Raw genomic sequence first — 47,192 nt, 5'->3', positions numbered from 1 at the left:
GCGTAGGGGGCCGGGGTCGCGTGCCGCCGCCGGGGGCGGGCCGGGCGGGGGAGACGGGGGGGGGGTGGGGGGTGTTTGAGGTGGGCCCCCCCCCCCCCGGGGGCGGGGGCCCCCCGGGGGGGGTGTGGGTGGGGGGGGGGGGCTATCGCCCCCCCCACCCACTTTCTTGTACAACCCCCCCCCACCCCCCCCCGGGGGGGGGGCGGGGGGGGGCGGCCCCGGCCCCCCCACGGCCGAGTCTCGTGTCCATCGCGCAGTCCTACCGCGACAAGGACCGGCGATCCCACCACAAGAAGGGCAGGAAATGTGAGGTACGCGAAACTGACCCCAGCCGTTGCCGCCGCAGTAGCACTGCTGTTCACCCCCGCTCCGGCCGCCGCTGCGCAGCCGGCCACCGCCTCCACGAGCACCGATCAGAAGATCAAGCGCAAGAGCATCACATGCATACGGCCCAGCGGGAAGAAGACCAACTACTCCTGGAAGGACGGCACCACCTCCACCACGGTCTACTTCAACAACCACTGCTCGCACCGGGTGTATGCCACGGTCCACCTCAAAGGCCCGCTGAGCACCGACACGAAGTGCCTGGCCACCAACGGCGGCACCGATGGCAAGAAGAAGTTCAGAAAGGGCACCTCGCAGCGGCTCACAAAGATCACAAAGGGCTGCTACTAGCCGAGCGGGCCGGCCTTCCACCGACGGGCCACGAAGCGCCCTTCCGGAAGGCCGGCGACGGCCTCGTTTGGGCCGTCATGCACGGGTAACCGCTCGGCGGATCCACCGCTCGAACGTTCGAGCTGCGGCGGGCCCGCCGAGCCGTGCCACGGAGACATCCTCACGGGAGGTCACATGGATCCGGCAGGCTGGATCATCTCCGCGATCGGCATATTGATCGCCGTCGTCATCGCTTTCCGGATAGGCCGCAGGAAGGACAACAGCCCCGATCACGGTGCCTCCCGCGATCGGGACTCCCACGACGAGCACCGGCCCTGATCACACACACGGCGTAGGCGAACGCGTCAGCGTCGGTCAGCAGACGCACGGCCACGGAGGAGTCCGATTTCGATGTCGAGACGCCGGGCCGTAACCGGCGGCTGCTCACCCATGACCAGCCGCCATCTGGTACGGCTGCGCCATGCGCGTGGGCTCGGCCGAGGCCGAGCGTGCCGGTGGGGCGAGCAACTCCGGGCACCATTCGCGGCTCGCAACGCCCCCGCCCTGGCCGGGCCATATCAGTCAGAGGCCGTCGAAGATCGACCATCTGTTGACGAAGAGGCATGAGGTGTAGCGGTAGCCGGGTTTTGATGTTCCAGGTGAGCTGCGCGGTCAGTGTGTACGGCGGCGCGGCGCGAGGTGTTCGACAACTGCGGGACCAGGCTTGACGTAGCGCAGGGAAGCGGTCTCGTAGAGCGTGCGCCACAGCGTCTTCTCCCGCAGCCGGTGTCGCGCCGCGACGGCGGCCGGTGAGGCGTGGTCTTGGCCACTACGCAGGTCTCGTCCGGGTGTTCCCTGCGGCACTCGGCCTCGGCCGAGGGTCGATTCCTCGGGCCGAGATGGTGGTGAAATCGTAGGTTTGCGGGGCTGGGCCTGGGCAGTTGTAACAGCGGACGGCCCGACGGGGTCGTCCGCCAGCACCACAGGCGCACGCGCCTTCTGCGTCACGCGATCTTTCAGAGCGCCTCAGGCCGCCTGTCGCGGGCCGCGCGTGCGTCTGCCCGGCCTGATCGGGCTGGGCAGGTGGCCTCCCCATGGAAAGGGGCGCAGTCATGACCTCACCCACCCGCACGGCCCGCACGCCCGCCCAACTCGCCGCTTTGGCCGTGGGCATCGTGTTCCTGCTGGTCGGCGTGCTCGGCTTCATCCCCGGCGTCACCACCAACTACGACGAGTTGCAGGCGGCCGGGCATCACTCCGACGCCCTGCTGCTGGGCATCTTCCAGGTCTCCATCCTGCACAACATCGTGCACCTGGCCTTCGGCATCGCCGGCATCGTCATGGCCCGCACGTTCACCGCCGCCCGCGCCTTCCTCATCGGCGGCGGCATCATCTACCTGCTTCTGTGGATCTACGGCATGCTCATCAATCCCACCAGCGACCTCAACTTCGTCCCTGTCAACGCCGCCGACAACTGGCTCCACCTCATCCTCGGCCTCGGCATGATCGGCCTCGGCCTGCTGCTCGGCCGGCGCGCCACCGGCACCCGCACAGCCCCTTAGCAGGGCAAGCGGCACGTACCAAGTGCACGCCCGAGGCCGCACGTCGCCCGCAGGCCGGTGAGGGCGTGCGGCGGGCTTCGCCCTCGCGGTGCGGCGAGCACCCGGCACTGTCGGGAGCCTGGCTACGACCGGCCAGGCCGCGGTGAAAGGCACGCATGCGCCAGACTGTCCTGCCGTATCCGCGCAGGGGCTGTAACTTCGCACCCATGGTCGACCTGGTGTGGCGTTAGTGTCTGCTTGCGGATCTGCTGCGCTGGTGCGCCACCAGGAACATGTCGATGCAGGTGGCGATCGTCAGGAGAATGGCGAGTGCCGTGATTCCCGGCCTGTCGGCGATCGTTGCCAACGCGGTGAGAACGACAAGGGAAATCAGAATCACCGAACTCAGCCGGGTATGTGCGATGTCGGGGGGCCGCCCCAGGATCGGTCCTCTTCTGGGCATGCACTCACCCTGCCCTCCAGCCAGGTCAGGTAACGCGGCCAGGCCACGACTCTCGGCGATCCGGCGGGGAGTGATCGCGCGCGCCGGGACTCGCACCCCGACTGCCGTACCGGTCGTGGCCGATGCCGAGCGCGGGCTGATCAGCCTGGGCGGTCAACCCCCCGGCCATGATCCTTCGCGTCGGCCGGCCCGGCCACCTGCTGGGCCTGTTCGAGCAGCCATACTGCTGCTGCGCATCCCCGACTCGCGAAGCCCGGCATGAACGCTTTCTCCGGACACGCGCGTACGGCCCATCAGCGGTGAACTGCGCCGTACGACCTCATCCGGTTGATTCGTCCAGCTCGACCGGTGGCAACGCCTTCACCGCGGGTCCCTGCAGCACGGCGCCGTCGACGTCGAAGCGTGGGCCGTGGCAGGGGCACTCCCAGGAGCGTTCTGCCTCGTTGAAGGCCACGACGCAGCCGACACGGAGTGGAGGGCGCCGTCGGCCCTGCCCAGGCGGGTGGTGGATAGACCTCGGGAGCGTCCGCGGCGCGCGGACGTACGGGACGCCGGACGGATCGGCCTCGCGGTGCGAGGGTCAGTCGTCCCGCGCCGCCGCTCTCTCGATGGCCGCCTTCACCACGCCGAAGATCGCTCCCTGCAGGGCTGCGGCCACCAGCACCTCGCCCCAGCCGTAGCGGGTCGAGTCCGCCTCGGGCGGCTCGTCCTTGCCGGAGGCGAGCTTCCAGACGTGTTTGAACACCGTGCCGGCGATCAGACCGCCGAGTACACCGCCGGCGATCCGCACCGGCTTCGCGATGACTTGTTTCATGACGGTCTCGCATACCCAGCCAGATCAGGCCCAGTCGGCCTGCCGTACCGGATCTCTGTGGTCATCTGCCGATGGATGGCCTGGATCTTCTCGCGGGCGCGCGAGATCAGACGGGTGGTCTCAGAAAGTCGACGTCGGACCGCGTCACATGCTCGCCCATCGAACCGCCCAGGAGGGCGAGTATGCCGGCGGGGGGTGCGCGGAGCGCGCCGCGGCACCGGTCAGTGAGGTGTACGCGGTACCGGAGAAGCTGGACCTGCCGGAAGCTCTGGCGGGTTTGCACGACGGCCTGATGGCCTTGAGCCTGGCCGAGAAGGCCGTCCTGCGACCAGGAGAGCGGGTGCTGGTGAACGCGGCGGCCGGCAGCCTCGGCGTGTGGCTGGTGCAGCTGGCCCACGCGGCCGGCGCCCACGTGATCGGCGCCGCCCGCGGCGAACGGAAGCTGCGCCATGTTCGTGAGATGGGCGCGGATGTGGCGGTCGACTATTCCGAACCCGAGTGGGCGGAGCGGGTGCGTGAGGCGACCGCCAGCGCAGGCGTGGACGTGGTGTTCGACGGCGCGGGCGGGCAACTCGGCCGGGCCGCCTTTGACGTGACCACCGATGGCGGGCGGTTCTTCTCCTACGGAGCGGCCAGCGGGGCCGTCGCCGACCTCGATGCGCACGAAGTGGAGCGTCGCGGGGTCGTCTTGCGCGGTGTCGAGGATGAGATCGCCCCAGGCGATTGGAGGCGGCTGGCCGACCAGGCGCTCTCCGACCTGGCGACAGGACGAATCAGGGCGGTCATCGGGCAGGCCTTGCCGCTGGAGCGCGCCGCCGACGCGCACGCCGCGATGGCCGCCCGCGAGATCATCGGCAAGACCTTGCTCCTGCCCTGAGAGGACGTACTGCGGACTCCGCCAAGGGACTCTTGCGTTCGTATGAGGACATCGTTGTACACTTGCGGGCATGAGAGGTCGTGAAGGGCCGCGCGCGTACCGGACGAGGCAGTCGATCTTGGACGTCGCGACCGAGGTGCTCCTGTCCAACCCGTCCGCCTCCATGGCTGACGTCGCGGTGGCCGCGGGGGTGGGACGGACCACGTTGACCAAGCGCTATCCGACCCGTCAGGCGATGCTGGTCGCGGTCGCCCATGACGCGGTCGATCGCCTGGACAAAGCCATCGCCGAGGCACAACTGGACGTTCCCGGCGATCAGGTGCTCGACGCGCTGCGCCGACTGGTCACCCTGGTGATCCCGCTCGGCCCGCGGATCGAGTTCCTGGTGCGGCAGCCGTCGCTGGACCTGGACGAGGAACTCGTGGCCCGGGTCGCGGCCATAGACGAGCCGCTCGACGAGCTGATCCGGCGCGGTCAGCAGGCCGGGATCTTTCGCGCCGAGGTGCCCATGTGGTGGGCCAACCTCACCTTCAACGGCCTCATCTACAGCGCCTGGGAAGCGATCTCGCTGGGACGGCTGGCTCCGCTGGACGCGCCGGGCCTGGTGATGGCGACTCTGCTGGGCGGCATCGGCGTCACGCCGTCGTAGAGGCCGCGGGCTCCGCCGTACCGAAGCACCACTCATCGAGGAGGAAGCATGTCCGCGATCAGAGGTCTGGCCGTCCGCGCGGCGACCCGCACGCTGGCGGCCTGCGGCGATCACGTCGCTCAGTTGTACGTGCCGAGGGCGGATCCGTGGCCGGTCTACGGCAGGATCCGACGACACGGACCGGTCTACCGGAGCGTGATGGGTTATGCGGCGGTTACGTCCTACGAACTGTGCAGCCGGGTGTTGCGCGGGCAGGGCTTCGGGATGCGGGACTCCGCGGGCCGGTTGCCGAGCGAGCAGCAACTTCCTCTGGGGCTGGCGCCCTCACTGCTGGAGCTGGACCCGCCGGACCACAGCCGGCTGCGGCGCCTGGTCGCGCCCGCCTTCCGCCCCAAGCTGATCAATGAGTACCGGCCCCGGATAGAAGAGGCCACGGCGCGCCTGCTGGACCGGATCGATGGCGGGCCGTTCGACCTGATCGGGGAGTTCGCGACGCCGTTGCCGATCACGGTGATCAGCGAGCTGCTCGGCATCCCCGAGAACCGGCGCGGGGAGTTCGCCCGTTACGGCACGCTCACCGGGCTGGCGCTGGACGGGCAGCTGACCGCGCGCCAGTGGGCCGAGTGGGAAGCGGCCCTTGCGGCGATGACCCAGCTGTTCACCGAGCTGATGAACGAGCGCAGGCGAGAGCCGGGCGGCGACGTGATCAGTGTGCTGGTCAACGCCGTCGACGGCGAGCAGGTCACCGTCGGAGAGGTGATCTCCACCTGCCTGCTGCTGCTCATCGCCGGATTCGAGACGACGGTGAACCTGATCGGCAACGGCGTGTACCAGCTCGCGCGCCGTCCGGAACAGTGGCGGACACTGCGGGAGAACCCGGAACTGGCGGCCGGGACGGTGGAGGAGATCCTCCGGTACGACCCGCCCGTGCCGGTCACCGGGCGCGTCGCCCAGGATGACGTTGAGCTGGGCGGCAGGGTGCTGCGCAAGGACACGCAGGTGCTGACGATCCTGGCCGCGGCCAACCGCGATCCGGAGGTCTACGCCGAACCGGACACGTTCGACATCACGCGTACCGGCGGCCCCGAGCACTTCGCCTTCTCCAGCGGGGTCCACTACTGCCTGGGGGCTCAGCTCGCCCGTATCGAAGGAGAGATCGCCCTGCGGGCTCTCGCCGACCGGCTGCCCCGGCTGCGTCGGACGGGCGAGCCACGACGGCGATCGTCGGCGTCGATCCGCGGCTTCTCCTACCTGCCGGTCGCCGCCTGACCGCACGACTCCCGCCGGACGAGCAGATGTCGGGCAAGGAATTCGGGGTGGCTCCACGTGCCGCCGAGTTCCGGGGCGAGGCAGGCGCGGGCCGTGGAGAGGAACGCTTCGCGGTCGTGTTTCGCGCTGCGTTCTGGCAGGGCCCCCAGGAGAGGTGCGTTCGCTACGGCCGGCAGATCGGTCAGGTTGCAGCGGGTGGCCAGGTCGGGGGCGGTGGGCCAGCTGCCGATGACCAGGCCGTCCAGAGGGAGGCCACGGGTGCGCAGCGCCTCCGCGGTCAGCGCGGTGGTGTTGAGGGTGCCCAGCCCGGCGGTGGTGACGAGCAGGACGGAGACGTCCACGCCGAGGCCGCGCAGCGCGGCGGGGACGTCGGCGATGGTGCCGCCGTCCGGGTCGTAGCGCACAAGAAGCCCGCCCGCGCCTTCGACCAGGACGAGGTCATGGCCGTCCGCGAGCCGGGCGGCCTCCTCCGCGGCCCGGCGGGGGCGTACCGGAGCGAGGCCGCTCCTTCGGGCGGCGGTGGCCGGCGCGAGCGGCTCGGGGTAGCGGGCCAGTTCGCTGCGGGTGACGGGACCGGCCAGCCGGGCGACCTCGTCCACGTCGCACGGCTCGCCGGGGGCCAGACCGGTCTGAGCCGGTTTCAGCACGGCGACGCGGCGGCCCGAAGCGACCGCCAGCGCCGCGACGGCCGCGGTGACCACGGTCTTGCCGATCTCCGTGCCGGTACCGGTGATGATCAGAACACGCATGCGGACGCTCTCCCTGGTCAGCCGGCCGCGGCGGCGGCGACCATCGCGGTGGTGACGCGAGCGAGGTCGGCGTCGTCGATGACGTACGGCGGCATCGTGTAGACGAGATCCCTGAAGGGACGTATCCACACGCCGTGACGCGCGGCGGCGCGGGTGGCGGCGACCCTGTCGACGTCGTGGTCGAGCTGGATGACGCCGATGGCCCCGAGCACGCGGACGTCGCGCACCCCGCCCAGACCGCGCGCGCCGGCCAGCCCGGACCGCAGTCCCGTCTCGATCCGCTTGACCTGGCGCTCCCACCCGTCGTCCATCAGGAGGTCCAGCGATGCCCCCGCGACGGCAGCGGCGAGCGGATTGCCCATGTACGTGGGGCCGTGGGCGAGCACGGGGAAGTCGCCGCGGCCGATGCCGTACGCCACCTCCGGCGTGCACACGGTGGCCGCCATGCTGAGGTAGCCGCCGGTGAGCGCCTTGCCCAGGCACATCACGTCCGGGGCGACGCCCTCGTGATCGGCGGCGAACAGCGCGCCGGTCCTGCCGAAGCCGGTGGCGATCTCGTCGAACACGAGAAGGACCCGGTGCTCGTCGCACAGCTCGCGCAGAACGCGCAGGTAGCCGGGTGACAGGAAGCGCATGCCGCCCGCGTTCTGCACCACCGGTTCGACGATGACGGCCGCCACCTCGTGCGCGTGCCGTTCGATCAGCTCGGCCAGGTGCGCGGTGTAGGCGGGGTCGGGCGCGGCGTCGAAGCCCGAGGGCGGGGCGTCGGCGAAGATCTGCCGCGGCAGCACGCCGGTCCACAAGGAGTGCATGCCGCCCTCGGGGTCGCACACGGACATCGGCTGGAAGGTGTCGCCGTGGTAGCCGCCGCGCCAGGTCAGCAACCGCCGCTTGTCCGGGTGGCCGAGCGAGCGCCAGTACTGCAGGCACATCTTGACCGCCACCTCGACCGCGACCGAGCCCGAGTCGACCAGGAAGACGTGTTCCAGCGAATCCGGGGTGATCTCCGCGAGGCGGGTGGCCAGGCGGATCGCGGGTTCGTGGGTGAGACCGCCGAACATGACGTGACTCATCCGGCTCACCTGGTCGCGTACCGCGGCGTCCAGGACGGGGTGCCCGTACCCGTGGATGGCGGTCCACCAGGAGGACATCGCGTCCACCAGCTCCGTCCGGCCCTCGACCGGCTCGGCCAGCCGCAGGCGTACCCCGGAGGCCGATTCCACCAGCAGCGGAGTTTCACGGCCCGGCATCGGCGCGTAGGGGTGCCACACGTGTGCCCGGTCCAGCTCCAGCAGCCGCGAGACGTGCCGGGGGTCACGCATTGGGCGCCAGGTCGGTGCCGGCACCGCGGCGGCGCAACGCCACCAGGTCGGTGCGTGCGGACTCGGGCGTACGGCGGTGCTCGGGCAGCGTCCCGGACCCGGGTTCCTCGACCTCGAAGCCCGCGTCCTTGATCATCTCCAGGTCGGCCTTGCCGGACTGTCCCTCGCTGGTCAGATAGTCGCCGAGGAAGATCGAGTTGACGAGGTGCAGGGCCAGGGGTTGCAGGCCGCGCAGGTGTATCTCCCTGCCCCCGGCGAGGCGTACCTCCACGTCGGGGCAGACGAAGCGCACCATCGCCAGGATCCGCAGGCATCGCTGCGGGGTGAGCTCCCACGTCTGTGACAGCGGAGTTCCCTGGAAGGGGATCAGGAAGTTCACCGGCACCGAGTCAACGTCGAGTTCCCGCAGGGCGAAGACCACGTCCACCAGGTCGGCGTCGGCCTCACCCATCCCGGCGATCAGGCCGGAGCAGGCCGACATGCCCGCCTCGCGGGTACGCCGTACCGTGTCCACGCGGTCGGCGAATCCGTGCGTGGTGCAGATCTTGCCGTACTCCTCCTCGGAGGTGTTGAGGTTGTGGTTGTAGGCGTGGACGCCCGCCTCGCGCAGCCGCGCGGCCTGCTGGTGCGACAGCAGCCCGAGGCAGGCGCAGATCTCCACGTCGGGACTGCGCTCCTTGATCGCCTCGATGGTGCCGGCGACCCGCTCGACGTCCCGGTCGGTGGGGCCGCGCCCGCTGGCCACCAGGCATACACGCTTGGCGCCGCCTTTCGTCCCCGCCTCGGCCGCGGCGGCGGCCTCGTGCGGCTTTAGCCAGGTGTAGGTGAGGATCTCGGCCTTCGAGCCCAGCCGCTGCGAGCAGTACGAGCAGTCCTCGGGACACAGGCCCGACTTCAGGTTGACGAGATAGTTGAGCTTGACCCGGCGGCCGAACCACTTCCGCCGCACTTTCCCGGCCGCGGCCACCACATCGAGCAGTTCGTCGTCGGAGGTCGTCAGTACGGCCAGGGCCTCCTCACGCGTCGGCGTCTGCCCGCGCAGCCCCTTGTCCACCAGCGTGCTCAGCAGTTCCATGCCTCGATCCTCCGCCAGGCCGCCGGCGGCGCCCGATGGGCGATCCGGACAAGGTCGTTCGGGGAATCTTGTAGAACGGCCTTACCGCGGCCTCGCTCGTTCCCGGGTTAGATTCCGTGGCCATGCGCCCCAACCCGTTCGACTGGATCGACGCACAGACCGAACAGCGCCGCCGAGCCGGTCTGGTCCGCGCCCTACGCCCACGGCCCGCCGACTCGGCGCTGCTTGATCTGGCCTCCAACGACTATCTGGGCCTGGCCAGGCACCCGGACGTCACGCGCGCCGCCGCCGAGGCGGCCACGCGCTGGGGAGCCGGGGCCACAGGCTCGCGGCTCGTCACAGGAACGACCGAACTGCACACCGCGCTGGAAGCGGAGCTCGCCGGCTTCACCGGCTTCGAGGCGGCGCTGGTCTTCTCCTCCGGATACGCGGCGAACCTGGCCGCCGTCACCGCCCTGACCGGCCCAGGAGTCTTGATCGCCGCCGACCGCCACAACCACGCGTCGCTGATCGACGGGTGCCGGCTGTCGCGCGCGGAAACCGTCGTCGTCCCCCACGCCGACCCCGCCGCGGCGGCCAAGGCCCTCGACAACCATGATGGCCGCGCCGTCGTGTTGACCGAATCGGTCTTCTCCGTGGACGGCGATGCCATGCCGCTGACCGACCTGGCCGAGGCCGGACGTGCGGCCGGAGCTGCTGTCATCGTGGACGACGCGCACGGATTCGGCGTGCTGGGGACGGGCGGGCGTGGCGCGGTGGCCGCGGCGGGGCTCGCCGACGCACCTGACATCGTCTGTACGATCACGCTGTCCAAAGCGCTGGGCAGCCAAGGTGGAGCGGTGCTGGGCCCGGCCCGTGTCATCGACCACCTGATCAACACCGCCAGGACGTTCATCTTCGACACCGGCCTCGCCCCCGCGCCGACCGCAGCCGCGTTGGAGGGGCTCCGTCTGCTGCGCCGCGAACCCGCCCGCCCGTCCAAGGCCAGAAACAGCGCACGAGAGCTGCACGCGAGGCTCGCCTCGGCGGGGCTGGACACGCCACGGCCCGAGGCATGCGTCTTGTCCGTACGCGCCGAGAACGCCGACGCCGCCGTGCGCTGGGCCGCCGCCTGCCGGGACGCCGGAATCATGGTCGGCTGCTTTCGCCCGCCCTCGGTCCCTGACGGGATCTCCCGGTTGCGGCTGTCCGCACGAGCGGACCTCACGCCGCAGGACATCGACCACGCCGCCAACGTGATCATCCGAACAGCTCCACGATGAAGCCGCAGGCCGAACCGGTACCACTGTCGCACGGCGATGTCCCGTGCGCCGTGGTGCCAGGGCCGGAGGCGGACGTCTGCGCGCACCTGCATGCCGAGCCCGATCTGTGGGGCGCGCGTGAACGGCTGTCGCCGATCCTCATGACCGCGCTCGCCGCCGGGCTGGCGGTGCTGCCGCTCGTCATCATGGGGGACATCCCCGGGCACGAGATCGAACACCCGCTGGCCGTCGTCGTGCTGGGCGGATTGTTCACCTCCACCCTGCTCAACCTCTTCGTCACCCCGTCGCTCTACCTACGCTTCGCCAAGCGCAGGCGAGACCGGGTCACCGCCTGAGACCTGAACCGGGCATCTCCTGCGTCCACGCGGTGCACGAATGTTCGGCACCCATCGAACGATCGGCTCCAAAGACGGGCAAGATCCCCCATCGGGCGGTCTTTGGGTAACCTCATTGGTAAAGGGCAGATAAAAATGCCGGCGTCATTCTGTCTTGGGGGCAGACGAGTGATGTGATCCGCGTCGTGGCCATGGTCGAAGGTTCGCGACTTCAGGTCGCGGGTTCAGGATGCTGCTACGGCAGGTCTCGTCGAGCATTTCCGTGCTCGCCGTGGTACGCAGGTTCGACGAACTCGGGCACGCCATCGATGGGCGTGCGCCCGACATCGCCGTCCTTGACGTGCGCACGCTGGACCCTGCCCTGATCCAGGCCGTCCGGCGGCTGCGTGAGAGTGCGCCCTCGGTGAAAATCATGCTGGTGGTGGACATCATCGACTCGGCGGGCGCCAGGGAGGTGATGCGGCTGGGGGTGAGCGGGTTGTTCTCCAGCGACGCCGATCCCCACGGGCTGTTACGCGGGCTGCAGGCGATCAACGCGGGTGACGTCGTGATCAGCTCGACCGCGAGCGGTCCGCTCTTCCGCGAGCCGACCGGGCCCATCCCCGCGCTGACCGCGCACGAACTGCGCATTCTGCGGCTGGTCGCCAAAGGGCTGCGCAACGACGAGATCGCCCGCCGGCTGGCGATCAGCCCTTCGACGCTCAAGCGCAATCTCAAACCGATCCTGTCCAAGCTCGACGCGACCGACCGGGCCAGCGCGCTGTTCGCCGCGGCCAAGGCCGGACTCCTCTGACAGCCCGCCGCCGGGGCCGGGCACGCCGACGAACGGCTCAGCCCGCGCCCACGTCGAGCCTGGTGTGCGCCTCCCCGGGAAGCGGGCGCTGGACGCTGATCTGGATGTCGTACTCGCCGGCCATCGGCACCCGGGCCTCCGCCGCGTACTGGCCGGGTTTGCCCGCCACCTCCTTCATCGGGATCGGGCCCAGGCGGTGCGCCATCGGCATCGCGACCATGTCCGCGTACATGACCACGCTCGCCCGTGACAGCGGGTCGTAGGTCTTGGTGCTGACCCTGGCCGTCACCTCGACCTCGAGGTTGCCGCGGTGACGGGCTTTGACGTCGATGCCCACGGGCAGGCCCGCCCCGGCCGACGGCGCGGCCGGGGGACGGGTCTGCTCGCCGGCGGAGGCCGCCGGGACCGGATCGGTGACGAAGAAGGCGATCAACGCTATTACCAGGGCCGCGGTCAGCCCGGCGGCCGTGCCGTACATGAAGCCATGACGGAACGTCATCTGCGTGCTCCTCCACGGTCGGGCAGCTCGATGAGGTCGGCCTGTTTCGCGACGAGCACCCGGAAGATGCCCCATTGGCCGCCGGTGAGATGGCGGGCGAGCGTGCTGGACCGGTAGAGGTAGTCGCCCGGTGTGCCGTCCGGTCCGCCGGCGCCGCCGGTCACCGCGGGATCGAGGTGGATGTTGTGGACCACGCCCGGGTTGAACTGGCCCTGGAAGGCGACCAGCTGCGACTGCGGGTCGTCCGGGGCACGCCGCCACTTGTGACCGTGCAGCGTGAAGCCGGTCGATCGCGGGTCACCGACCGCCTGTCCGACGCGGAAACGCACCGGGTCCTTCCCGTACGCGCGGAAGAGCGGCGTGGCCGGTTCGCCGTGGACCTGCGAGGAGAAGATCTTGGCCAGGTCCTGATTACGGGTGTATCGGTGGCTCCAGGGTTCGTTGCTGTAGTTGATCGCGAACTCGCCCTGATCCTCCGGGTCGTCGGCCTCGTGGCTCGGGGTGAGCGCCATGTCGTAGTTGTCGGGCACCGGGTGGTTGGTGTTCTTGCGTACCAGCGACAGATCGCTGTTCATGAGGACCACGTGCTCGCGGAAGTCCTTGCCGTTCGGGTCCACGATCACCGCGTCCGTGCCGCTCTTCAGGGCGGCGCCGGTCTTCGGGTCGAGGTAGGTCGATCCCTTCGGCTCGATCACCAGGCCGGCGTAGAGGCCGTGATGTCCGTGGTTGAGCGGGTCGGCGTAGTCCTGGAGGATGCCGAGGCCGGTGGAGCCGTCCTCCTCCGGCGCGTACCACCGGTAGAAGATCGACCCGCCCGGGGCGACCGTGGTATCAGGGTAGTTGGTGCCGACGTTGGAGCCTGAGCTGTCCACATGGCTGTCGGCCATGGCCGAGCGCAGGCCGACGCGGGAGCTGACCGGGAGCGGTTTGAACCCCGGCACGTTGTGCTCGTTCTTCGGCGGCTGGTCCAGGCAGCCCGGCAGCGTCAGTCCGCCTTCGCTGGGATCGCGGAAACCGAGCTGGCCGGGTTCGGTGCCCTCGAAGCAGTGGGGTGCCATCTTGGCCGGTTCCAGCTGGTTCTTCAGGGTGATCTCCATGCAGTCGCCGGCGTTGGCCCGCAGGATCAGCGGCTCGGCCTTCTTCGTGCCCGCCTTGATCGCCGCCACGTCCTCTTCCAGCGCGTACATCGCGCCGTTCGGATCGTGGTCGCCCGCGGCGTTGTAGGTGAGGTCCTTGTTGAACGCCACCACCGTGAACCGCTTGATCGGCACCGTGATCGTCTCGTCGGGCAGGTGCGGACACGGGTTGTTGAGGCCGGGGATGGGGATCTTCGGTCCGGCCTTCTCCGGCTGCGGGCCCGCGCAGATGTGCCGCGGCATGTTGTCCGGGAGCCAGGCCAGCCGCCCGGTGGGCGGCTCGAATCCCTCACGGCACCCGTAGACGACGAGTTCTCCCCAGGTGCCGAGGAACCAGTCGTCGGAGCCGCCGTAGTCGTAGAGGTAATTTCGGTGTTCGCCGGGGTTTCCCGGCCAGTACATCTCATAGCCCATGTCGAGTTTCACGTCGAAGTACTCGAGCACGCTGATGTGCTGGGCCTGGACCCACGGCGAATTCGGATCGTTGGGCTCCTGTTTCCAGCGGAAGCGCTCCAGGTTGAAGCCGTGCGACTCCTCCTGGCTCAGCTGGAACAACCGCCATTTGACCCGGTCGCCTTCGAACGCGCGGGGAATCGGCGTGTTGGGATTTCCGTGGCTGATGGAGCTGAACATGTTGGCCATGTCGGAGTTCCGGCGCGCCTCGAACGGCTCCAGCCGGTAGTTGACCCCCATCACGCCCTGGTCGTCGTTGCTTGAGGGGAATTTCGCGGGGTAGATCGGCACTCCTTCCGGCGTGCCGAACCGGTCGTCGTTCGGATCGGCGGCGTCCGCGGGTTTGAACATGGGGACGTGGTCCTCGACGAACAACGCCACGTTCCGGTAGTCCTCGCCGTCGGCCGGTCTGCCGTGGTAATCGGTGGCGCCCGGAGCGCAGTGGACGTCCACGATGGTGCCGATCGACACCACCGCGTCGGTCGTCGGGTCGCGGAAGGTGCAGCCGGGCGGATGGATGGTGGCGCCGCCGAACAGGCCGTTGTCCTGGTGCACGTTCGGAAAGAAGTGATCGTGGAAGGAGTTCGTCGCGGTGTCGGCGTGCACGAAGTCGCGATAGGTGTATTCACGGTTGGGTCCGGTGGCGTCGGCCCCCTGGTCGTAGTTCCAGCCGTTGGCGGCTCCGTCGGAGGACAGCACGTCGAACTGGACCATGTGCTGGTGAATGCCGACCTCGTTGGTGATCTGCCGCCGGTCGAAGACGGTGCCGCCGAACTGCTCGGGAAGGTCGTTGCGTAAGTGGTAGACGACGCAGTCGCCGACGTTCAGCAAGGGTGAGAAGGGTTCGGGTTTCTTGCCGTTCCGCACCTCGGCGACTTTCGTATCTCGCTCCGCCGCGGTGCTGCCGCCGACGTAGACGCGGCTCTGTGGATTGTTCCAGTTGAGCTTCGGGTTGTAGACCTGCTTGATCTCGATCGCGGACACGTAGAACGTCTTGGTGGGAATGGGCTGGCCATCCGATCTGGTGGCCGGGCAGGGGTTTTGGAAGAAGCCGCCCGGCACCTGACCTCGGACGTCGGCGGCGCGAATCTCCGCGGGAGTGGGCGCGAACACCGCCCCGGTCCGCCGTTCCGCGACGGCCAGCGGCGCTTTCGGGCTCTTGTAACCGAACGCGCCGGGAATGAAATGCGGGAAGCCGGGCTGGTCCGCGGTCGGCGCGGGCGGAGCCGCATGGTCGGCCAGCGGAATGAGCTTGGGCACCAGGGTGGTGTCGGGATTGCGCCGCGTACCGTCCTCGAGTTTGTCGAAGGTGCGGTTCAACCCCCACATGCCGTTGGCGAAGTGCGGATAGAGATGGCAGTGGAAAATGATGTCGCCGAAGGTCGCCTTCTTGTCGTCATGGGCGCTGCCGGTCCCGCCCTCCATGATCAGCGAGTAGTGGGAACCCGGGCTCACCGCCTGCACGTCCAGGGCGTTGCTCACCGAGGTGTGGTGCGTGGGCTTGCTGACCTCCTCCAGCCCGCCCTCGTCCTTCGGGTCGAACGGCCACCGGTTCACGTGCTGGTGGAAAGTGTGGGTCTCGAACTCCGCCGGATGGATCAGCCGGAACTGGGTCGGCTCACCCCGATAGCTGGGAAACACCAGGTCGCCACCGCCAGGATCGCCGAAGGCCCACGACGACAGGCTCGTCTCCTCGCCCACGCACTCCGCCGCGTTGAACCCCTGTCCCGCCCGCGTCGCGGCCGGGCAGCCCACCTCCTCGCGGTTGAACCCCGGCTCGGCCCGGTAGTTGAAGGCGAACCACTCCATCTTGACCGGCACCTCGCCCTGCACCAGCGCGTCGGCGTCGCCGCCCGACAGTCCCGGCAGCGTGCCCGCCTTCAGCTTGGCCAGTTCGGCCGCGCTCGGTTCCACGCACTCACCGCTCGCGCGGTCCTCCTCGTCTTCTCCGGTACGGCACAGCCGCGTCAGAATGCCGGGCTGCGCCTCCACTTCGTCGTGCATGAACACGACCTGCTCGCGAAAGTCCTTGCCCGCCGGGTTCTGAATGATCGCCCGGGTGCCCGACTTCAGCGGCTGGCCCGTCGAAGAGTCCACCCAGGTGGTACCGGCCGGTTCCACCATGATCGCGCCGAAGGCCCCGAAGGCGTGCGACCCGATGAAGTTGCCCGCCCCGGTCTGCACGGAGCTCATGTCGGCGCCGTCCTTGAACTGGAACTCCCCCTCCGCGTCGGCGAACAGCCGATAGGTCGTGGAGGCGCCGGGCGCCGTGGTGGACGCCGGATTGTTGCCGACCGCCGTGCCGTCCGACGTGGCGACGTCATACTTCAGCCCATCGAAGTGCATCGAGGCGTACGGCGCCGCGGTCGTGTCGAACTGCACCTTGCGCGCGGACCTGGCCGGTGCGAACTGACGCTTGGCCGGGGTGACCGCCCCCGGTGTGGCGACCACCGTCTCACCGGGCAGCTTGAACACCGACTCTCCCAGGTCGAACTCCAGGTCCGGCGCCGGCTCCCCCAGCCTGTTCATGAACCTGATCGACACGCAGTCGCCGTGGTTCACCCGGATGGTCAGCGGCTCGACCAGATCCCGCTGGCTGAACGGATCGGCCGCCTTCTTGAAGTTCGCCCGCACCGCCGCGATGTTCTCGTCCAAGACGTACATGCGCCCTTCGGGAACGACGTCCCCGAAGCGATTCAGGAAGAGCGGAAGGTTGATCAAGGAGATGTCGAACGTCCTGACCGGCGCGCCGGCCGTACACGGATCCGCTGCCGCGACGCGCTGCGCGAAGGCGCCACTGACCCCCCACATCCCGCCGCCCGCCACCAGCACCCATGCGCCTATCGACATCGCGAACAGCAGCCGCACCCCGATGCCGCGCCTTCTGAACCTGATCAGCACCAGCCCGATGCCGGCGCAGGCTAAAGCAACCGTCGACAGGTCCGCCATGATGCGCTCCTTTGCCCCGTTCACCCCAGTACCGCGCGCAGCCAGTGCCGGGACAAGCGCGCCGCCGCAATCTGATCCCTGCGGACCAGAGGTTGACCCAACCGGCTCGCCTCCAATGACCCACCGGGACCGCCGCCCTCGATCGGGGTCAGTGACGGGCTGGTGTGCCTTTTCGGGCAAGAGCAATCCGCCGGATCGTCCGCACACCCCGACGTCTGTTCTCATCTGAGCTAGGTTGAGCGCACATGACCGACCGTCGAGTCGGCATGGGAGCCTGCCCGCCGCCGCGCTCGACGGTCTCGACCGGAAGGCGATCCATGACCGGCGACCTGCGAGCGCATTTCGACGAACATGGCTATGCCCGCCTCGACCGCGCCTTCGCCGATGCCGCCGATGACATGGCGCAGGCCCTGTGGTCCGAGCTCGCACGCAAGCACGGCATCTCTCGCGAACGGCCCGACACGTGGACCATCGCGGAACCTCGCGGCTTGGGCGCGCTGCGGAAAGCCGGAGCCTTCGACAGGCTCGCCTCCCCAGCCGTCGTGGCCACGATCGACGCGCACGCGGCGACCCCCAGACTGATGGTCACCGGCGGACTGGCCTGACCCCTCTCCGTAGATCCTTCGAGGACCGAATTCATCCACCAATGCCGAGCTACGCGATCAGCCGATGCTGCTTGGGTGAGGTATCGGTGGAGGTCGCGGCAGACGGCCGAGATCAGCAGGTTCGTCGGTCCGGTGGTCGCGGCGCAGAAGGCGCTCTCGCGATGGCCGGTACGGCGGTGTGGTGACCGAGCGCCGCGGCGTTGACGTCGAGATCGAAACGCAGCAGAGAGAATTCGAACCGCCTGCCGCCATGGTCGAAGAACTCGATGACCGGAGCACGCACCTCGTCGCGCGGGCCGACGAACATGCCTGAGCACCGGCCCCTTCCCCCGTACACCATGCCGGCGTAGCCGGGCCTGCACGATGGCCTCAAGGATCGCCGAGCCCAACAACGGTCACGCGGCCCGGCTTCGCCTACGTCATCGCAAGTCAGCCGGCAGCGGTACTCCACCTCCGGGAACTGCCGTCAAGCATCCCGTACGAGAGGCAGGACGATGTCATCCAGGATCTCCTCGATGACATCGTCGGGCAGGGGTCGCAACGTCGTGAGGGCCTCGTGGCGGTACAGGTCGAAAGCGAGCCTCCTGAGCCGGGGTGTGAGGCGTTCGGCGCACGCCTCGCCACGGTCGATCGCCCGCTGAAAGATGACGTCGGCGGCCGAAGGCTCACCAGCGAGGATCTGCTGTCGAAGTTGCGCCGGACTGGTGTGCGTCTCGTCGAAGTAGGTGCCGAGGACCGCCGTCATCGCGGCGATGAGATCGAGACGCGTCTCGTTGGCCGCCCTCATGATCGCCAAGAGATCTCCGCGCAGTGTCCCCGTGTCCGGGGTGTCGAGGGGCTGGGCGGAGCTGGCGTACATGAGGGCGGCCTCGACCATGAGGTGCTTGTTCGCCCAGCGCCGATAGATCACCGGAGTGCTCGTGGCGGCCCGGCGTGCCACGGCTTCCAGCGTGAAGGTGGCGTAACCGCGTTCGGTGAGCTCCGCCCACGCGGCCTCGAGCAGGGCCGCCTCCAGCCGGGCGCCGCGCCGTCGTCGCATGGCAACCTCCATAAGATGCACGCACACATCTTACGACGGTGCCGTAGGGTGTGATTTAAGAAGCGATCCCGCTTCTTAAATCGGACACAGAGGGTGAGTGAGGACGATGAACGACGCGGTGACGGTCCTGATCGAGATCCACGCCAAGGACGGGCGGGAGCGTGAGGCGCGTGACGCGCTGGTGCACGCCATCCAGACTTCGGCCAAACCGGGCTTCCTCAGCGCGCGCATCTTCGCGCATGCGACAGATCCGGGCGCCTTCTACTCGGTGCAGGAGTGGGAAAGCGCCTCGGCCTTCCACCTGCACATGGCCGAAGCGGCGCCCGGCATGGCCGAGGCTACCAACATGCTGCGCGAGCCCCCCACTACGGCAGTACTGCAGCCCATCGGCTCCTAACAGGAGCGCCGCGGCTGCTCGGCCAGTGCAGAATCGAGGTCGGCGTCCAGGTGGAAGCCGTAGTTAAGTGCCCTGGCATGTCGCGCGGTGCGCGGCTGGCCGCCCCAGGTGCCGTCTCCACATCCCTGGCGCAGCACAGTGACCGCGCCCTGCGCGAGCTCGTGGACACGGCCGTGCCGACGGGATCGGGCATCGGTGGGGAGTCGGCGCTACTGGAGGTCGCCGGAAGCCCGGTCTTCGTAAAGCGGGTGCCCCTCACTGATCTGGAGAGGCGGCCGGAGCATGTCCGGTCCCCGGCGAATCTGTTCGACCTGCCGCTCTTTTGCCACTACGGCATCGGCCAAGAGGGCCGTGACGCGCTGGCACGCTCCACCGACTTGACGGAAGATCCAAGCTAGAGGTCTAGTACAACCTGACTTCGTAACTTATGGGTGGCGGGCGTGATGTGGTGACTGCCGATGATCTACAGGCGGGCTGGACGCGCTGTTCGCTCGGGTGGCCGACCGTTTCGGGAGAGTGGAGCCTCGTCGTCAAGCGCGGGCGTAGGTGAAGGCGGTCGGTGAGGTCGTCGTGTGGCCCAGGTGATATCAGCCTCCCGGCATCTAAACGCCTCGGCCAAGCCTTTGACGACCCCCGGTGCCGCCATGTTCCGCGCGCCGCGGACCGAAAGGCTAACGATAGGGCCGCGCCTGGATGGTGAACAGTTGAGCATACGTACCACGTCTGGCCATTAGCGACTCGTGGGTGCCTTCCTCGGTCACGCTGCCCTCCTCCATGACGTAGATCCGGTCCGCGTGTCGGACGCTGGAGAAGCGGTGAGAGATCATCAAGACGGCTCTGTCGGCGAACAGGTTCTTGACGCGGGCGAAGAGATCGTCCTCGGCCTTCGGATCGAGTGCTGCCGTGGGCTCGTCGAGGATGATGAAGGGCGCGTCCCGGTAGAAGGTACGGGCGATCGCCAGCCGTTGCCATTGGCCCCCCGACAGGTCCGCGCCATTGGCGAACTCCTTGCCCAGGATGGTCTGAGCCCCGGCTGGCAGCGAGGCGACAAACGCGTCGGCCCCCGCCTGGGCCAAGGCTCGCTGTGCGCGGTCCGTGTCCACGGGCGCGTCCGGCTGACCGAAGGTCACGTTGTCGATGGCGGGGAGTTTGTAGCGGACGAAATCCTGGAAGACGACCGCCGACAGATCACGCAGCGTCCGAGTGTCGGTGACAGGCGTGCCGTCAAGCAGAACGGAGCCGTGGTCCGGCTGATACAGACCGGCGAAGATCTTCGCCAGCGTTGTCTTCCCCGAGCCGTTCGCCCCGACGAGAGCGATAACCTCGCCCGGCTTGACCGTGACCGTCACGTCGCGAAGCACCGGCCGATCAGTTCCGGGGTAGGCGAAGGAGACCTGGTCGGCCTGTACGGTTCCCATCGCCATCCGGGGGTGAGCGGTTTCCCGGGGCGAGACCGCGGTGAAGGCGCGGAGGTCCTCCAGATAGAGAATGGATTCGCCGATCCCGCTCAGCAAGCCGCCGAGCATCTGCGCGCGAGTCGACAAGAACCACAGTCCCATCAGCGCGGCGGCGACGGTCGCCAGGTCGAGGACGGAGGCGGCCACCAGCCAGATGCCTCCGCCGACAACGGCCAGGACCAACCCGTCCGCAGCCACCCGGGCGCGCAGGCTGCCCCACATGTAGCGCCGGTTGGTTGCGGAGTGGCCGTGGATCTCCTGTCGATACGCGGCGTCCCAGCGATCGTGCAGGACTTGCCCGAGTCGCAGAGCGCGAATCTCCTTGGCCTCGTCCCGGCCGGTCAGCAGCCGCTCCAGGTATTCGCGCCTGCGCCGGTTCTCCGACAGGGCGTGATGCAGTTCGTGGCGGGAGTTCCGGTCGTCGCGCGCGGCTTTGAGGACAGGTAGGGCGCTCACCGCGGCGACCGGCAGCAGCCACCATGCCATCGACATGAACGTGCCCGTGACGGCGACGGCAGCCAGTACGGCCTGGCCAATGGCGACTGTCGCGGTGACGAGCATGGCCAGTCTGCCGCGAGAGGCGAACACCGCGCGTTGCAGCCGGTCGTGAAACGCCGAATCCTCGAATTCCGACAGTTCGGCCTGCATGGCGGAGCGCAGGACGATGGCTGTGGCGTGCCGGTCCACCTTCACGGTCACCATGCGCTGAATGCGGGTGCTCACGGCGCGCACCATTCCGGCGGCCGAGCCCAGCACGACGATCGCGAGGGCCGCGGGGATGCTCGCGGCCCGAAAGCCGCTCCCGCCCGCCGTCTCCAGGGCGGTTAACGATGACCGTACGAGCACCAGGACACTCGCCAACCCGACCGCCGACACCAACTGGAGAACGGCCAAGCCGGCGGTTCCCTTCGGGTCGGCCTCCCACAACAGCCGGAGACCGAACAGCAGTGACTGAGCCAGGTTGGGCGTCCGGGCATTCGCTGACCGCACTCAGAACTCTGCTTTCCGCAGCCAGTCACCCTGCTCGCGGGCCAGCGCCTCGTAGGTCTCCCGGAAGCGGAAGGAATGGCCCTCATGGGGAAGCAGGATCAGGCGGGAGTGGCCGCCCGCCGCCACGATCGCGCGATAGAGCTCTATGGCCTGCTGGGGCGGGGTGCTGGGATTGACGTCAGCGAGGCCGTGCGCGATCAACACGGGGCCTTTCAGCCGGTCGGCGAAATGCAGCGCGCTGAATGCCTGGTAGAGGTCGGGCGCATCCCAATAGGAGCGCCTCTCGAAGTGAAAGCCGGTCAGGGTGTGGGTCCGGTTGTAGCAGCCGCTGTGCGCTATCGCGCCGGCGATCCCTGGCACATGTGCCAGGGCGTAGAGCGCTAGGGTGGCGCCGAAACTGTGTCCGCCAACGGTCACCATTGACTGGCAACGGTCCACGGCAGCGCTCACGGCACTGGTGATCTGGTCATGCACCATCGACACCGTCGCATCGGACGGCCAGTGCAAAGGCAGGTCAAGGGTCGCCTCCCGAAAGCCGGAGGAAATCGGTGGCGGGCCCTGGCCGAGTTCCGCGTCTCCGATCAGGCCCGCCCGAACCCAGAGCAAAGTCACCTTTTCCGAACTGTTCTTGGAATGAATGGTCAGTTGTGCGTTGCCGAATCCGGTGGGGATATCCACGATCGGCCCCGCCCCTCCTGCGGTGGAACGGTTCTTCGCCGAGGGACCCACGTCATCGCGTGCCCACCTGGCCCGTGCCTTGAACGGATCGAGATCAACGGCAAGCGATCCGACTTCCCCGTCCGCTCCTCGGCAGCCGATAAGGAAACGCCCGTCGGACATCCGTCCTCGTGCACCGGCCGGGATCCGCGTTCCTTCAGGCAGGGAAGTTTCGCGGCGATCCCCGGATGCGGTGTGCATCTGGAGTCCGATCTCGTGCGAGGACAGGACTGCCGGCTCGTCGCCGTGCCACACCACCCACCAAGGCGAGTCGGGCCGCACCGGAATGGACCACCGGTCACCGGTCAGGTCGGCAACGCGAACCTTGTCGTCCTCGCACCAGGCGGTGGCATCGCTGTCGACCGCCCATCGCGCCCCCTCGGCTAAAGGACGCATTCGCGCGCGACCCGTTACTTCCATACAACCGAGGCGCCAAAGTAATCCGTCTGGCCCTTCCCCGGCACTGGCTTCGACAATCAGGTGGTTGCCCCCGGGCGCGGGGGACAATTGGCGAACGAGCAGAGGCGGGCTCACCGGTGTGAGCCGCTCCGTCCCCGGATCGAATGTCGCCACGCGGGCGGCGGCCAGTCCTTCCAGTTCGCGGCGTCCGGGTGAGAAGGTGACCTCACCCGGACCGGAGGCCTCGTAGATCGCCGGGGCAGCAAGCGAAGCCGGGGCCTCGTCATCGGCGGGCTCACCGGGGACCAGGACGACCAGGCGCTCTCCTGCCCACGCTATTGGGCTTCCTTGCCCCGCGAGCGAGGTCACCACCCGCACATTCTCGTGATGCGCTACCGTCGCCAGCCGGTAGTTCGCTATCCACGGATAGGCGCACCGGCGGCGGACCGCCAGTCCGGCGACCAGCGGCTGTTCCGGGTGCCAGGCGAGAGTGGCGGCGAGCATTCCCTCAACGGGGAGTACCCATCCTCTGCTCTGTCCCAGCTCACGAACTTCGACTCGCACCGGACGGCCCCTTGGTGGGGGAGCGCCTCCGAGATCAGGATCGATGGTCAGCCTGTCCCAGGTGACGGAGGCGGGATTGTGCTCGGCGATGGACGGATACCTGGGGACGGTGTTGATGGCCCATGCCAGCCCTCCCGGAGCGATCTCCCGGTGCGACCGAGTCTGACTGAGATCACCCGTCACTTGCCACCGCCGTCGCGGAAATCGTCACAGACTCGATCAGCCGCTTGACCGGTCCGATTCCCTCGGCGGGCGCGCAAACGACATTGCCTTCGGCGTCCAATCCAACTGCGCACGGGATGCCGAGTCCGTCCACCTCCTCCGGGAGCTTCTCCCTCATGGCCACGGTGACCATTTCGATCGTCCTGTGCCGGATCGGGTCCATCTTCGCGATCAGTTCCTTGAGGGCCTGGCACGCTGGACAGTCATCAGCCCCATACAGGCGCACGCCGTAGATGCGATCGTCGCACGGTCGTGCCGCCGTCGCGGTGGTCTCACGGCGTCGATCGAGGAGCAGAATCAATCCGAATATGACGACGGCGGCGCCGGCGGTGACACCGAGCCGCACCACCACAGAGGACGGCCCAGCGCTGCCAGTAATGGCCACCATCGTGGCGACGACCGCCCCCACCGCGTTCAGGGACACATGGGTCCGCCCCACAGCCGCCAAGCGCGCGGCGCCGAAGCAGGCGCATTTCTGACCACGCAGCCAGAATGCGACCACGGCCAGCGACACATAGGTCACCGCGACGGCGACAACCGCCCAATGCTCGCTCGCAAGGATCGCGATCGCGGCCACGGTGAGTTCGGCGACGCCCACAAGTTTCGGTCCGTGGGGGGCGCGCAGCATGGGATGGCGTATCGGCCACTGCAGCTTCTCCGCAGGAGTGACCAACTTCGCCAGGCCGGCGACCATCATGGGGCCCGCGAGGATGCCCAGCACAACGTCGGTTACTGACATCAGTCATTCCTCCTCGACGATCAGCCATCCGATGTGGCGCATCTGCTCGACGAGTTCTCCCCGCGGCTGCTCGGCTCCTTCGAGAATGTTCCGGAGCAGTGCCATCTCGGCCTCGCCGAGCTCCGCGGTCCCGAGCGTCAGTTTGTCCATCATGATCGCGCCGCCGAGCGGGAGAGGCGTCACGATGATGTGCGGTGCTACTCGTGCGCTCATGCTCGTTTCCTCAACCATTGGTCAAGCCACAGAAGACGCAGCAGGGGCATGACCTGATTGGCCAATTCGCGCCCGTCGTGCAGCACGGCCGTAACGCGCTGCGGATCGACCAGCCCCAGGTCGGCCAGGGCGCAATCCGTCGCAAGCTGCCGGATTATCTTCTCGCGTTCCCGGATGAGATAGGCGCCGGCGGCGGCTCTGATCCAGAATCCAGGTGACGCGTCGCGTACGGTCGCGATTCCGCGGGCCTTGAGCGCCTGCCTCATCGGCAGGTGTTTGACCAGTACACCTTTGCGAATTCTCGCCAGCTTCGCCGGCGCGAGGGCGGCGGCGGAGGAGAGCACCGAATTGCTGAGCGCGGGAGTGGCCAGTGGTCCGCGCTCGGCGAGCCCGGTCATCGCCCGGCCAAGTACGGGGTCGAGAAAATCCAGGTGGTCTTTCCACACGCCCAGGGTGCCGCGGCGGGCGGAAGCGAGCGCGTCACCGGCCTTCGTCGTGAGTCCCGGGAGCCCGACGGGCTTCGGCGAGGGCGGCGGGGGCGCTCCGGTCGGTTGCGAGTCCTCCGTCCCCGCGCCGGGACGGTGGACCATTTGGTCCTTCAGCAGTTCACGAGCAGTGGCCAAGCCCCGCAACGTCCCGTGCACATGGAACGGCTCGGCCGTCAGCAACCGCCAGTCGTTGACCCCCGCTTCAGCCTGGCCCAGCCGCGCCGAAATCAGATCTTTCAGGAGCGCTCCAGTGACCACCGTGCCGCCGAATGCGCCTTCCAGCGCAGCCACCATGCGCCGCCGGGCCTCCATCTCCGGCATCGGAGGCAACGGCTCGTGCCCAGTGATGAGGTTGGGATCCAACAGCTCTCCGAGATCGACGTCGACCGCCTTCAGATCGAGTCCGCCGATCCCGCGCGCAAGGGTCAGTTCCCGGTGGCCGCGAATGACGCCGTGAAGCAAGCGAGGCTGGAGGCCCGCGTTCGCCGCGCAACAGGCGAGGAAGGACGAGGACAGCCCACCGCTGTAGGCGATGGCGAAATCGTCGCCCAGACGTGCCAGCGTCTCTGTTACCGCCTGCTGGAATGGCAGAGGTTGCGGAAGCGTGGGCTGCCGTCTACTCACCGTAACGCCAGCTCTGTCGACCTGCACCACAGCGCCTATCGACAGGCGCGTGACACCGGGGATCGGGCTGTAGTCGGGAGCTACCTGATATCCGTCCGCCATGGTCAGCAGCGTCCCGGCGTCCGGAACGGGTATGCCGTCCCCACCGTCGAACGCCGCAAGATCACACGACCATTCAAGACGGCCCATGCCTACCCGATAATAAACAGGAGAGGATTCAAGGCCCGCCAGGCTGAGTTCGAAACCGGTGTCGGTGACGGAAGTGCGGATACCCACCTCCCGCATAAGGGGAGAAGCGTTGATTCTGCCGTCTCTGAACTCGACGACATTTAGCGAACTATTCATGGAAGCGCAGCGACCTCAACATATTCTTCCCTAACCGGGAGAGATGTGCTGACCACCCGGCCGTCACATTCAACCCAGGCGTGGAGGCCTGGAGGGGGATTCGCGGCAAACGACTCTCTGCCCACGTGAAAGGTCGCTTCGAATCCTACGAATCTCAGGCCCGCCGTCAGGTAGAGCGCGTCCTCGATCGGATCGAGGAACCCCACGAAGCAGCGCTGGGCAAGCCGAAGCGCGGCCACCGTGTTGCCGATATCCCCACGCATCGGGAAACGACTCCTCTTGACCTCCGGCCACTCCGTCAGCAAATAGGAGCCGTTTGCGGAACGGCTCTTCTCCAAAAATCGCATCGCCGCACGGAATGCCCATAAAGCTCTGATCATTTCATCACCTCTTCCGCCTGGGCGGTCGTCAGTGACGATGGCCCGTTAGGCATTTCTAACGGGCCATCACACCGGAATTCTAAGACTACTCAGAGGCTATTCTCAGCAGTACGCGCACGTCCACCAGTCGCAGTTGAGGCAGACGGTCTCGTTGCAGCAGTCTGAATCCCACGTGCAACTGTAGCCCGGGCCGACACATTTCTCCGCCACCGCAGTGGTCTCCGAGTGGAGGTGCTGCTGGAGCGCGCCGCCGCCAACCCGAGAACCAATCGCAGTAATCGTCATTTCTTCTCCCTTCCGATGCTCGTATAAGCCCTGGTTTCAATGGCCATAAAACCATTGACGCAGTAACGCTAACAGGACGAGAACAGCCCTAGCAATAATGTGGATCTTGTCCCGGACTGTCCGGTCCACCAATCTGAATCCGGCAATCCAACGAAATGATTTACTTAAACCTGACTCAGCCTGTCAATAATTTGGGCATATGCGAGCGCGTAGATCGGATCGCTGGTGGCGCCGGCCACTCACGCCGGCGCCGCGGCTGTCAAACGTTGGTACGGCCGATTCGCCACAGGGAAAAGCCCAGCATGACCACGATGAGCCCGACGAACACCGTGAACTCGATCACCTGGAAGGTCCACCATCGACTCGCCGGTTGAAAGTCGAAGGCGTATTTATAGCCTCGCTTGATGAGGCACTCCTCCTGCTCCAGGCGGGCGAGGTCCCGGCCCTGGGAGGGCGACTCGGCACAGACGTGCGCGGGAACGACAGCGGTTTCGCTGCCGCTCGGATCAAGCCACGTGCGTTTGAGGAGGAACCCGCCCGCCTTCTGCACCGCCTTGGCATCGGCGCTGATCATCCGCTCGGGACCGACATAATACGGCCGAGCGGAATGGGCCACCGACATCAGCAGCAACACAGCGGCCATGACGATACCCATCGCCACTAGGGGGCGGCGGGTGACCAGACCCGCCACCACACCAATCGCACAGGCCAGCAGGCACCAGCCGACAGGCTGCAGGCCGCTGGCGTCGAAGGAGAACGGTTGCAGAACGGGGTCGTCGACCCCCCATCCGGCATACGCCTGCCGCCACATGCTCACCATGGCCGACAGCGCAAGCCCTATCACGGTCACCATGCCCAGGACCCAGCCGAGCTGGACCGTCAGCCAGCGCCGGACGGGCACCGACTGGCTCCACGCCAGCTTCCCGGTCTTGCGTTCCAGTTCCTGGGCCACCAAGGGTGCCCCCCAGAACATCCCTGCCAACGCCGCGGCTATGAACGGAACGAAGGCGACGAAGAAGCTCATCCGGCCACGCAGTCCCGTCAGTTCAGTGACGAAGGCGGCGCAGCTCTCACCGGGTCCGGGACATCCGGGTGGCGCGTGATCGGCGATCAATACCCGGCCCTGCCAGGCGTTGACCGCCAACACGACGGCCATCACCAAGAGCAGAGCCACGGAGACCAGGACATGCGCCCGATGCTGCCGCCATGCCAACCAGAGCACGAAATCCCCTCACACCGCTCGAAGTTGCCGGGTGCGAACCACCGTCACCGCGGTCAGCAGAACCGCCATACCGCCGAGCAGGCCCGCTTCCTTCCACTGAAATTCCCAGTACCGGCTGCTCGGATGGTGGTAGGTGACATAGCGATAGCCCTCCTCCTTCAGACACCGCAGATATCGGGGGTCAAGTGAATCCGCGTACGCAGAAAGGGGGCACTTTGGCGAAGTCGGCTGTGCCACCTCCTTGCCGTCGGGCGGGAGCCACATCCCTTCCACCAGCAAATCTCGCGGGAACGCGTCCATCTCCGCGGTCACGGAGCGCACCGGATCCGCGTAGAAAGGCCGCAGGAATGCGAACACCGGCAGCACGATCAGGCCTACGGATACGGCCACTACCAGCGCGGCGAGTGTACGGCGGAACACGGCGCCGGCCGCCGTCCCCAAGGCGAACATGAAGATCCACCACGCGGCAGGGGACACGCCGGTCATGTTGAAGACGTCCACGGCCGCGAAACGCACCGGATAGACCTGGTCAATTACACTCCGCCACCAGGAGACCATCCCGGAGAACGCCAGCCCGCCGATCAGCATGATCAGGAAAGCGATGCCGAGCTTGGCGCTCAGCCACTGCCGCAGGGTGATCGACTGCGTCCACGCCAGCTTGCTGGTCCCCCGCTCGACCTCGCGGGCGATCATCGGCCCGCCCCAGAACGCCCCTACCAGGACGTGCGCCACCATCGGCAGGACGCCGATGATCGAGTACACCAGGCCGTAGCGGGCTTTCAGGGCCCACTGAAACTCCTCGCAGACGTTCTCCGCGCCGGGACAGACGCCACGCGCGGCGTGCGCGGAGATGTAGCTCGCCGCGTCGAGTCCCGTCACCAGCAGCAGCACGCCCATCGCGGTCAGCAGAACGGCCATGAAGATGATCTGCGGGCGTACCTGCCGCAACACCAGCCAGGTCACGCACGGCCCCCCGACAGCGTGGCCTTCTCGGCCGGGCGGCCCGATTCGGGCCGCCGCAGATAGCCCAGCACCAGCGGCTCCAGGGCCACCGGATCGACCCGCCATCCCTCCGGTACCGCCGGGGCCGCCGTACGCACGATCAGCGACGCCTCCCCGCTCCGGCGGCGATCGGCGATGACGTCCATGTCGGCGACCACCTGACCGGCGTGATCGACCGGTCCAGTCACCAACCGATGCTCGGCCAGCACGTCGTCGATCGCCCCGCTGAGCTGGACGCGTCCCCGGTTGAGGACGACCAGCCAGTCGCACGTGTCGGCCAGGTCCTCGACGATGTGCGAGGAAAAGATCACCGTGATGCCCGAGTCGGCGCTCACCTCGCCCAGATTCTGCAGCAGCTCCTCACGGGCCAGGGGATCCAGATCAGCCAATGGCTCATCGAGCACCAGCAGGTCAGGACGCTTGGCCACCGCGAGCGTCAACGCGACCTGGGTCCGCTGGCCCCCTGACAGCGCTTTCACCTTGCGGTCGAGCGGGATGTTCAGCCGGGCCAGCCGATCCTCTGCCAACGCCTGGTCCCAGCTCGGATTGAGCTTACGGCCGAACGTGAGCATCTCGGAGACCTTGAAGCTCTCGTACAACGGCTTGTCCTGGGCCAGGAACCCCACGCGCGCCAGGGAGGGTCCGTCCTGCCGCATCCGGGACCCGAAGACCTCGAAATCGCCCGTCGTCGGCCTGCTCAAGCCGACGACCATGTTCATGAAGGTGCTCTTGCCCGCCCCGTTGGGTCCGACCAACGCGACCGTACGGCCGACCGGGATGGACAGCGTGCAGTCACGCAATGCCCAAACCTTACGGTAGCGCTTGCCGAGATTACTCACGGACAGCGCGCTCTGCTCCGCCATTGTCTCCCTTACTCGGTATTCGGAACGCTGATCATCTGGGCCGGATCCGCCCTGCGGCCGACTGGGAAATCCTCCACCAGCCACCGGTATGCCGCAGCTATCCGGTAACGGCCGGGCTCTGTGCTGTCCACGAGATGAGCGTCCGAAAGTTCTTCCAACGCCCGTATGGTGTCCGCCTCGTCCCTGCCCATACCGTCGGCCAGCGCTGACAGCGGAAGCTCGGCCGAGCCCGCCCGCCCGAGCGCGGCCAGCACCCGCAGGGACGATCGTTCGACGAGGTCCAAGCTCGCCATCAGCCGCGCCCGGACATCGATGCCGCTCATGCACAGTTCGTCCAGGCCCCGCCGCCCGTCATCGAGCTGGTCGGCCAGCGCGCCGATCCGCCACGCGGGCCTGGCAGCCAGGCGCCGGCCCGCGGCGCGAAGCAGGAGGGGCAGACGGCCGCACAAGTTGGCCAGGCGAGCCGGTTCCTCCTCTTCACCGAACACCCGCTCCCGGCCGAGCTCCTCAGCCAGGAGCTCGACGGCGTCACCCAGCGCCAGCGGGCGAAGTGAGAGCAAGCGGCCGCCTGCCGGCACGGCGCGGGCGGTGCGGGTGGTGACGAGGACGGTGGCCCGCCGTCCCAGCGGAAGCAAGAACTCAAGCTGGTCCGCAGAAGCTACGTCGTCGCAGACCACCAGGATCTGCCGGTCGGCGAGCAGGGCTCGCAGGCGCGTCGCGGCCTCGACCCCCTCCGCGGACTCCTGAGGGCGGCCTTCCAGTTCCGCTGCCAGCCGATTCGCGAGCTCGCCGGGCCCGAGTGGCGGCACTCCGCTGACCGATCCCTGGAGATTCACATAGAGGCAGCCTCCGGGAAAACGACCGCGCAGGCGGTGTGCCACCTGAATCGCAAGCGCCGACTTCCCGACACCCGCAGGCCCCGTCAACGCGGTCACCGACGCTCCCATGTCCGCCGACCCGACGAGTCGCGCCAGCCGGTCAGACGCCTCGGCCCGGCCGACCAACGCGTTCGATCCCGGTGGCAAGAGAGCAAAGCCGAGATTCGGGTGCGCGAGTCCTGCGGCAGCGGCTATCCGCCGCCTCGCCTCAATCCAAGGGCGAGGGTCCTCTCCACAGGCGCGGACCATCGCTGTCACCACGCTCTGGCGTGGTAAGCGATCCCGGTCCAGGACGGCGGCGATCGTGCTCCTCGCGAGCTGGTCGCCATTTTCCTGAGCCCGCACCGCGATTTGCCGATAGGTCAGCCCCATCCATTCTTTCAACTGCCTCAGGGCGGCGACGAACTCCGCAGGCGTGTGCCGTTCCCGCGGATCAATCAGGGACTGCTTTATCGAATCTTGACCAGCCAACAGGACTGAATCCTCCTGGCCGGTCTTCTCTACGCCTCCCTGACCCGCCATCGCGCCCATCCCATCGAGCTACAAGTTGAATACCAGCCGGTGGGCGAACATTTCCCGGGGTGGTTCCGGGCGCGACAGGCCCTCAATCCGACTTCTCAGAGCCGTTAGGCCTGACCATAGGGGTAATGGCGGAGGTCAGAAAAGCTTGACGTTTCAACTGACACCTAGATTTCGCGGGAGTTGAATGATCAACTGCTTTCTACCCGTTCAAGATCGCGTCAGCAATGTGATGATCATCATACCGGAGCCTTGACAACCGTGAGCAGGGTTCATGATATTTTCGCTTGTCCCGTCACGGTCAACCCGGATGCGACCAGCGCCTGGCACAGCGTGAGCACGCGCAGTCCAGGACCACCCGACCCCCAACATCGACTCGGACACCAGCCTGGACGGCGCAGCACGCCTCCGCCCAACCTCTCGGACGCGGGCTTTGACCGACTCCGAGGGCGTGATCATGCGGCCCATTTGAGCACCGAGCTTGGGCTCCTCGCCGCCACCGCCCCAAAGGTGCGATCCTCGCCGCGACCGCTCTGGCGATCATCGCGCTCTTCGGCTCAGGCGGCTACCTGTTCGCCAAATCCGCCGCTCCGGCCACGAGGCAGATCAGCGACGTCTCGCCGATCACCCGTTCTGGCGATCTCGCTCTCCCGGACGGCACCGGCACGCTCTACGAACGCGGCGACGATCCGACAGCGGCCACGGACGTACCGGGTCTGACACCGTCCGTGATCTTTATGTGCCGAGCAGAACGGCGGAGCACCATGATCTCGACGTCCGTGGACGCCTGACCATCGGCACAGACCGCAGATCATGCAACCAATTTTTCGTGGATATGAAGTCCCGCAATTAGCGTTCGGAGTTGACGTTGAGCAGGACAGTTTGCCTCCCCCGCTTCTCCGGGTCGTTGTTCATCAGCGAGCAGCAGGCTCTGCAGGCGAGCCTCTTCCGCGCGGTGCGCATCCTGTCGGCCTGCGGCATCGTGCACCGGCGCATCGATCCGCACACCGTCCGCTGGGACGGCTCGGCCGTACAGCTCACCGACCTCAGCCATGCCACGCTGGCCGGCCACCGCCGGACGCGGCTGGGCGAGGCGCCTTACGCCTGCCCGGCGCAGCGCGAGGGCGCCGGACGGGCCTCCACCGCCGATGACCTCTGGAGCGCGGGCATGGTGGTCTACCGCACGGTCACCGGCCGGGAGGTCAACGACCGGCCGGACCTCGCGCACGCCCCCGCGCTGCAGCCCATCCACGACGTCTTCTCGGACGACCCGCCGACCGCGCAGGAGGTGCTGGCCCGGCTGCGCGCGCCGGACCCGATGATCCTTTGCCCGATCTACCTCAACGAGTTCACCTGGAGCGAGGACGAACTCTACGAGCGCACCCCGGCGGGGCAGTACAAAATGCTGTCCCTGAAGAACGTGACCGGGCCGCTCCGCGAGGATCTGCTGCGGGCCGCCCACGTGCGGTGCCCGGAGCCGGTCGCGGACCCGAGCCTGGAACACCACCTGCCCTACGCGTACGTACGGCACGGCCGCCCGCTGGTGATCGGACTGGTCGGCGGGCCGGAGACGGGCAAGACGCACCTGCTGGCCGCGATGATCGGCGCCATCGAGCAGGGCGGGCTGCGCTCGTACGGGCTGACCACGGACGCAGTCGACATCGAGCGGCACGTCGAGTACGTCAACACCTACGTGCACCCGCTGATGGTGGACCACGTCACCCTGTCGCGGACCTCCCACACGGCCACCGCGGAACTGGCCGACGCGCTGCTGGTCAACGACGGCCGGCAGACCACCGCCGTGGCCTTCTTCGACATCGCCGGCGAACTGCTGCGCAGCTGCACCCACGAGGCCACCCGGTTCATCCCGGCCGTGGGCGGGCTGATCTTCGTGATCGACGCCGCCACCAAGTCGGCCAGGATGGGCGACGAGTCGTTCCGCGCCGTGCTCGACCGGCTGCCCAAGACCAACGGGCGGCTGGACGTCCCGGCCGCCATCGCGGTCACCAAGAGCGACTCGGCGCGCTTCCACGCGCCGGTCGACAGCTGGCTGTACGACGAGCAGGAGCGGCTGGACCAGGTGGAGGTCCTGAAGGAGAGCCGCGACGTCTACGCGTTCCTGCACCGGCGCGGCGCGCAGGCGTGGCTGAGCCCGTACGACAAGTGCCACCGGTGCACCCTGCACTTCGTCTCGGCGACGGGCGGCTCCGCGACCGAGGGGCGCTTCCCCCGCGGCGTCCGGCCGCGCCGGGTCCTGGCGCCGCTGATCTCGCTCTTCGCGATGGCCGGCGTCCTGGACGGATATCCGGAGATGGGGATCTGATGGGGCCTGACGCCGGTATCGACTGGATCGTGTTCGAGTGGGACGAGCGCACCCTCGGCCTCGGCCCCGTGCGCTCCTCATTGCCCGACACCCGTATCTGGAACCACGTGCTCGGGCCCTGGCTGGACCCCGGGCCCGCGCCCGGGGTGAGTATCTGCCGGCTCGTCGTGGAGGGACGCGTCGCGGTACTCGCGCGCACGCGGACCGGTGGCTCGGACAGCCGGCGGACCATCCGGGTCCACGTTTACCTGGGCGGCCCGGCCGCGCACCCCTCGGCGATGCCGAACGTCCGCCAGACGCTCGCGCTCGCGCCCGGCTGGGAGGCGCTGGTGCCCGCCGATTCCGCGCCGCTCGACCTGGCCCAGTTGCTCGCCCCCTACACCGAGGCGGCCGCGGAGCTCGACTGGCAGGCCCAGGCCGAGGCTCAGGCGCTGGCGCCGATCGTGGCGGAGGTGCTGCGCGGACGCGGGCAGCCGCTGTCGGTGGCGTCGCGGGGGCCGGCGATCGCGCAGTTGTGGGGGTTGGTGGACGTCCTGGACCTGGTGCTCGGGCGTTACCCGGGAACGTTCTCCACCTACGAGAGCGACGACCTCAAGCGGGGGGCCGAGGTCATCTTCCTGCGGCAGTGGCCGGGACCGTCCTCGCGGGCTTCACACCGGCGGCGCGTCGACCTGCGGCAGCCGGACGAGGGCAGCACCTACAACGAGATCGCGCACATGATCGCGCGCGCGTACGCGGACGGAGAGCTGGAAGGGCTGGTCAAGCGGCTGCGGATCACCGACGGAATGCCGATGGAGGAACGGATCGAGCTGCTCGCGCACTTCCCGGCGCGATCGGGGGCGCAGGATCCGCCCGCGCCCCGTACACCGATCTCATCGGGGTCGATGCCCCTGCCGAAGGCCCTTCCCGAGCCGTACTCCTTCGCCGCGCGCGACGTCTTCGAGGTCTTCCTGGAAGAGCTGGCGGAGGCGACCAGCGCCGGGCAGGTCGAGGACATCCTGAGGGACGTTCGTGACTGGGCCGCCGCACGCCGGCCGGCCGACGTGCGTTCCCGCCTGCCGGCGCTGATCCCGGAGCTGGAGCGGCTGCTGCCCGACTACCAGGTCAACGCGGTACTGCGCGACCTGCTGGATCAGCGCCCTCCGATCGAGCCGGCCAGATCCTCGTGGACCCATCGCCAATGGCTCATCTTGGCGGTGATGCTGACGATCGTGCTCGCCTTCCAGGTCGCGGAGATCGTCCTGCGCTGACGGTCAGCCGAAGAGCCGCAGGGGGACCGCCGCGGCCATGGCGCGTGCGCCGTACCGCCGTAGATCTTCAGCCCGCGGGCGTGTGCCATCGCGATCAGGCGTCGATGGCCCCGGATGAGCTGATCGGCTGTGACGGTCTCCTCCTTCGGGGCCGACGACGAACCGGGCAGGCCCAGATCGTTCGCCCCCAGCAGCACGATCACGTCCCGGTGGAACCGGCACAGTGCCGTGGACCCGAAGTACGCGCCGTAGGCCTCGGCGGGCGTCCCCGTCGAGGGGGATGCACCCAGCGCCGCGAGCGAAGCCTGCCGCAACATGCGGGTCCTGTTCGAAGCGGAGCTCCAGGGGCTTCACCCGACCCAGCGTCCGATCGCCGAGCTCTCAGAGATCTGATGCCTCGCCGTCACCATTAATCGCTCTACGTGTGCTTGGGTATTGCTTTGACAATTCTTGTGCCGGAGTGAGGTTGACGAGTGTCAAGGTACGACTGGCACCACTCGGTGTTCGCGCCGGTGGTTGCCCTGATCGTCTCCGTGCTGCTGATGGTGGCCGGAGTGGTGGAAACGGTGCTGGTGTCCGTGGGTGCGACCACGGCCCCAGCGGCGGCGGAGCTGGTGGTCACGGTGATCATCGGGGTGTTCTTGACCACCGTGCTCAGGATCGCGCGGGCGGTGCCGGACATCCGGCGGGAGAACGCCGCCATCACCCGGGCCAGGGTGAACGTTCAGGCCGTGAAGGCGAACGAGGACACGCTCGTGGCGCGGCGGCTCAAGCTGTTCCGGGAGGCGGCCGAGGCCGGCAACGACTGCGAGGCGGTGCTGAGCGCGCGCTCAGCCCTGGACGACAGCGAGATAGCCAACAAGCACCACCTTGACCACACACTGATCTGGGCGCTGCCGGTCTTCGGATTCATCGGCACCGCACTGACGATGGCCGAAATGGTCAGCTCGTTCTCCAGCGCCCTGGACAGCCAGGGCGACCCCTCCGTGCTGATCACCGCGCTCAAGCAGCACGTGCTGCCGGAGCTGGCGTCGGCGTTCGGCGTCACGCTGATCGCGTTGTTCCTGAGCGTGCTCGCGTTCGGCGCGATGGCGCTGGTCGAGCGGGCCGAGCGCGCCGCGGTGGTGGCCGCGGACGAGGTGTTCCTGACCTATGTCGCGCGGCTGCCCGCCAAGCAGGCGGCTCCGGCGATGCAGGGGCTGACGCAGGAGCTGGCCCAGTCCAGAGGCAGGACGGAGGAGCTGGTCAAGGGCCTCGACGCGCTGCGCACGGCGGTGGAACGGCTGAGCGCCGCCGAGAGCAGGCCCCAGAAGTACACGCTGGTGAGGGAGCCGTGAGGAAGCGTCCGGCCAGGTCGTTCGCGCCGCCGCTCGACCTGCGCTTCATCGACCTGTTCATGGCCATCGTGCTGGCGCTGGCGTTCGTCGCGATCATGCTGACCGTCGTGGCGCGAATGCTGCCGACCGAGGCCGCCACGCCGCCCGCGCGTCAGGAGAAGAGCGTGGCGCAGCTCAAGAAGCAACTCGACGCCGCCGTCACGGCCCAGCGCAAGGCCGAGGCCGAGCTGCGCGCCGCCCAGGCGCAGATCGCCGAACAGCAGTCGTTCGCGCTGCCCTGGTGGCTGATCGGGTTCTGCGCGCTGCTCGGTGTGCTGGCCGTGTTCATGACGTGGCGGATCCGGTTGTGGAACATGGAGAGCCTGCCACGGCTGCGGAGCTGGCTGATGGGCACCGTGGTGGTGGCCGCGGTCACGATGGTGATCAGGTCGCTGAGTGACCGCGACGGCTATCTGCTGCTCGCCGAGATCCCCTGGTGGGGCGCGGCCGCTCTGTGTCTCGGGCTCCTGCTGGTCGCGTACGTGCTGATCACCGACATCCGCGCCAGCCAACTCACCCTCAGCAAGATCAGGAAGCGTTCGGGAATGACGACAAGGTAGGTGTCCGCGACGGGCAGAAGGCATCCCCGAACCCACCAGGGCTCCGCCGGCGCTCAGCACGTGGACGGGGATCCGCCTCCATGAACGTGTTGTCGTGGATCACGCAGGCGAGCCTCGCCGCCGGATTCGTTCTGTCCGGCCTGGAGAAACTCGCCCAGCCCACGGCCCCCTCGATCTCATCACGAGTCGGGCTGGTCATCTCTTGATGGCTGAGGCACCGGGTTAACGATCTTCATGACTCGCCCTTCAGCGAACGCAAGATCTCCAGGTAGTGCGGGTTGTACATCAGGCCCAGGATGTTGCCCCACGGGTCGATCACGGTGGCGGTGATGAAGCCGGTGCCGCGGTCGCGGGGCGCGTCGTGCTCCTTGGCTCCCATCTTCACGAGCCGGTCCAGCGCCGCGGGCACGTCGTCGACGTGCCAGAAGACCACCGCGCCCGCCGGCCGGCCGACCGCCTCCGGCGACGGGGTCCTGGCCAGCTCGCTGTCGGCGTAGGAGCTGTCGATGACGCCGAACTCATGCTGGTAGTCGCCGATGCGCCACTCCAGGTAGGCCGGGGTGTCCATGTAGGGCGCGATCCCGAACAGCTCGGTGTACCAGCTCTTGGTGGCCTGGAGGTCGGGCGAGTAGAACGACGTGGTGGTGAGCCCTCGCAACATGTGATCTTCCTTCTCTCTCGAGGTCGTGTATCCATCATCTCGCTCAAAGTGCTCATCAACTGAGCACTTTGTTTTGGGCGGTGGCGAGTGGACGATGGGTGATCCCTACGGTGATGGTGCTTCGCGACAGGATCAGGGCAAAGACGAACCTCATGCGGGACGGCGGGACCAGGCGGGCAGGGTACAAGATCGTGACCCGGCTGAACGCCAGGTGCGGACAGCCCCCTGCGGAGGTGGGCATGGCCTTCGACGCGCTTGGCGCAGCCGTGCCGCAGAGTGGCACCTTCCCCTATCGCTCGGGGTCACCCTCCCCAGGGTGCGCGCCGAGACGGCAAACCCCTGCCACATCTGAACGTGCGGGGACCCGAGGTGAGGTCTCGTGCCGTCCGCTCCGCCTGCCCCTGCCTGATCGTCAGTCTCTGGTAGTGCCGTGCGGGATTTCTGTGCAATCCGTGCGCGGATCTTCTGAGCCGTGGCGGCAGGTTGATATTCAGGCTTGGCCCGCCAGGCCCGTCGCCGCTCCAACCATGAGACGTGCGCGTGTGGTGTACGGCGGGCATCCCCGTGATGAACGTGTGACCGGTGACCGACCGGATCAAGAAAGGTGAACAGATTGTCTGATGTCGCCGCCCAAGGGCCGACATATCCGGATGTGTCACAAAGCACGTCTCCCCAACCGTCCCCCAGCGTCTCCCCCTCCCCCACGGCTTCGGCGACGCCAACACCATCCCCATCGCCGAGCACGTCCGGCACCCCGTCGCCGAGTCCCTCGGCAACCGAGCCGGCGCCACCGGCAGCCGGGATCAGCCCATGCCCGCACACCCCGCAGTGCCCCTTCTCGGTGTGCCTGCCCACCAGCCTGCGCCAGGTCAACTCTCCGGACGTCGCTGATCGCAAGGCCCCCACGCCCGCGCCGGACAAGGACGGTGTCGAGTTCCGTAGCGACACGATCATGTCGTTCGCGAAGGTGATGGACTCCGCCGCCGACGTGGTCAGCATGCTCCAGACCGCCACGCCCAGGTTCGAGGGGTCCAATCTCGCGCCCGTCGCCGGTGTCCCGATGATCGGGCTGATGTTCGTCAGCAGGCTGAACGCCATCGCCGACGCATGGGCGGACTGCGCGGCGATTCTGCGCGAGGTGCTGAAGGAGGACGGCCACAAGCTGATGAGGGTCGCCCAGAACTACCGCGCGGCCAACGAGCAGACGGTGGCCGCCATCGAAAAGACCGACCCCTGGAAGACGACCACATGACGCCTCCCCCGCCTGCCCCTCTGAACTTCCCCAGCGAAATGCCTCCGCCCGGCCCACGCCAGATGCACGTGTACGGCCCCGACGGCAAGATCATGCGGACCGTCACCTTGGGGCAGCGCAGCGATCCCGGGTTCTTCAGGAACCTGATCGCCCAAGTGCGCAACCACAACCAGCCGATCCGGCTCGGGCTGGCGATGTCCGGTGCCGGTGCGGCGGGAGGGGCGCTGCTCGTGGCCTCCCTCCTGAACTTCGGCAACCCCTGGCTGTACGCCGACCGCCGGGAGACGTGGAAGGAGCTGCACGGCAACATCAAGGGCAGCGCCTGGGACGTGTGGATCACCTACTTCAGCGAGATCTCGGGCAACTGGAAGGGCGAAGCGGTCGAGACGTTCCAGCAGTACCTCAGGTTCAAGCTGATCGGCATGTTCGACCAGCTCGGCGGCCTCGCCGAGGACCTCAGCGGCGCGATGGACAGTCAGTACAAGGAGGTGCTGCAGTACGACCTGTCGGCCGCCGCGCTGTGGGCCTTGTCCGCACCGATCTTCGCGGGGCTCATCGAGATGAGCGCTCATCCGGTCGGCAGGGTAGCCCTGATGACGTTCGCCGGCATCTTCCTCACCGCGGCCGGCAACCTGCTCGTGCAGTTCGCCGACGTCTACAACAAGAACGAGAGCACTCTCTTGGATCTCGAACTCAAGCTTCACGAGGTGAAGGGCATCTTCTACACCATGGGCCGGCCCGACATGGGAGCCCGGAATCTGACCGTGAACCCGGACATCGAAGACGTCCGCCACTGGCAGCCCGCCTTCGCCCGGGAGCCGAAGTGACACACGCCGGCGCCTTCAACCAAGGCAGGGACGGTGACCTCGACGGCCTCGTCCGCGATTTCCAAGGGTGGGTCGACGCGTTCGCCGGTGCGCTGAGCGAACTCGCGGACCGGCGGCTGACCGGCGTCGACGACACGGGCCGGGTGGCGGCCACGATCTCGGGTACGGGACGCCTGCTCCAGGTGACCATTGATCCCAGGGCCATCCGCGATCTCGACCACGCCGCGCTGGGCCAGGCCGTATTCCAGGCCATCCTCGCCGCCCGGGAAAGGATGGGTGAGGGGTTGGACGAGACGATCGCCGCCCTGAGCGGCGGCCGGTCCACCGCCGAACCGGATGTGCTGCAACCCTACTTCGACGCTGTTCTGCGCCAGGAGTGAGCATGGACGAGATGCGGCAGTTGCGGATGTACGCCGAGCGGCTCGCCGGGGCGTCCGCCAAGATCGACCCGATCGTCGAGAAGTGGAGCGCCCGGACCTTCACCGGCGCGGCGGCGGAAGGCGGCGTCGTCGCGACGGTGGACGCGGCGGGAACGCTGGTGGCACTCGACATCAGCGCGCTGGGCAAGCGCAGAAACGACGGCATCGCCCTCGCGGACGCCGTGGTCGCGGCCGTGGAGGCGGCCGAAGGGATGGCCGCCCAGGCCAAGGCCGAGATGATGGACGAACTGGTGGCCGCGACCGGACACCGCCTCGGCAGCCTGCTCGGCGACGCCCAGCGCGACTTCGAGGCTCGCGCGCACCGCCGGCCAGATCACCCTTGGCCACCGGGAGCGCGTCCCTAGCCGGATTATGAAATCGTCATGCCGCTTGCAAGCGACCAGCGGTAAATGAGAAAGGTGGCTTTCTTCCTGACCGTGCTCGCCCTGATCCTGCTGAGCGCGCTCCTGGTCGTCCTGATCTACAACAGCCTCGTGGTCAAGCGCAACGCCGTCGACAACGCCTGGTCGCAGATCGACGTGCAGCTCAAACGCCGCCACGACCTCATCCCCAACCTCGTGCGCACGGTCCAGGGGTACGCCGCGCACGAACGCCAGACGCTGGAGGCTGTGCTCGCGGCCAGAAGCGCGGCCGTGCGGCCCGCGGGTCCGGAAGGACGGGCGCGGGCCGAGTCCACGCTGAGCGCGGCCATCGGCGGCGTCATGGCGATCGCGGAGGCATACCCCCGGCTGCGGGCCAGCGAGAACTTCGCCGCGCTGCAGGACGAACTGGCCACCGGCGAGAACCGCATCGCCTACGCCCGGCAGTACTACAACGACGCCGTGCTCGCCTACAACAACGCGCTGCACACGATCCCGTCCAACCTCGTGGCCGGACTGACCGGGCACCGGGAACGCGAGTACTTCCGCACCGCCGACCCCGAGCGCGGGCCGGTCGAGGTGAGGTTCTGAGCGTGCCGGGGCTCGCGATCGCGGCGGCCACCCTCACCCTGCTGTGGTCGCTGCAGGTCATCTGGCGCATCCGGGCCGCCAAGGGGCCGCGCGCGGGCCGGGGCGTGGCGGCGCCGGAGTTCGAGGGGCTCTCGCCCGCGGTGGTCGACCTGATCACCGAGAACGGCAGGCTCACCCACGAGGCGGCCGCGGCCACGGTGCTGGATCTGGCGGCGCGGGGTTACGCCGGTATCGAGGAGGTCGGGCCCGACCTCTGTCTGGTACGGCTGCGCCGGGATCGTGCCAGGGACGGGCTCAAGCCGTACGAGATGATGGTCTTGGACCATCTCACCACGCTGGGCGGCACCGGCGTGGTCGCCACGGAGGCGATCGCCGAGGGCAGCCGCGACCTGGGGCGATGGCAGGACGACTTCGAGAAGAGCGTGATCGCGGAGGCGCGTGGTCTGGGCCTGACCGGGAAGGCGGGCGGCCCCGGCACCGGTATGTCGATCACCGGGCTGCTCGCCGCCCTCCTGTGGGGTGTGCTGGCCGACCTGACGTTGATGCCCAGGCCGGTGGGCGCGCTCACGCCGCACATCCTCCTGATCGGGCTCGTCGCGACCACCGCCTTCGACAAGCGCCTGGGTGGCGAGCGGCTTACCAGGCGCGGCCGGGCCGCCGCCGGGCATTGGCTGGGCGTGCGCGCGCACCTGCGCGGGATCGCGCACGTGGACAGCCTGCCGTCGGCAGCGGTGACGATCTGGGGCAGGCAACTCGCCTACGCAGCCGCGTTCGGTCTCACCCGCGCCGCGCTGGCCAGCCTTCCGGTACTGCTCCCGCGCGATCAGGAGCACGCCTGGTCCGACCACGGCGGGCTCTGGCACCGGGTCCGGGTCACCTACCCCGGCCAGAGCAAGGTGATCACCGGGCTGCTGCTCCTTCTGATCTTCTGCATCTGGGTGGGGAGCGCGCTGGGGGTGAGCATCTGGTACGGCCTGCGCACCCTGGCTCCCGACGACCCGGCGCCGTTCGTCATCTCGATGATCATGATCGTTGGCGGCGGACTCGTCACCGTCGTGTTCATGCTGATCGTGATCTTGCCGATCGGGCTGGTCACCAAGACGGTGTGGAAGCGCCGGGCTAGGAACGCCAAGCCGCGCCGGACGCTGGAGGGCCGGGTGATCAGACTGCACACGGCCGAGATCACCGGCGAACTGCACTACCTGGCCATCGACCACGGTCCGCGGCGCGTGCGGGCGATCCGCGCGCTCGCCGGCCAGCTGGCGGGCGTCGCCGACGGGGACCTGGTGCGGGCGCGGGTGACCGGGGCGGGCTACCTGGCTTCGATCGAGGTGCTGGAACGGCGCTCCGCCCGGCCCTCCGAGACGTAGGAGCGTCGGGTGAGGGGCGGCCGCCGGTCTGGGGTTGGTCAAACTCGCGCCGGGCGGATGGCAGCCGCCCAGGTCGTGGCCCAGGATGCAGGGGTCCATGCCGACCTGTGTAAGGAGCACGATGCGCTACCTGGTTCTGATCCCCGTTGCCGCCGCGGGGCTGTTTCTGGCCTCTCCCGCCCAAGCCGCACCGACGCCGCCCAACGAAGGCCAGAGCATGCCCGGCACCCTGCTCGCCGGGCTGACCCGAGGACTGCCGATCAACGGGCTGCCGGTCGGCTGAGGCCGTAGCCTCCGTTCAAGCCGCGTGGGCGGGCAACCCGGGTATGTTGTCCGCCCGCAAGCGGTGCCGACGCGCGGGACGGCCACCACCACGCCCCACTGCACCACGACCTGCCCGTGACCGGCAGCCTTCCCGCCGATCTTGAGGGCCGCTACCTGCGGATAGGGCCCACGCGCGCGGCGGAGGTCGCCGACGCGCTGGACAGGGCTACGATCGGCCTCTGCCCGAAGGGCGCCACCCCGGAGGGCTTCAGCGCCAACGCGCATCCCAAGGTGGACCCGCGCACCGGTGACCTGCACTCCCTGGCGTACCTGATGGGGCAGCCGATCGCGCAGCACATCGTCACCCCCCGTGGGACGGGTTTCGCGTCCGTGCGCGACCTCGGGCGAGTCCCGCTAGAAGGTGTAGCGGGTGTGGCTGAACACCTGGCTGTCGTGCCCGAAGCCGTACGCCGTGCCGGGTGCCACCGCGAACAGCAGGTCCTTGCCCTTGCGGATGCTGTCGCCGAAGCCGTAGAAGGTCCCCTCGGGGGAGGTGATGTGGTCCCCGTACTGCGCCTCGAACGCGGCGATGACTTCGTCCTGCCGTGCCGGATTCGTCACCCGCTCCGCCGTACCCTCGATCACGATGTCGAGGCCTTCGGACAGTGAGTTGTTCCCGGTGGTGAGCGCGCAGTGGGCGTTGCCGGCCAGGTTCTTCGCCTTCTGCTCGCCCGGCCCGGTGCTGAAGTGCAGTGCCCCGTCGTGCCAGGCGGCGATGAGTGGCGTGACGTGCAGCCGGCCATCCGGCCGTACCGTGGTGATCCAGAAGATCTCGGCGGCCCGTAGCCGGCGCTGGGCCTGGTCCCAGTCGGTGGCGGTGACGTTCTCCGCGCCCGGACGCGGGTTCAGGGCGGAACTGTAGCGGGCGTCGAGCTCGGTCTTGGGCTGTTTCGGTGTCATGCGGAACTCCCTTCCCCGTTTCATCACGAAGGCTACGCAAGCCCAGCGCCCGGGATCTCACCAAGTCCCTCGCCGCCCGCACGGACCCCGCCACGGCGGGCATCGGGTGATCGCGATGCCGTCCCCTCGCGGACCGCCTGTGCGCAGGCCGAGATCAAGCGTCTGCTCATGGCACGGCGGGGAACGCGATGGAACGCCCCGAAGGTGATGACATCTCCTCGAAGGGACACCTGATGAGAACACTCCGCTGGGCGAGCGCCATGGCCGCCACCGCCTGCCTGGGCACCGCCCTGCTCACCGGCAGCGCCACCGCGCAGAGCACCGCCACATCCCCGGTCTGCGTCACGAACCACGGCACCCGATTCTGCGAAATGCCGGACATCGTCGGTCTCGGCATCGGCCAGGCCCGCTCCACACTGGCCACCTTCGGCTTCTCCTTCGGCATCCAGCGCTCCACCATCGATCACGTCTGCAACAACATCGGCCTGATCGCCAGCCAGAACCCGCGCACATCCGTCGGCTCCAACCCACTCGTCCTCTACCCGGCCGGCACCGCGGTCGACGTCTGGATCTGGCAACGCCCACCCCACCCCTGCCCCTGACACCCAAAACGATCCGACGACGGCGCTTCCCGCAGCCAGGCGAAGCAGCGCGACCGATCATCATGCCGCCCGCGGTTTCCCTCTCCTGGCGGTTGGATACCGCACCGCAGGCGACAGTGTCGTAGCGCGCCCCTCCCGCACGCCCTCAGTCCTCCGCTGGTACGACGGCGTCGCGACCTCCGGAGGAGGCGGGTGAGACTCGGTGACGATGTGCGGGGTATCGCCGCGGCGGCAGATTGAGCCGGGTGAACACCTTTCCTCCAGGAAGCCGCCGGACGACTGTGCCGGTCCTGATCATCGTTGTCTGGTCCGTGAGTTATCTGGCCCTCGGCCTGCTCTGGGCTTTGGGAGGGCCCGGATATCCGTTCGACGCCGGCCGTACGGGGGCGGGCAGCACCCTGCTCGATCCGCTTCCGGCGGCGGCCGGCGGGGGTCTGCTGGCGATGTCGGCGCTGGTGGCCGGTGCCGTTGCCGTGCTCGCCGCCCGAGGCCCGCTCAACCGGGTCCCCGCCGTCGTCGCCGTCGTGGCCGGCGCCGTCCTGGCGGTCCTCCTGCCCGACGTACGCATCATGATGACCGCCGGCTACCTGCCGGTGATGCTGGCCGCCGCGCTGGCCGGCCAGGCCGAATTCTCGATGATCGCGACCATGTTGACGTGGCCGAGCGTCAACCTGCTCATCCTGATGGCGGCCGGCGTCAGCCTGATGCTCTTGGGGACACGCGCGCTGATCGCACGGACCGGACGGCCCGGCAGCGCCGCCGGCGCGCTGCGGATCGGGCGGTACGCGACCGCCGTCGCGGTCGCCGTCCCCGTCGTCTACGCCGTCACCCGGTTCGGCTGGCTCCTGGGCGTGCCCGTCGGCATCAGCGACCGGTTCCTGGCCGAAATCGCCGAGATCACCCCGATCGGCGCCGGTCTCAGCACGCTCGGTCTCCTCGGCGCGTTCCTGACCGTCGGCCTGGTCCGGCCGTGGGGTGAGAACTGGCCGCGCTGGGTGCCGTTCCTGCGCGGGCGTCCGATTCCGGCGCGGTTCCCGGCCTGCCTGGCTCTGGCCGGCGCCCTCCCCATCACCTCCGCCGGACTGATGTACGTGCGCAAGAAGCTCACCGGCGAGCAGGTCGGCCCGGCGGGCGCCGACGTCGAGCTGGGCGCCTGGCTTCCGGAGATGTTGTGGCCGCTGTGGGGTGCGGCCCTGGCCGTGGCCGCGCTGGCTTACCTCTCACGCCGCCGGCACCCCGCTCACGCACGCCGACCATAATGGTGGACGTGCGAGAGTCCCGGTCTGCAGGCGCCGCGGTGGACTCCCTTCTCAACCGGCATCAGGTGAGCGCCGATGCCGTGCTCGCCGTCCTGCTCGTCCTGCCGCTCGGCCTGGTCTCGCTGGGCCTGCTGCAGGCGTCGGACAGTCCCCTGCCGCTCCGCCTGCTCGCGGGTCTCGGCCTGCTGGTGCTGCACGCATGCGTCGTTCCGCGCCGGCTGCGCCCGCTGGCGGCGTACGGGCTGGGCGCGGCGGCGATGCTGCTGCTGGTGGCGTTGCCGCCGCTGCACGACCCGGGCGGCGCCTACTATCCGGCGGCGCTGCTGCCGAGCACGCTGGTCTTCGGGCTGCTGCTCTACACGGCGTCCAGCCGGCTCGACCTGGTGCCCGGCCTGGTCTGCCTGGCCGTCGCCCTGGCGGGTGTGGGCCTGCTCCTGGCGCGCCTGTGGAATCCGGCCTCGTGGGGCGGGTCGTCGGGTTCCCACGAGCTGGTCGCCTGGCGGATCGGGCTGTCGGCCGGCCTGGTCGCGGTGGCGGCGTGCCTGTGGTCGCTGGGCCGCCTCAGCCGGATGCGGGGGTTGTTCCTGTCCGAGCTACGGGCGAAGGCCGAGCGGGCCGAGGCCGACCGTGCGCGCGAGCGGGAGGAGGCGGCGCGGGCCGAGCGCGACCGCATCAGCCGCGAGATGCACGACGTGGTGTCCCACTCGCTCGCCGTCATGGTCAGCCAGGCGGAGGGTGGCAGGCTGTCCGATCCGGACGCGCCCAGGGCGGAGGTGTTCGCCACCATCGCCGGGGTCGGGCGCGAGGCCCTGCGCGACATGCGCGGGCTCCTGGGCGTGCTGCGCGCCGACGGCGGCACCGCTCCGCAACCGGGCCTCGGTGACCTGCCCGACCTGCTCGACCAGGTGCGCGATACGGGGGTACGCGTCGCCGTACAGGAGAATGGGGACGCCCAGCCGCTGCGACCCGCGGCCGACCTGACCGCCTATCGCGTCATCCAAGAGGGGTTGACCAACGTGATCAAGCACGCGGGGGCGACGGCCGCGGCCGACCTGACGCTGGCGTGGCGCCCGGACGGACTGCACATCACCATCACCGACGATGGCGACGGTCCGCCCGCCGAAGGGGCCGGCGTCGGGCTGACCGGGATGCGCGAACGGCTCAGCATGGTGGGAGGCACCCTGGAGGCCGGTAGGCGTGCCGGCGCCGGCTTCGTACTGTCGGCCACCGTGCCCTATGAGCCGAGGAGCCTCCCATCATCAGGATCATGATCGTCGACGATCAGGAACTGCTGCGCAACGGCCTGACCATGGTCGTCAGGTCCCAGCCCGACATGGAGGTGGCCGCCGAGGCTGCCGACGGCCTGGCGGCCCTGAAGGCGTTGGAGTCGCGGCGCGTCGACGTGGTGGTGATGGACATCCGCATGCCCCGGATGGACGGAGTCACCGCCACCCGGGAGATCCAGCGGCTGAACGACCCGCCGAAGGTGCTGGTGCTGACCACGTTCGACCTCGACGAGCACGCATTGGCCGCGCTGCGGGCCGGTGCGAGCGGGTTCATGCTGAAGGACGCGCCGGGAGAGGAGATCATCGCCGCGATCCGGCACGTGCACCGGGGCGACTCGATCATCGCGCCCGCGACGACCCGGCGGCTCATCGGGCGACTCGTGGCGAAGGCCGACACCGACCCGGAGACCGTGCTCAAGGTGCTCACCGGGCGCGAGCGCGAAGTCTTCCTCAGCCTGGCCAGGGGCGCGTCCAACGCCGAGATCGGGGCCGGATTGTTCTTGTCGGAGACCACGGTCAAGACCCACGTGGGGCGCATCCTGACCAAGCTCGGGCTGCGCGACCGGGTCCAGGCGGTGGTGCTGGCGTACGAATCCGGCGTTGTCACTCCGGGTGAACGTTAAGCATCTGGCTGGCACGAGCTCGTGACGACCAGGAAGGCGCTCACGCCCATCTCCTCGCAGCCTTGAGGAAACGGGCTCGACAATATAAAAATATATCCATACGATTATCTGGTGCCGAACAGGGCCTGGTGCAGCGCTGCTTCCTGACCAAGGATGAGCTGCCACTCCTCGGCGCCCGGCCGATGGTGGTCGCGTTTTTGGACAATAGTTCAGCAACGAGTACTCGGGAAGGCAGCCATTCCGGCTGGCCGGGGCTTCATCACATCCGCATCGGAGAGGACACCATGATCGAGATCAATGTCTGTTCCGCGTCTCTTCCTACGGTCGGCGTATGACGATCACCCACGCGACGGAGCTGCGGCTGACCGCGCGTCCGGACGCCGACCTGCGCGAGGACCACT

Annotated in this window: 50 protein-coding genes; 28 read left to right on the top strand and 22 right to left on the bottom strand. The window is 68.4% G+C overall.

Going from position 1 to position 47,192, the window contains the following annotated elements; genetic code table 11:
• Positions 1-306 precede the first annotated feature (306 nt).
• The 3 genes from ACFWYW_RS44565 (at position 307) to ACFWYW_RS44555 (ending at position 2,216) form a co-directional block, all read left to right on the top strand.
• Complete coding sequence (locus ACFWYW_RS44565; RefSeq protein ID WP_379611053.1) at positions 307-675, top strand: hypothetical protein; 369 nt, start codon at positions 307-309, stop codon at positions 673-675.
• Positions 676-849: 174 nt separating this feature from the next.
• Entirely contained in the window at positions 850-993 is a 144-nt protein-coding gene (locus tag ACFWYW_RS44560; RefSeq protein ID WP_379611052.1) for a hypothetical protein, read from the top strand.
• A 773-nt stretch (positions 994-1,766) separates the two neighbouring features.
• Complete coding sequence (locus ACFWYW_RS44555) at positions 1,767-2,216, top strand: DUF4383 domain-containing protein (protein WP_379611051.1); 450 nt, start codon at positions 1,767-1,769, stop codon at positions 2,214-2,216.
• A 226-nt stretch (positions 2,217-2,442) separates the two neighbouring features.
• Here the strand turns inward: ACFWYW_RS44555 and ACFWYW_RS44550 are convergent, their stop codons facing one another.
• The 3 genes from ACFWYW_RS44550 to ACFWYW_RS44540 all read right to left on the bottom strand — a co-directional run bounded on the left by ACFWYW_RS44550 (position 2,443) and on the right by ACFWYW_RS44540 (position 3,472).
• Positions 2,443-2,658: a hypothetical protein gene (locus ACFWYW_RS44550; protein WP_379611050.1), complete on the bottom strand. Its 216-nt coding sequence runs from the start codon at positions 2,656-2,658 to the stop codon at positions 2,443-2,445.
• 319 nt (positions 2,659-2,977) lie between these two features.
• The gene (locus tag ACFWYW_RS44545; RefSeq protein WP_379611049.1) at positions 2,978-3,112 is read right to left on the bottom strand and encodes a Rieske 2Fe-2S domain-containing protein; all 135 of its coding nucleotides are present in this window, start codon (positions 3,110-3,112) and stop codon (positions 2,978-2,980) included.
• Between the two features lie 126 nt (positions 3,113-3,238).
• Positions 3,239-3,472, bottom strand: coding sequence for a DUF4235 domain-containing protein (locus ACFWYW_RS44540; RefSeq protein ID WP_379611048.1), 234 nt, complete (start codon positions 3,470-3,472; stop codon positions 3,239-3,241).
• A 148-nt stretch (positions 3,473-3,620) separates the two neighbouring features.
• Between ACFWYW_RS44540 and ACFWYW_RS44535 the strand changes: the two genes are divergently transcribed.
• The 3 genes from ACFWYW_RS44535 to ACFWYW_RS44525 all read left to right on the top strand — a co-directional run bounded on the left by ACFWYW_RS44535 (position 3,621) and on the right by ACFWYW_RS44525 (position 6,267).
• A complete protein-coding gene (locus ACFWYW_RS44535) occupies positions 3,621-4,349 on the top strand; it encodes a zinc-binding dehydrogenase (protein WP_379611047.1) in 729 nt (242 codons plus the stop codon).
• A 70-nt stretch (positions 4,350-4,419) separates the two neighbouring features.
• The gene (locus tag ACFWYW_RS44530; protein WP_379611045.1) at positions 4,420-4,998 is read left to right on the top strand and encodes a TetR/AcrR family transcriptional regulator; all 579 of its coding nucleotides are present in this window, start codon (positions 4,420-4,422) and stop codon (positions 4,996-4,998) included.
• 48 nt (positions 4,999-5,046) lie between these two features.
• Positions 5,047-6,267, top strand: coding sequence for a cytochrome P450 (locus ACFWYW_RS44525; protein WP_379611044.1), 1,221 nt, complete (start codon positions 5,047-5,049; stop codon positions 6,265-6,267).
• Here the strand turns inward: ACFWYW_RS44525 and bioD are convergent.
• From bioD to bioB, 3 genes are read right to left on the bottom strand one after another with little or no spacing between them, the layout of a single operon-like run.
• Complete coding sequence (gene bioD / locus ACFWYW_RS44520; protein WP_379611043.1) at positions 6,246-7,016, bottom strand: dethiobiotin synthase; 771 nt, start codon at positions 7,014-7,016, stop codon at positions 6,246-6,248. The two genes, ACFWYW_RS44525 and bioD, sit on opposite strands and share 22 nt — an antisense overlap.
• A 17-nt stretch (positions 7,017-7,033) precedes the next feature.
• A complete protein-coding gene (locus tag ACFWYW_RS44515) occupies positions 7,034-8,338 on the bottom strand; it encodes an adenosylmethionine--8-amino-7-oxononanoate transaminase (protein ID WP_379611042.1) in 1,305 nt (434 codons plus the stop codon).
• Complete coding sequence (bioB, locus tag ACFWYW_RS44510; protein ID WP_379611040.1) at positions 8,331-9,413, bottom strand: biotin synthase BioB; 1,083 nt, start codon at positions 9,411-9,413, stop codon at positions 8,331-8,333. Before bioB ends, ACFWYW_RS44515 begins: the two co-directional genes overlap by 8 nt.
• Positions 9,414-9,535: 122 nt before the next feature.
• Here bioB and ACFWYW_RS44505 point away from each other — a divergent pair, with 122 nt between their 5' ends.
• The 3 genes from ACFWYW_RS44505 to ACFWYW_RS44495 all read left to right on the top strand — a co-directional run bounded on the left by ACFWYW_RS44505 (position 9,536) and on the right by ACFWYW_RS44495 (position 11,803).
• Positions 9,536-10,675: an 8-amino-7-oxononanoate synthase gene (locus ACFWYW_RS44505; protein WP_379611039.1), complete on the top strand. Its 1,140-nt coding sequence runs from the start codon at positions 9,536-9,538 to the stop codon at positions 10,673-10,675.
• Positions 10,672-11,010 carry an efflux RND transporter permease subunit gene (locus tag ACFWYW_RS44500; RefSeq protein WP_379611037.1) on the top strand — a complete coding sequence of 113 codons (339 nt, stop codon included), beginning with the start codon at positions 10,672-10,674 and terminating at the stop codon, positions 11,008-11,010. Before ACFWYW_RS44505 ends, ACFWYW_RS44500 begins: the two co-directional genes overlap by 4 nt.
• A 229-nt stretch (positions 11,011-11,239) precedes the next feature.
• Positions 11,240-11,803, top strand: a complete 564-nt coding sequence (locus ACFWYW_RS44495) for a LuxR C-terminal-related transcriptional regulator (RefSeq protein WP_379611036.1) — start codon at positions 11,240-11,242, stop codon at positions 11,801-11,803.
• Positions 11,804-11,840: 37 nt separating this feature from the next.
• On the opposite strand, the gene ACFWYW_RS44490 is transcribed toward ACFWYW_RS44495, so the two are convergent.
• Positions 11,841-12,302, bottom strand: coding sequence for a FixH family protein (locus tag ACFWYW_RS44490; RefSeq protein WP_379611035.1), 462 nt, complete (start codon positions 12,300-12,302; stop codon positions 11,841-11,843).
• Entirely contained in the window at positions 12,299-16,840 is a 4,542-nt protein-coding gene (locus tag ACFWYW_RS44485; protein WP_379611034.1) for a hypothetical protein, read from the bottom strand. The genes ACFWYW_RS44490 and ACFWYW_RS44485 overlap by 4 nt, the downstream gene beginning before the upstream one ends.
• Positions 16,841-17,157: 317 nt before the next feature.
• On the opposite strand from ACFWYW_RS44485, the gene ACFWYW_RS44480 reads away from it, so the two are divergent.
• Positions 17,158-17,445, top strand: a complete 288-nt coding sequence (locus ACFWYW_RS44480) for a hypothetical protein (protein ID WP_379611032.1) — start codon at positions 17,158-17,160, stop codon at positions 17,443-17,445.
• A gap of 112 nt (positions 17,446-17,557) precedes the next feature.
• Here ACFWYW_RS44480 and ACFWYW_RS44475 read toward each other — a convergent pair whose 3' ends face one another.
• Positions 17,558-17,752, bottom strand: a complete 195-nt coding sequence (locus ACFWYW_RS44475) for a hypothetical protein (protein ID WP_379611030.1) — start codon at positions 17,750-17,752, stop codon at positions 17,558-17,560.
• A 159-nt stretch (positions 17,753-17,911) separates the two neighbouring features.
• Entirely contained in the window at positions 17,912-18,484 is a 573-nt protein-coding gene (locus tag ACFWYW_RS44470) for a TetR/AcrR family transcriptional regulator C-terminal ligand-binding domain-containing protein (protein WP_379611029.1), read from the bottom strand.
• A gap of 106 nt (positions 18,485-18,590) precedes the next feature.
• On the opposite strand from ACFWYW_RS44470, the gene ACFWYW_RS44465 reads away from it, so the two are divergent.
• Together ACFWYW_RS44465 and ACFWYW_RS44460 are read left to right on the top strand one after the other, a co-directional pair.
• Positions 18,591-18,881 carry a putative quinol monooxygenase gene (locus ACFWYW_RS44465; RefSeq protein WP_379611028.1) on the top strand — a complete coding sequence of 97 codons (291 nt, stop codon included), beginning with the start codon at positions 18,591-18,593 and terminating at the stop codon, positions 18,879-18,881.
• Positions 18,882-18,958: 77 nt separating this feature from the next.
• Entirely contained in the window at positions 18,959-19,279 is a 321-nt protein-coding gene (locus ACFWYW_RS44460; protein ID WP_379611026.1) for a hypothetical protein, read from the top strand.
• Between the two features lie 273 nt (positions 19,280-19,552).
• Here the strand turns inward: ACFWYW_RS44460 and ACFWYW_RS44455 are convergent, their stop codons facing one another.
• The 10 genes from ACFWYW_RS44455 to ACFWYW_RS44410 all read right to left on the bottom strand — a co-directional run bounded on the left by ACFWYW_RS44455 (position 19,553) and on the right by ACFWYW_RS44410 (position 30,800).
• Complete coding sequence (locus ACFWYW_RS44455) at positions 19,553-21,232, bottom strand: ABC transporter ATP-binding protein (protein WP_379611024.1); 1,680 nt, start codon at positions 21,230-21,232, stop codon at positions 19,553-19,555.
• A gap of 96 nt (positions 21,233-21,328) precedes the next feature.
• A complete protein-coding gene (locus ACFWYW_RS44450) occupies positions 21,329-22,948 on the bottom strand; it encodes an alpha/beta hydrolase family protein (RefSeq protein WP_379611023.1) in 1,620 nt (539 codons plus the stop codon).
• Between the two features lie 232 nt (positions 22,949-23,180).
• Positions 23,181-23,969: a hypothetical protein gene (locus tag ACFWYW_RS44445; RefSeq protein ID WP_379611022.1), complete on the bottom strand. Its 789-nt coding sequence runs from the start codon at positions 23,967-23,969 to the stop codon at positions 23,181-23,183.
• A gap of 3 nt (positions 23,970-23,972) precedes the next feature.
• On the bottom strand, positions 23,973-24,182 hold the full coding sequence (gene adfB / locus ACFWYW_RS44440; RefSeq protein WP_379611021.1) for an actinodefensin-associated protein B: 210 nt from the start codon (positions 24,180-24,182) through the stop codon (positions 23,973-23,975).
• Positions 24,179-25,570 (bottom strand): hypothetical protein, encoded by a 1,392-nt coding sequence (locus ACFWYW_RS44435; protein ID WP_379611020.1) that lies wholly within the window; start codon positions 25,568-25,570, stop codon positions 24,179-24,181. The genes adfB and ACFWYW_RS44435 overlap by 4 nt, the downstream gene beginning before the upstream one ends.
• Before the next feature lie 65 nt (positions 25,571-25,635).
• Positions 25,636-26,019 (bottom strand): lasso peptide biosynthesis protein, encoded by a 384-nt coding sequence (locus ACFWYW_RS44430; protein WP_379611019.1) that lies wholly within the window; start codon positions 26,017-26,019, stop codon positions 25,636-25,638.
• Positions 26,020-26,563: 544 nt separating this feature from the next.
• Entirely contained in the window at positions 26,564-27,478 is a 915-nt protein-coding gene (locus tag ACFWYW_RS44425; protein ID WP_379611018.1) for a hypothetical protein, read from the bottom strand.
• A gap of 57 nt (positions 27,479-27,535) precedes the next feature.
• A complete protein-coding gene (locus ACFWYW_RS44420) occupies positions 27,536-28,489 on the bottom strand; it encodes a hypothetical protein (RefSeq protein ID WP_379611017.1) in 954 nt (317 codons plus the stop codon).
• Positions 28,486-29,391 carry an ABC transporter ATP-binding protein gene (locus ACFWYW_RS44415; protein ID WP_379611016.1) on the bottom strand — a complete coding sequence of 302 codons (906 nt, stop codon included), beginning with the start codon at positions 29,389-29,391 and terminating at the stop codon, positions 28,486-28,488. Before ACFWYW_RS44415 ends, ACFWYW_RS44420 begins: the two co-directional genes overlap by 4 nt.
• 8 nt (positions 29,392-29,399) lie before the next feature.
• Positions 29,400-30,800: an NB-ARC domain-containing protein gene (locus tag ACFWYW_RS44410; protein WP_379611015.1), complete on the bottom strand. Its 1,401-nt coding sequence runs from the start codon at positions 30,798-30,800 to the stop codon at positions 29,400-29,402.
• Between the two features lie 856 nt (positions 30,801-31,656).
• On the opposite strand from ACFWYW_RS44410, the gene ACFWYW_RS44405 reads away from it, so the two are divergent.
• The 5 genes from ACFWYW_RS44405 to ACFWYW_RS44385 all read left to right on the top strand — a co-directional run bounded on the left by ACFWYW_RS44405 (position 31,657) and on the right by ACFWYW_RS44385 (position 36,503).
• On the top strand, positions 31,657-33,111 hold the full coding sequence (locus tag ACFWYW_RS44405; RefSeq protein WP_379611014.1) for a hypothetical protein: 1,455 nt from the start codon (positions 31,657-31,659) through the stop codon (positions 33,109-33,111).
• A complete protein-coding gene (locus ACFWYW_RS44400; protein ID WP_379611013.1) occupies positions 33,111-34,361 on the top strand; it encodes a hypothetical protein in 1,251 nt (416 codons plus the stop codon). Before ACFWYW_RS44405 ends, ACFWYW_RS44400 begins: the two co-directional genes overlap by 1 nt.
• A gap of 473 nt (positions 34,362-34,834) precedes the next feature.
• Positions 34,835-35,698, top strand: coding sequence for a hypothetical protein (locus ACFWYW_RS44395; protein WP_379611012.1), 864 nt, complete (start codon positions 34,835-34,837; stop codon positions 35,696-35,698).
• Positions 35,695-36,297 (top strand): hypothetical protein, encoded by a 603-nt coding sequence (locus tag ACFWYW_RS44390; RefSeq protein WP_379611011.1) that lies wholly within the window; start codon positions 35,695-35,697, stop codon positions 36,295-36,297. The genes ACFWYW_RS44395 and ACFWYW_RS44390 overlap by 4 nt, the downstream gene beginning before the upstream one ends.
• An 80-nt stretch (positions 36,298-36,377) precedes the next feature.
• Complete coding sequence (locus tag ACFWYW_RS44385) at positions 36,378-36,503, top strand: hypothetical protein (protein ID WP_379611010.1); 126 nt, start codon at positions 36,378-36,380, stop codon at positions 36,501-36,503.
• Positions 36,504-36,529: 26 nt separating this feature from the next.
• Here ACFWYW_RS44385 and ACFWYW_RS44380 read toward each other — a convergent pair whose 3' ends face one another.
• Positions 36,530-36,958, bottom strand: coding sequence for a VOC family protein (locus ACFWYW_RS44380; protein ID WP_379611009.1), 429 nt, complete (start codon positions 36,956-36,958; stop codon positions 36,530-36,532).
• An 841-nt stretch (positions 36,959-37,799) separates the two neighbouring features.
• On the opposite strand from ACFWYW_RS44380, the gene ACFWYW_RS44375 reads away from it, so the two are divergent.
• The 7 genes from ACFWYW_RS44375 (at position 37,800) to ACFWYW_RS44345 (ending at position 42,080) form a co-directional block, all read left to right on the top strand.
• A complete protein-coding gene (locus ACFWYW_RS44375) occupies positions 37,800-38,210 on the top strand; it encodes a hypothetical protein (RefSeq protein ID WP_379611008.1) in 411 nt (136 codons plus the stop codon).
• 38 nt (positions 38,211-38,248) lie between these two features.
• Positions 38,249-39,037: a hypothetical protein gene (locus tag ACFWYW_RS44370; protein ID WP_379641275.1), complete on the top strand. Its 789-nt coding sequence runs from the start codon at positions 38,249-38,251 to the stop codon at positions 39,035-39,037.
• On the top strand, positions 39,034-39,417 hold the full coding sequence (locus ACFWYW_RS44365; RefSeq protein WP_379611006.1) for a YbaB/EbfC family nucleoid-associated protein: 384 nt from the start codon (positions 39,034-39,036) through the stop codon (positions 39,415-39,417). The genes ACFWYW_RS44370 and ACFWYW_RS44365 overlap by 4 nt, the downstream gene beginning before the upstream one ends.
• Positions 39,418-39,419: 2 nt before the next feature.
• The gene (locus ACFWYW_RS44360; RefSeq protein ID WP_379611005.1) at positions 39,420-39,821 is read left to right on the top strand and encodes a YbaB/EbfC family nucleoid-associated protein; all 402 of its coding nucleotides are present in this window, start codon (positions 39,420-39,422) and stop codon (positions 39,819-39,821) included.
• 45 nt (positions 39,822-39,866) lie between these two features.
• The gene (locus tag ACFWYW_RS44355; protein ID WP_379611004.1) at positions 39,867-40,427 is read left to right on the top strand and encodes a LemA family protein; all 561 of its coding nucleotides are present in this window, start codon (positions 39,867-39,869) and stop codon (positions 40,425-40,427) included.
• Positions 40,428-40,429: 2 nt separating this feature from the next.
• On the top strand, positions 40,430-41,797 hold the full coding sequence (locus ACFWYW_RS44350; protein ID WP_379611003.1) for a DUF2207 family protein: 1,368 nt from the start codon (positions 40,430-40,432) through the stop codon (positions 41,795-41,797).
• Between the two features lie 121 nt (positions 41,798-41,918).
• On the top strand, positions 41,919-42,080 hold the full coding sequence (locus ACFWYW_RS44345) for a hypothetical protein (protein ID WP_379611002.1): 162 nt from the start codon (positions 41,919-41,921) through the stop codon (positions 42,078-42,080).
• Positions 42,081-42,475: 395 nt separating this feature from the next.
• Here ACFWYW_RS44345 and ACFWYW_RS44340 read toward each other — a convergent pair whose 3' ends face one another.
• Entirely contained in the window at positions 42,476-43,021 is a 546-nt protein-coding gene (locus tag ACFWYW_RS44340) for a pyridoxamine 5'-phosphate oxidase family protein (RefSeq protein WP_379611001.1), read from the bottom strand.
• A gap of 233 nt (positions 43,022-43,254) precedes the next feature.
• Here ACFWYW_RS44340 and ACFWYW_RS44335 point away from each other — a divergent pair, with 233 nt between their 5' ends.
• The 4 genes from ACFWYW_RS44335 (at position 43,255) to ACFWYW_RS44320 (ending at position 46,791) form a co-directional block, all read left to right on the top strand.
• Entirely contained in the window at positions 43,255-43,623 is a 369-nt protein-coding gene (locus ACFWYW_RS44335) for a PASTA domain-containing protein (RefSeq protein WP_379611000.1), read from the top strand.
• A 311-nt stretch (positions 43,624-43,934) separates the two neighbouring features.
• On the top strand, positions 43,935-44,882 hold the full coding sequence (locus ACFWYW_RS44330) for a hypothetical protein (RefSeq protein WP_379610998.1): 948 nt from the start codon (positions 43,935-43,937) through the stop codon (positions 44,880-44,882).
• Positions 44,883-44,890: 8 nt separating this feature from the next.
• A complete protein-coding gene (locus tag ACFWYW_RS44325; RefSeq protein WP_379610997.1) occupies positions 44,891-46,153 on the top strand; it encodes a sensor histidine kinase in 1,263 nt (420 codons plus the stop codon).
• A complete protein-coding gene (locus ACFWYW_RS44320; RefSeq protein ID WP_379610996.1) occupies positions 46,150-46,791 on the top strand; it encodes a response regulator in 642 nt (213 codons plus the stop codon). Before ACFWYW_RS44325 ends, ACFWYW_RS44320 begins: the two co-directional genes overlap by 4 nt.
• Positions 46,792-47,192 lie beyond the last annotated feature (401 nt).

Origin of the sequence: Nonomuraea sp. NPDC059023 (assembly GCF_042740095.1) — a bacterium.
Taxonomy (GTDB): Bacteria; Actinomycetota; Actinomycetes; order Streptosporangiales; family Streptosporangiaceae; genus Nonomuraea.
The sequence above is the reverse complement of the archived record's forward strand: the minus strand, read 5'-3'. Positions and strand labels throughout refer to the sequence as shown.

Coding starts and splice junctions, on each gene's coding strand:
- ACFWYW_RS44560 (WP_379611052.1), top strand. CDS start 850: ATGGATCCGGCAGGCTGGATCATCTCCGCGATCGGCATATTGATCGCC.
- ACFWYW_RS44555 (WP_379611051.1), top strand. CDS start 1,767: ATGACCTCACCCACCCGCACGGCCCGCACGCCCGCCCAACTCGCCGCT.
- ACFWYW_RS44550 (WP_379611050.1), bottom strand. CDS start 2,658: ATGCCCAGAAGAGGACCGATCCTGGGGCGGCCCCCCGACATCGCACAT.
- ACFWYW_RS44540 (WP_379611048.1), bottom strand. CDS start 3,472: ATGAAACAAGTCATCGCGAAGCCGGTGCGGATCGCCGGCGGTGTACTC.
- ACFWYW_RS44535 (WP_379611047.1), top strand. CDS start 3,621: ATGCTCGCCCATCGAACCGCCCAGGAGGGCGAGTATGCCGGCGGGGGG.
- ACFWYW_RS44530 (WP_379611045.1), top strand. CDS start 4,420: ATGAGAGGTCGTGAAGGGCCGCGCGCGTACCGGACGAGGCAGTCGATC.
- ACFWYW_RS44525 (WP_379611044.1), top strand. CDS start 5,047: ATGTCCGCGATCAGAGGTCTGGCCGTCCGCGCGGCGACCCGCACGCTG.
- bioD (WP_379611043.1), bottom strand. CDS start 7,016: ATGCGTGTTCTGATCATCACCGGTACCGGCACGGAGATCGGCAAGACC.
- ACFWYW_RS44515 (WP_379611042.1), bottom strand. CDS start 8,338: ATGCGTGACCCCCGGCACGTCTCGCGGCTGCTGGAGCTGGACCGGGCA.
- bioB (WP_379611040.1), bottom strand. CDS start 9,413: ATGGAACTGCTGAGCACGCTGGTGGACAAGGGGCTGCGCGGGCAGACG.
- ACFWYW_RS44505 (WP_379611039.1), top strand. CDS start 9,536: ATGCGCCCCAACCCGTTCGACTGGATCGACGCACAGACCGAACAGCGC.
- ACFWYW_RS44500 (WP_379611037.1), top strand. CDS start 10,672: ATGAAGCCGCAGGCCGAACCGGTACCACTGTCGCACGGCGATGTCCCG.
- ACFWYW_RS44495 (WP_379611036.1), top strand. CDS start 11,240: ATGCTGCTACGGCAGGTCTCGTCGAGCATTTCCGTGCTCGCCGTGGTA.
- ACFWYW_RS44490 (WP_379611035.1), bottom strand. CDS start 12,302: ATGACGTTCCGTCATGGCTTCATGTACGGCACGGCCGCCGGGCTGACC.
- ACFWYW_RS44485 (WP_379611034.1), bottom strand. CDS start 16,840: ATGGCGGACCTGTCGACGGTTGCTTTAGCCTGCGCCGGCATCGGGCTG.
- ACFWYW_RS44480 (WP_379611032.1), top strand. CDS start 17,158: ATGACCGGCGACCTGCGAGCGCATTTCGACGAACATGGCTATGCCCGC.
- ACFWYW_RS44475 (WP_379611030.1), bottom strand. CDS start 17,752: ATGTTCGTCGGCCCGCGCGACGAGGTGCGTGCTCCGGTCATCGAGTTC.
- ACFWYW_RS44470 (WP_379611029.1), bottom strand. CDS start 18,484: ATGCGACGACGGCGCGGCGCCCGGCTGGAGGCGGCCCTGCTCGAGGCC.
- ACFWYW_RS44465 (WP_379611028.1), top strand. CDS start 18,591: ATGAACGACGCGGTGACGGTCCTGATCGAGATCCACGCCAAGGACGGG.
- ACFWYW_RS44460 (WP_379611026.1), top strand. CDS start 18,959: ATGTCGCGCGGTGCGCGGCTGGCCGCCCCAGGTGCCGTCTCCACATCC.
- ACFWYW_RS44450 (WP_379611023.1), bottom strand. CDS start 22,948: ATGCTCGCCGCCACTCTCGCCTGGCACCCGGAACAGCCGCTGGTCGCC.
- ACFWYW_RS44445 (WP_379611022.1), bottom strand. CDS start 23,969: ATGTCAGTAACCGACGTTGTGCTGGGCATCCTCGCGGGCCCCATGATG.
- adfB (WP_379611021.1), bottom strand. CDS start 24,182: ATGAGCGCACGAGTAGCACCGCACATCATCGTGACGCCTCTCCCGCTC.
- ACFWYW_RS44430 (WP_379611019.1), bottom strand. CDS start 26,019: ATGATCAGAGCTTTATGGGCATTCCGTGCGGCGATGCGATTTTTGGAG.
- ACFWYW_RS44415 (WP_379611016.1), bottom strand. CDS start 29,391: ATGGCGGAGCAGAGCGCGCTGTCCGTGAGTAATCTCGGCAAGCGCTAC.
- ACFWYW_RS44410 (WP_379611015.1), bottom strand. CDS start 30,800: ATGGGCGCGATGGCGGGTCAGGGAGGCGTAGAGAAGACCGGCCAGGAG.
- ACFWYW_RS44400 (WP_379611013.1), top strand. CDS start 33,111: ATGGGGCCTGACGCCGGTATCGACTGGATCGTGTTCGAGTGGGACGAG.
- ACFWYW_RS44385 (WP_379611010.1), top strand. CDS start 36,378: ATGAACGTGTTGTCGTGGATCACGCAGGCGAGCCTCGCCGCCGGATTC.
- ACFWYW_RS44380 (WP_379611009.1), bottom strand. CDS start 36,958: ATGTTGCGAGGGCTCACCACCACGTCGTTCTACTCGCCCGACCTCCAG.
- ACFWYW_RS44370 (WP_379641275.1), top strand. CDS start 38,249: ATGCCTCCGCCCGGCCCACGCCAGATGCACGTGTACGGCCCCGACGGC.
- ACFWYW_RS44360 (WP_379611005.1), top strand. CDS start 39,420: ATGGACGAGATGCGGCAGTTGCGGATGTACGCCGAGCGGCTCGCCGGG.
- ACFWYW_RS44355 (WP_379611004.1), top strand. CDS start 39,867: ATGAGAAAGGTGGCTTTCTTCCTGACCGTGCTCGCCCTGATCCTGCTG.
- ACFWYW_RS44345 (WP_379611002.1), top strand. CDS start 41,919: ATGCGCTACCTGGTTCTGATCCCCGTTGCCGCCGCGGGGCTGTTTCTG.
- ACFWYW_RS44340 (WP_379611001.1), bottom strand. CDS start 43,021: ATGACACCGAAACAGCCCAAGACCGAGCTCGACGCCCGCTACAGTTCC.
- ACFWYW_RS44335 (WP_379611000.1), top strand. CDS start 43,255: ATGAGAACACTCCGCTGGGCGAGCGCCATGGCCGCCACCGCCTGCCTG.
- ACFWYW_RS44320 (WP_379610996.1), top strand. CDS start 46,150: ATGATCGTCGACGATCAGGAACTGCTGCGCAACGGCCTGACCATGGTC.